Genomic DNA, 57262 nt, shown 5'->3' with positions numbered 1-57262 from the left:
ACGCTCACCGCCTGAACCTGCGGTGCCGGGACCTCTTGCTCCTGCGCGTGGGCAGCCAGGCTCAAGGCGCCCAGCAGCGAAACGACGACAGTTTTCATTCATACACTCCCTACTGCTTTGCCGCCTGCCTTACTCGGGTGTCTCTCTCGGCGAGTCGGTCCGTTCAAACGGACACTGGATTGCAGGCGACATGGTGAATATACGTAGCTAGACTAGTTTATGCACCCCCAGAACTGGGGATGCTGCACTGCAACATGGGTATTCAAATGTATCTGGTCGGCGGTGCTGTCCGCGACGAACTGCTGGGTTTGCCGGTTCAGGACCGTGACTGGGTGGTCGTCGGCGAGACGCCCAAGTCCTTGCTGGACAAGGGATTTTTGCCGGTGGGCAAGGACTTCCCGGTGTTCCTCCATCCCGAGACCCATGACGAGGTGGCCCTGGCGCGGACCGAGCGCAAGACGGCCAGCGGCTATCACGGGTTCCAGTTCCACACCGCCCCCGATGTCACCCTTGAAGAGGACCTGGCCCGGCGCGACCTGACGATCAACGCCATGGCGCGGGCCGAGGACGGCACGCTGATCGACCCCTACGGCGGCCAGCGGGATCTGGCGGCGCGCTGCCTGCGGCATGTGTCGGACGCGTTTGTCGAAGACCCGGTGCGCATCCTGCGGCTGGCGCGCTTTGCGGCGCGCTTCACCGACTTCAGCGTGGCGCCGGAGACGATGGCACTGATGCGTCGCATGGTCGAAGCGGGCGAAGTCGACGCCCTGGTGGCGGAACGGGTCTGGCAAGAGCTGGCCCGCGGGCTGATGGAGCGGCGTCCCTCCCGCATGATCGAAGTGCTGCGCGAGTGCGGCGCACTGGCCCGCCTGGCGCCGGAGCTCGATCGCCTGTTCGGCGTGCCGCAGCCGCCGGCCCATCATCCCGAGGTAGATACGGGCGCCCATCTGCTGCTGGTGCTGGATGAATGCGCACGGATCGAGGCGGTATTGCCGGTGCGCTACGCCGCGCTGTGCCATGACCTGGGCAAAGGGACGACGCCCGAGGACGAATGGCCGCGCCACCTCAAGCATGAGTCCCGCAGCGCCGAGCTGGCCGACGCGCTGTCGCAGCGCTGGCGTGTGCCCGCCGACTGCAAGGAACTGGCCGAGCTGGTGGCGCGCGAGCACACCCATGTCCATCAAAGCCTGAGCCTCTCGGCGGAAGCACGCCTGCGGCTGCTGGAGCGTTGCGATGCGCCGCGGCGGCCGGAGCGCTTCGCCCTGATGCTGCTGGCCTGCGAATGTGATGCGCGCGGCCGCGCCGGTTTGGCGGCCCGGGACTATCCACAGCGTCCGGCGCTGCTGCGGGATCTGGCGGCGCTGCAATCGGTGGACCAGGGCGCCATCTCGGCGGCCGCCCTGGCGGCGGGCAAGAAGGGCCAGGCCATCGGCCAAGCGATCCAGCAGGCGCGGCTGGCCGCCATCAAAGCATGTGCGAGCGATCCCCCGCCGTAAAGCCCAGCGCATCAAAGCCCTCGCCCGGCGCGAAGCCGATGACCTTGAACAGTTCGCCCATCTCATGCTCGGCGATCAGGCGGTGGGCCATCGCGCGCTGCGCCAAGTCGGCCGCGCCCAGCAGATCGATCAGGCCGCAATTGATCAGGAAGTTGGCCTGGCTGGTGTAGCCCAGCACCATCAGCCCCGCATCCTGCCCCGCCAGCGCAATGCCGGTGAAGTTGACATGGGTGGTGATGTCCTTTTCACCCGGCAGCACCAGGGGATCGGTGTCGGCCTTGTGCAGGTGGTGGCACATCAGGGTGCCGCCCGTGCGCTGCGGATGGTAGTACTCGCTCTCCGGGAAACCATAGTCGATGAAGAAGGCCGCGCCCCGCTTCAGATGCGAGGCCAGGGTCCGCACGAAGGCTTCGGCCTGTGGATGGATCTCCACCACGGTGCCGGGAATGAACCGGTCGTCCTGCTCAGGAGGCGTCGGGGGGCGCTCGGTGCCGGGGCGGTCCTCGAAGCGCAGGCGGCCATCGTCGGCCACGACCACGCCGCGTTGAAGCCAGTCCTGGCCGGTCCATTGCAGCAGCGGCACCGGCATCGCATCCAGCAGCTCATTGGCCACCAGGACACCGTGGATCTCATCGGGCCAGCGGGCCAGCCACTCGACCCGCGGGGCGAAGCGCTGCAGGCGTTCGGCCTGACGCGCCCGCAGGCTGCCCGAGAGGTCGACGATCTGATAGCGCGCCGGTGGCCGGCCCAGGGCGTCCAGGGTCTCGATCAGCTGTTCGGCGAGCGCGCCGCTGCCGGCGCCGAATTCGATCACCGCGTCGGTGCCGCTGAGCTCGAGCGCCTGCGCCACCTGTCGCGCCAGCGTGCGGCCGAACAGCGGTGACAACTCCGGCGCGGTGACGAAGTCCGAGCCTTGCGAGGGCATGGTGCCGAACTTGCGCCGGTCATTGGCGTAGTAGCCCAGCCCCGGTTCATACAGCGCCAGGCTCATGTAGCGGTCAAACGGCAGCCAGCCGCCGGCGTCGGCAATGGCTTGGCGCACACGGGCCAGCATGGCATCGGCAATGGTGGTCGTGTCGGGAGCGGCGGCTGAGGCCGCGGTGGGGTCGGTCGGGATCATGGTGACGGTTGCGTCGAAGGCGTCGAGGGCGCGGGAAACGAAGGCGCCGTCCGGGGCGCTGAAGGCAGTCGTTGCGATCGTGGCCATCGTGGCCATCGTTGAAGGGATCACGTTGTCCATCGTCTGGCGGGCGAGCGGTCCGTCGCGGTGACCACGCTCACACCGGCCAGCGTGGTCCGCCTGGCCAGCGGGGCGGCGGTCTGCGCCACATCATGCATCGAGCCTGGGCAGCCCGGACCGGCCGCGCGCGGCCAGCCAGGCTTCGAATTCTTCGGCCGGCATGGCGGAGGCGATCACCTCGCCCTGCAGCTCATCACAGCCCCATTCCGCCAGCAGATGCCATTGCCGCGCGTTGCGCACGCCCTCGGCGCCGACGCGCATGCCCAGGCCCTTGGCCATCTGCACCACCGCGCGGGTGATGGCCGCGGCGGGACGGTCGTCGGGCAGGCCAGCGACAAAGCTCTGATCGATCTTGAGCTTGTCCAGCGGCAAACGGGTGAGCTGATTGAGGGCGGTGTAGCCGGTGCCGAAGTCGTCGATGGAGATCGCCAGCCCCAGCGCGCGCAGGCTTTGCAGCAGTTCGGGCAGGCGCTCGATCTCATCGGTCAGCATGCGCTCGGTGAGCTCCAGCTCCAGCCATTCGCCCGGCACGCCCGCGGTCTTGAGCACCTGGGCGACCGACTTCGAAAAACTGTCCAACCGGAACTGCATGCTCGACAGGTTCACCGCGATCGGCACCGGCGCGATGCCGCGCTCATGCCAGAGGCGGGCCTGTCGCGCAGCTTCGTGCATCACCCACTCGCCCAGCGGCAACATCAGGCGATGCCGCTCGGCGACCAGGATGAAGGCGTCCGGCGACAGCAGACCGCGGGTCGGATGCCGCCAGCGCAACAGCGCTTCGGCGCCGGTCAGTTGGCCGGTCTGCGCGGCCACCTGCGGTTGATAGAAGAGCACGAACTCATCGGCAGTCAGAGCCTGGGCGAGTTCGGCTTCCAGCACCAGGTCCGCATAAGCGGTCTCGGCCATCGCCGATTCGAAGAACCGGTAGGTCGCCCGGCCGGCCGACTTGGCCAGGTACATCGCGGTGTCGGCGTGCTGGAGCAGTTCCTCCGGGCTCTCGCCGTGTTCCGGATACAGCGCCACGCCGATCGTGGGCGTCACCGACAGATCGCGGCCATCGGCCTGCACCGGCACTTCCACCACACTCAGCAGCGCATTGAGCACCACCTGGACATCCTTGCGCTGATGCACATCCTCGAGCAGGACAACGAACTCATCGCCGCCGAAGCGGGCCACCAGATCCCCGCCCCGCAAACCGGCGCGCAGGCGGTCGGCCACGGTGCGCAGCACCTGGTCGCCTTCCAGATGCCCCAGCGAATCATTGACCCGCTTGAAATTGTCCAGGTCGATGAACAGCAACGCCGCGCGCTGCGACGGCCCTCGCGCCAGCCGCTCGCGCAGGCGCTCCATGAAGGTCGCGCGATTGAGCAGGCCGGTCAACGGATCGTGATGGGCGAGGTGATGGATGCGGGCCAGCGCGGCCTGTTGTTCGCGGATGTCGCGCACCACGGCCATGCGCAGCCGCTCGCCATTGCGCCACAGCGTGCGGACGATGAATTCGACCGGGATCCGTTCGCCGGAGCGATGCATCACCGCGGTCTCATAGCGGGTCTCGTCGCCGGCCTCCATCACCGCACGGACGATCTCCAACTGGTCGGGCGCGACGAGCTCCAGCGCCCGACGCCCGATCAATAACTCCAGCGGATAGCCGATCAGCGCGCACAGCGACGGATTCACATCGGCGATCACGCCATCGCGATGGAACAGCAGGCCCTCGACCGACGCCTCCATGAAGGTCGCCAGACGCGCCTCCGATTCGCGCATCGCGCGTTCGGCCTCGCGGAAGCGGGTGATGTCGGAGATGAGTACGAAGGCGGCACTCACCTCGCGGCCATCCGGCGTGAGGTGCGGCACCAGGTTGACTTCGATCCAGCGCGGTTCGCCATCGGGCGGCACCAGGCGACGCTCATAGTTGACGCTGCGGTGATCGCGCAGCACCTGGTCGATGTAGGGCTGCACCTCGCGGGCGGCGTCGGCGCCGATGATGTCGTCAAAGCTGCGACCCAGGATGCTTTGCTCGTCCAGGCCGAAGCGCTGCGCATATTGGCGGTTGGCGAAGAGACAGCTCAGGTCGTGCGCATCGAACAAGGCGATCAGCGCGGGGGCATGGTCCACCAGCAGCCGAAACTGCGCCGCCTGGTCCTCGAGGGTGGGCGTCCGGCGGGGCGGACGGCCGGACGGCTCGGGCGGCGTGGTGGGGGCGTTCATTCAGGCCGCCGTTTCAACGGTGCTCAACGCCAGGCACAGGTCTTCCCAGGACTTGGCCTTCTCCGGCAGGTTGCGCAGCAGATAGGCCGGGTGATAGGTGACGATCAGCGGCACACCCTGATAGCGGTGCACGCGGCCGCGCAGGCGACCGATGGCCTCTTGGCTCTGGAGCAGCTGCTGCACCGCGAAGCGGCCCATGGCGATGATCACGCGCGGCTGGATCAGCTCGATCTGCCGCTGCAGGTAGGGCTCGCATTGGGCGAGCTCGGCCGGATCGGGATTGCGGTTGCGCGGCGGCCGGCACTTCAGGGTGTTGGCGATGTAGACCTGCCGCTCCGGTGGCCCCTCGTCGCGACTCAGCCCGATCGAGCGCAGCATGCTGTCCAGCAGCTTGCCGGCCGCGCCGACGAAAGGCTCGCCCTGCTCATCCTCTTGCTCGCCCGGCGCTTCGCCGACGATCATCCAGTGCGCGCGCTCATGGCCGACACCGAACACGGTGTGTTTGCGCGACTCGCACAGCGTGCAGGCCCGGCATTGCGCCACGGTCTCGCGCAGGCCGGTCCAGTCCAGCGTGGCGATGGTTCCTCGAGGCAGGCCGCGCCCACTCTCGATCGCTGGCGACTGCGGTGTGTCGCCCGGCACGGTGGACGGCAGCACCTTGGCCAGCACCTCCGCCATCGGACGCGGTGCGGCGGCCGGCGTGGGCGCCGCAGCGGTGGCGGGTGTGCGGACCGGCGCGGGCGGCGGTGCAGCCGGCCGGCTCTCGGCGAACGCCACCGCGCTGTCGGTCTCGCGCAGGGCCGTCGACGGTGCGGCGGCTGTACTCGGGGCGTGCGCGGGCGCAGCGGTTGACGACGCGACGGCCGACGCCGGACGCTCCGTCACCGACGAAGGGAGGAAGGATTCCGCGGCCGTCGGCGACACCCAGACCTTCAGGCCCATCGCTTCCAGCATGGCGCGCTGACGATCGGTCCAGCTCATGTCTCGTGCTCCGTCAGGCGCAGCGTCATCAGCAGCGCGTTTTCTCGACCGTCGGCGGCCGGGTAATAACCACGGCGCAGGCCACTTTGGGCAAAGCCGTAGCATTCATAAAGGCGTCGCGCGCGGGCGTTGCTCTCACGCACCTCCAGCCAGACCTGGTGGCAACCACGGGCGCGGGCCAGCACCGCCAGGGCGTCCAGCATGCGGCGCGCCAGTCCCAGGCCCTGCAGATCGGGCGCCACGGTGATGTTGAGCAGGTGCATCTCGTCGATCACCTGCATCGCCATGAAATAGCCGCACAGCCGCGCCTGCGCGTCGCGCAGCACGAAGCCGGCATAACCCGCGGCCATGGAATCGATGAAGTTGCCGCGGGTCCAGGGATGGCTGTAGGCCTGGATCTCGATGGCCATCACCTCGTCCAGGTCCAGCGCGCGCAGCGGCTGCAACGGCTGCAGCGGCGCCGGCGCGAACAGCTCGCGGGCTTGTGCGCTCATGCGGCGGGCACGCCCGGGGGCGTTTGAAGGGCGTTCGCCGCGGCCTTGGCCTGTTCGCGCTCGTCGGTTGTCTGGGCGATCTTGTCGCGCACATACAGCGGCAGCGCATGGGCCGGGTCTTCGGCGCGCCCCTGGGCCCAGGCCTGCTGCGCCAGCGCGCCGAGCGCGCGGGCACGCGACACGGTGTGTTCGACGCGACGAGCCGACCCGGTGTCGAGCGCAAACGCCAGCAAGGCGGTGCCAGCCACGCAGGCGGCCGGCTGATCGAGCCACAGCGCTTGCAGCGGCTCCGGGTCAATCAGCATCGGCGCCACCACGGTGTGCCAGGCGCGGCCGTCCCATTGATAGCGGCCAGCGTAGATCTGATTCATGCGGGCATCCATCGCGACCCAGACGTCGAGGCCGGCATCGGGCGCATCAGCATCAGCATCAGCGTCGGCAGTCGAAACGGCATCGACGGCGGAATCGGGCGTTGCTGGAGCGGTCTGGACGGCGGCGGAGGCGGAGGCGGAGGCGGAGGCGGCCACGAGCGCCTGCTGTCGGGCGTCCTCGGCGACCAGCATCAAGCTGTCCAGGCTCAGCACCGGCTTGCTGGCGCCAAAGGCCAGACCCTGGGCGACCGAGCAGGCGGTGCGCAAGCCGGTGAAGGCGCCGGGCCCTCGACCAAAGGCGACCGCATCCACCTGGGCGAGCGTCAGTCCGGCCTGGCGCAGCAACGCCATGGCGTCGGGCACCAGCCGTTGCGAGGCCTGGGCCCCGCCATCGGCGTCCACAAATGCAACATGGCCCTGGCCAACGAGGGCCAGAGCCATGTGTTCGGTCGAGCTATCCAGGGCCAGCAACACGCTCATGCGGCAAGTGTATCGGCCCTGGATGGGCCCGTCGGGGCGATCCCCCCGGTTAGAAGGTGTAGCCGAGCGACAAAGAGGTGACGACCGGGCGGAAGTTGATCTTCGTGCTCAGTTCCTCGACGCCGTCCTTGGTGGTCGTGTACGACCGCATGGTGCTGCGCACATCGGCATAGGCCATGGTGCCGACCAGCGACCAGTTGCGTCCGTACTGAACCACGAAGCCCGCATGCGCGGCCGGCCCCCAGGAGTTGGTCAGCGTGATGCGGGTCGGACCGCCACTGATCGCGTCACCGGTGGGCGTGCTGCGCTTCTTCTCGAAGTAGGTGTAGTTCAGACCCACGCCGACAAAGGGGTGCAGCTTGGGCAGCACTTCCTTGAAGTGGTAGTTCAGGAACACCGTCGGCGGCATCTGACGCACCACGGCGATCTGGCCGGCATTGGCCAGCACGCCGTTGCCGTAGATCTTGTGCGAGGGCGGAATGCCCAGCACCACTTCGCCGCTCAGGCGATCGGTCATGCGATAGACATAGCCGAAGCCGGTCGTGGTCGCATTGCCGACGCGGATCTGCGCGCCCGGCGCCGGGAAGGCCTTGTTGCCGGACAGCGGCGCGGCCTTGCTGTTCACATCGATGTGGGCCAGGCCCAGATAGAAGGTGTGGCTGCCGACAGCGGCCTCCTCGGCGCTTGCCGCGCCGGCCATGGCCAGCAGCGCCGCGCCCAGGATGAGGGAAATGTTCTTCTTCATGACTCGTGTCTCCTTGCTGATCGCCTTGGCTTACTGGCCGGCGGCCAGGACCGTCTGGAAGTAGCCGCGCACCAGGGCGTTGCAGAAAGGCGGCACCAGGGTGCCGTGGTAAGCGGCGGTGGCGCCGGTACCGGCGGCGGCCTTGGCCTGCTGGAATCCACCGTAGACGAGGTCACCCGACGCACCGGCCGGCAACGTCGCGCGCGATTCCAGGTTGAAGGCCGGGTAGGCCTTGCCGCGGCTCAGGAAGTCCGCCTGGGCATCGGTGGTGTTGAAGAAGAACACGGTCGGATCCTGGGCACCGCCGCACATCGCCATCGGGGCCTTCGGGGTCCAGCCCAGCAGCGTGTTGGTCTGCAGCGCCTTGCGGAAGTTGGAGGCTGCATAGCCGGTACGGAACGAATCCGTCAGCAGGCCGCCGGTGCCGAACAGCTTGGTGAAGGTGGCGTCTGCGGGCAGCTTGCCTTCGGTGATCAGCTGGGTGAGGGATTCGGTCGACGGGAACAGGGTCTCGGCGGTGGCCGCGTACGGCGATTGATAGACCTCGGTCGGGCTGCTGTAGATGTTGCCGTAGGCCTTCTGGTAGCTGGTCAGCTGCAGCGGCAGGAACAGCGTTGCACCGGCGTTGATGGTGCCGCCGGTGACGGCGTCGCCCATCTTCACCAGGTTGTACGGGCCGGACATCGGACCTGCGGCGGTCACGGTGAACTCGGACGCGTAGTCACGCTCGATGACTTTCTGCGTGGCCATGGCCACGTGGCCGCCCTGCGAGTAACCGGTGATCAGCAGCTTGGACGAGGGCTTGGAGGCGCCTTCCACGGCCAGGTGCGCCTTGGCTGCGCGCAGGCCGTCGACCATGTCGATCGCCGACGACTCGGCATTCAGATAGGGCGTGTACTGCAGGCCGGAGCGGTCATAGCCCATGTAGTTCGGGGCCACGACGATGAAGCCCTGGGCGGCATAGAACGCCATCACCAGCGAGCCTTCGGCGTTCGTGTCGACCTGGGCCATGTTGAAGGCCTTGTCGGTCGTCGTGCCGTGGGCATAGAGCACCACCGGACGCTGGCCGGAGCAGGCGGCATCGGTGCCCGACGGCACAAACACACCCGCGGAGGCGGTGGCGGGATTGCCCTGCGGATCACGCGTCATGTAGTAGACGTAGCGGATCTCGACATCGCACTTGGCCGCGCCGGCCAGGGCGATGACGCCCTTGGCGGTCGTGCCGGCGTCGATCGTCGCCTTGGTCACGGTGGGAGCGGCCAGCAGGCCCAGCATCAGCGTGCCACGGGCAGGCGGCGGATCGTCGCGAGATTCATCGGTGCCGCCGCCGCAAGCGGTCAGCAGAACCGAAGCGGCCAAGGCCAGGCCGCCCAGGGTGAATTGGCTTTTCATTCAGACTTCTCCAGGGTTGTCTCCGTCGGCTGTGCTCCCCGGGGGAGAAGTGGGGGCACCAAATCGAACGGTCGTTCGTTTTTCTAAGCGGTCACTATAAGGGCAGGGCAATCCACGTACTTAAACGTAAAAACCCTGACACGCCGTCAGCATGCCAGGGTCTCGAGGGGGCCCGACACCAGGACGAGGCGCATCTGCAACAGTGTTGTCATGACTGTGCGATAGCAACCCCACATGCCTGTCGGCGGGCGGTTTATTCCCACCCAAATGCGTGGGTCGATGCGCGACATCGTCGATCCCAGCGCCCATGAAAAAAGGGCCGGCAGCAACGCCTGGCCCTTTAGGGTGACGCGATCCACGCGCGTCGTGTTCCGTACGGCAGCGGCACTCAGGCGCCGCCGCCTCGTCGACGGATCAGAACGGGTTGTTCCTCGCCCGGGTCCGCGCCGAGTTGTAGATGTACGCATGCGCGCCGGGCGCCAGCAGCGTGTCACTGGCCCACATCCAGGTGGTGGCGGTGGCGTTGGTCGCCAGGGTCTTGTCGGTGCAGACCGGCGGCAGCGCGCTGGTCAGGCAAGCCGCGTCGGTGGAATTGCTCATGCCATAGGACGACGGGTATCTCGCCATGGTCTGGGTCAGCTCATCGGACAGGATCAGGCCGATCATCCGGCCGTCGTTGATGATCTTCAGACGCAGGCCGACATTGAAGCGGCGGGACAGCTCGCTCAGCAGCGCCGCGCGGTCGGTGTCGGCATGGGCTGCCTTTTCCTTCACCGCATAGGGCGTGTAGCCGATGTCCTGCATGGTCGACAGGATGACCTTGCCGCCGCCATTGGCGATGCGGTTGACCTGAGCAGCCAGCGCTTCACCCCGCGCTTCGGCGGCGTTGCCAAGCGTGTTGGCATCCTGGGCGCCGAACTGTCCGTAGAGCTCCAGGATGTCGTTGGCGCCGGCCAGCACGGTGACCAGGTCCTTGCCGTTGAAGCCATCGAGCGCGAACTGGCGATCGATCTGTGCGGCCACATCCGCCACCTTTGCCCCCGCTGCGGCGTACATGACACCCGTCGTCGCGGCCAAGTTGGACGTATTGCATTCTTTGAACACCAAACCGAAATCGCTGGCCAGGGATTGGTTCCAGATCGGATTGACGGTGCACGACACCAGGTTGGTGGTCGTGTTCACACCGTTGATGCTGTACTTGGTGCCGTCCGAGCGCAGCACGCTGGTCTCGTCACCGAAGCTCAGGATACGGGTGGGCTTGAACTCTTCGATCTGCTCGCTGCCGCCGCCACAGGCGGTCAGCAACGCGGTCGCCCCCAGCAGGCAGCAGGCCAGGTGGCGCTTCAAACTCTTCATGAACACTCCAAATCGTCTAACTCAGCGCGGCACAAACGCCGCGGCAGCGCGGGACAACCGGTCCCGCACCCCATCCCAGGCCGCCTCGTCAGGCGGTGTCTCGACCCAGATCTCACTGGCGCCTTCGGCATCCAGTTCCCGCAGCACGGCGAACAGCTGTCGCGCTGCCGCACGCGCTTGAGCGGGCATGGGGCGATACAACGCATCGCCCACGTCCAGCGCCGTGCGGGAATATACCGCCAGCCCCGAAGGTCGTGCTGCCTCACCCGCCGCAGCCGGCGATGTGGTCACGGCGTCGGTACCGATTTTTCCATCCGCCGCGCTTGGCTGGACCTTCAACGCGGCACGCAGCGCCTCGGTGGACATCAAGCGCACCACGGCGCGCGGCGCGTAGTGCGCCGCCAGAGTGCCGGAGGCGCGCGGCGCCTGGGCATCGGGCGCCTGCAGGGGCACGCCGGCGGCGGCTTCGATCTGTTCCGGCGTCAGCACGCCCGGGCGCAGCAGCACCGGTCGGCCTCGACTGCAATCGACGATGGTGGACTCGATGCCCACATCGCAGGCCCCGCCATCCAGCACCAGCAGGCCAGGATCGAATTCATCGGCCACATGTTGGGCCAAGGTGGGACTGACACGTCCGAAGCGGTTCGCACTCGGCGCGGCCAGGCCTTCGACCCCCAGTTCGCGGCATTGCGCCAGCAGCGCCCGTGCGACGGGATGGGAGGGGCAGCGCAGGCCGACCGAGTCCTGCCCGCCGGCGGCGGCGGCCGCCATGCCGGGGGCCCGGCGCACGATCAAGGTGAGCGGGCCCGGCCAGAAGGCCTGGATCAGGCGATGCGCGACGTCCGGCACGTCCTGCGCAAACACGCGGGCGGCCGACTCGTCCAGCACATGGACGATGAGCGGGTGGTCGCTGGGCCGGCCCTTGGCGGCGAAGATCTTCGCGACCGCTGCATCCTGGTCGGCACGCGCCGCCAGACCGTAGACGGTCTCGGTCGGCATGCCGACCAGCTCGCCGTGAGCGAGCGCCTCGGCGGCGCGGCGCACCGCCTGGGGATCCTGGCCGTCCAGCACCATGGTGGGGTCTCCGTCGACGGTCCGGCTCACCATTCGGACGGCAGACCGAGCAGCGCACAGGCCTGGCGAGCCGAAGCACGGGCCGCCTCGGCCGTGGCGCCGATCAGGTTCAGGTGGCCCATCTTGCGGCCCGGACGCGCCTGCGCCTTGCCGTACAGATGCAGCGAGGCGCCCGGCAGAGCCAGCACGCCGGCCCAATCGGGCGTGCGTTCGACCCCCTGCGCATCGAACCACAGATCGCCCAGCAGATTCAGCATCACCACCGGCGAGTGCAGCCGCGGCTCGCGCAGCGGCAGACCGGTCATGGCGCGGACCTGCATCTCGAACTGCGACAGGTCGCAGGCGTTCATCGTGTAGTGGCCGGAGTTGTGCGGACGCGGCGCCATCTCGTTGACGACCAGCCGGCCGTCCTTGAGCACGAAGAACTCCACGCACAGCACGCCCACATAGCCCAGGCCAGAGGCGATCGCAGCGGCCGATTCACGCGCCTGAGACTGCAGCGCCGCATCGACCTGCGGAGCCGGCACCTCGGTGACGGCCAGAATGCCGTCCCGATGCAGGTTCTGCTGGACCGGGTAGGTGACGACCTGGCCGTCGGCGCCCCGCACCACCAGCACGCTCAGTTCGAGCGCCAGCGGCAGCATCTGCTCCAGCACGCAATCGACCTCGCCGAGCTCGCTGAAGGCCTCGGCGAGCTGGAGACGATCGGTCACCCGACGCTGGCCCTTGCCGTCATAGCCCAGGCGGGCGGTCTTGAGGATGCCGGGGAGCAGGCTGTCCGGCACCGTCGCCAGATCCGCGGGGCTCCGCAGCACCGCGTAAGGGGCGCAGGCGACCCCGCTGGCATCGAAATGGGCCTTCTCGCGCGCACGGTCCTGGCAGACGGCCACGGCGCTGGCGCCCGGCGCCACCACCCGGCTTTGCGCGAGTTGCTGCAGCGCCTGCGCAGGCACGTTCTCGAATTCGGTGGTGATCGCGTCGCAGCGGCGCGCGAGTTCGCGCAGCGCGGCGGGATCGAGGTAATCGGCCCGCAGATGCTCATGCGCCACCGCGCCGGCGGGGCTGGCGGCATCCGGGTCCAGCACCAGGCAGGTGTAGCCCAGCGACTGCGCGGCCTGCACGAACATGCGGCCGAGCTGGCCGCCTCCCATCACGCCCAGCGTGGCGACACCCGGCAGCAGCGGCATCAGCGCAGCTCCTCGGTCATCGCCGTGGCGGCGGCGGTCTGACGTTCGCGGAAGGCCGCCAGCTTGTCGCGCAGCGCGGCATCTCCGCTGGCCAGCAGGGCCACCGCGAACAGCGCGGCATTGCCGGCGCCGGCGGTGCCGATGGCGAAGGTCGCCACCGGGATGCCCTTGGGCATCTGCACGATGGAATGCAGCGAATCGACGCCCTGCAGATGGCGGCTGGCCACCGGCACGCCCAGCACCGGGACCAGGGTCTTGGCGGCCAGCATGCCCGGCAGGTGGGCAGCGCCGCCCGCGCCGGCAATGATCGCGCGCAGGCCGCGGCCCTCGGCGGACTCGGCATAGCGGAACATCTCGTCGGGCATGCGGTGGGCCGATACCACCTTCGCTTCGAAGGGCACGCCGAACTCGGTGAGAATGTCGGCAGCGTGCTTCATGGTCTCCCAGTCGCTGCTGGAGCCCATCACCACGCCGATGAGGGGGGCGATGTCGGGGGCGGTGGCACTGCTCACGGGTCGGTCCTGATCGTCAATCGTGAAACCTTGAATTGTAGGCGGCCTACCCCGAGATGCCGTCATCGTGGCCTCGATGCCGCGATCCGCCACTCCGGCCCACCTGCTCCGATCGCCCAGACATGACCGACATCACCCTGCAAAACTTCGAAACCGAGCTGCTGCAAGCCTCCATGCAACAGCCGGTGCTGCTGGACATCTGGGCCCCGTGGTGCGGCCCCTGCCGCTCGCTCGGCCCGATGCTGGAAAAGCTGGAGGTGGCCTATGCCGGCCGCTGGAAGCTGGCCAAGCTCAACAGCGACGACCAGACCGAGATCGCCACCCAGCTGAGCCAGGCCTTCGGCGTGCGCTCGATTCCGTTCTGCGTGATGTTCGTCGGCGGCCAGCCGGTGGACGGCTTCGTCGGCGCGATCCCCGAGGCCCAGATCCGCGAGTTCCTGGACCGCCATGTGCCCTCCGGCGAGGCGCTGGAAGCCGAAGAGGACCTGGCCGAAGCCCAGGCGCTGATGGAAGACGGCGACAACGAGGGCGCGCTCGAGAAACTGCAAGCCGCGGTGCATGCCGATCCGGCCAACGAGACCGCCCGCTTCGACCTGGTCCGCGCGCTGCTGGAGAACGACGACCTGGCCCATGCCAAGGCCGCCTTCGCGCCGGTGGCCGCCCAGGCCGCCGACACCATCACCCCGCATGCCCGCTTCGCCGCGCTGGCCACCTGGATCGCCGCCGCCGAGCGCGCTGAGCAAGGCCTGGACCCGGCCGGCCTGCAAGCGGCGATCTCGGCCAACAAGCGGGATTTCGATGCCCGCTTCGCGCTGGCGCAAGGCCTGCTGGCCGGCCGCGACTTCACCGGCGCGATGGACGAGCTGCTGGAAATCATCATGCGCGACAAGGCCTGGAGCGAGCAGCTCGCCCGCAAGACCTATGTCGCCATCCTCGAGCTGATGACCAAGCCTGCCCCCGCCGCGGCGGCCGCGTCGCCCGAGGCCCGCGGCGGCCTGCAGCTGTCCGGTCCGAGCACGGTCGCTTCGTCCGATCCACTGGTGGACCAGTACCGCCGCAAGCTGAGCATGGCGCTGTTCTGAGGGCGGCGTCCCCAGAGCATGGGGCGACATCGCACCGTCGACCGGCTTCAGGCATGACCCCGCTGGGTCACACTGGGGCCAGGTCTTCCGGAGATGCTGATGCCCACCGATCGCTCCCGAAGCGGCGCCGGCCGCCGCACCCTCCCCGCGCCCACCTCGCCGGCGCTGACACGTGCGATGGCACAGGCCGTCGCGCTGGCCGCCTGGCTCGTGCCGATCGGCTCGCAGGCGCAGGTCACGCCGTCCGATGTTCAGGATCTCGTGGGCGTGCGGGCGCCGGGCGGTGAATCCGAGCTCGCCTCTCGGGGCTATGTGAACGTCGGCGGTCGCAAGGGCGACGACCGGGCCTGGACCTTCTGGTGGAACGACCGCCGCGGGGTATGCCTGTCGGTCGCCACCCGCGAGGGACGTTATGAATCGCTGGTGTCCACGCCCGCCGCGGATTGCGGTCAGGACAGCCGCCGCGGCGCCAATGCCGGCATGACTGCTGGCGACACATCCGGCGCGGACACCCCTGACCGCCTCGTCCTGATCTGCTACGGCGACGGCCAACGTCCGACCGCAGAGAACAAATATGGCTACGAGTGGGACAACAAGTCCCGGCGCTACGTGCCCCGGGATCGCACCGAATGGACCACCGAGCATTTCGACACCTCGGTCACGCTGGAGATCGACGGCGACCGCGGACGCATCCGGCCGGCCAAGAACATGGTGCCGCCGCTGCATGACTCGGCCGACAACGGCTGGTACAGCCTGCGCAATGTGGCGGTGACGGCGGAAGAGATCCGAGCCGAGTTCACCTTCAACGGATTCAATCGTCCCAAGCTGAAGGTGGACCGGCGCAACGGCCACATCTCGCTGGAAGGCATGAGCCACTTCACCGGCACCTGTGACCGCGCCGATGCCGCTCGGCGGTTCTGAGGCCCTGACGCGTTGACGCGGCCGAGCGCCTCATCCGTGGCGCCACCTCCGCTCCAGATCCGCCACGTCTCACTCGCCGCTTCTCAGTCGCCGCTTCTCAGTCGCCGCTCATCACCTGCCCCACCCCGCTGCGGCGCAGCCGGTCCAGCGACTGCGGATCCGCCTCGGCGTCGGTGACCAGCACGTCGATGTCCACGCACAGGCAGACCTGCATTCGGCTGCATTGCCCGAGCTTGCTCGCGTCGGCCAGCAGCACCCGCTGACGTGCACGCGCCAACATGGCCTGAGCCACCGCCACCTCGGCCGAGACATAGCTGGTGGCGCCGTGCGCCGCGTCGATCGCGGTGGGCGAGAGCAAGGCCACATCCACTCGATGCCGCGCGATCTCCGCCACGGTGAATTCGCCGAAGGTGGCCGAGACGTCGCTGGCGTACTCACCGCCGAGCAACACCAGCTCATGCGCACGCCGACTGGCGAGGGCCTGGGCCACGCCGACTGAATTGGTGATCACCTTCAGCCCGCCGGCCTGGGCCAGCACCTGCGCCAGCGCGTGGGTGGTCGAGCCCGCATCGATGAAGCAGCTCATGCCCGGACGCAGCAGCGTGGCCGCCAACCGCGCGATGGCCTGCTTCTGCCGAAGCCGGGACTGGGTGCGCTCGGCATAGCTGGGCTCCTCCGGCACATGGGCCGGTACCGCGCCGCCGTGCACCCGGCTGAGCTTGCCGGTCTGCGCCAGCTCGATCAGATCGCGGCGCACCGTCTCGCGCGAGACGCCGAGTTCGCGCGCCGCCATTTCTGTCGTCAAACGCCGTCGCTCCTTGAGCAGCAGCAGGATCCTGTCGTGTCGTTCTTGGGACCACATCGATCTCATCGTCTCCCTGGGGTCGGCCGCCCGCAGCCTGAACCGCGGGAGCAAGGGCCACATTGGTCCAGGCCCGCAAGGAAGCTTCATGACAGTTTGAGGATATTTCTGTGAAGTTGTGGATTTCCAGCGTGCGTGTGTTTTTTTGTGTGTTTGTCGTTGTGTTGTCGTGTTGATTTGTGAGAGTCCGCTCCGGTTTGGAACTCCCCCGGGATCGCGCCGACGTGCCGTTCCCTCCCCCTCCCTCCGCACCACGAGAACGACACCATGAAGCACCCGTTGATGCCCACCGTCCTGGTCCTGTCCCTGAGCCTGGCCTATGCGCTGCCGGTCTTTGCCCAGTCCACCTCATCCTCATCATCATCCACCGCCTCGGATGTGACCAGCGCCGCGGCCGAACGCACGGAACTGGAACGCGTGACGGTCACCGTCGGACGCGGCCAGTTGCGCTCGGTGCAAGGCCTGAGCCAGCTCGAATTCGAAAACGCCACGGCCGGCACCAGTCCGCTGCAGACCGTTGCTCGCCTGCCCGGCGTGAACTTCCAGGCCGCCGACGGCCTGGGCAACTACGAGTGGTCCACCCGGTTCACCGTGCGCAGCTTCTCGCAGAACCAGGTGGGTTTCACCCTGGACGATGTGCCGCTGGGCGACATGTCCTACGGCAACTTCAACGGCCTGCACATCAGCCGCGCCATCTCCAGCGAGAACGTGGGCCGCGCGCTGCTCTCGCAGGGCGCCGGTGCGCTGGACGCGGCGTCCTCCAGCAACCTGGGCGGCACGCTGCAGTTCTATTCCGCCGATCCGTTGACGAAGTTCGGGGTGCGCCTGTCGCAAACCCTGGGCAGCGATTCGAATCGCCGCACCTTCCTGCGCCTGGACTCCGGCACCACCGCCCTGGGCGAAGCCTTCATCAGCTACACCAACCAGAACGCCGACAAGTGGAAGGCCGATGGCGAGCAGCGCCTGGAACAGTGGAACCTGAAGTGGGTCAAGACCGCCGGCGAGCATCGCTTTTCGGCTTTCCTGAACACCTCGCGCCGCCAGGAAGTGGATTACCAGGATCTGTCGCTGGACCTGATCAAGCGCAAGGGCGACACCCTGGACAATTTCTACCCTGACTTCGCGGCCGCGGTGAAGGCCGCCAACACCTTGTGCGGCGCCAACGGCAGCACCTATGTCGCCGCCTGCGACGACCAGTACTACGCCGGTGCGGGCCTGCGCAATGACGAACTGGCCGGCGTGAGCGCCGACCTGCGCGTGGCCGCCAACACCCGCTGGAAGACCACCGCCTACTACCACCACAACAAGGGCATGGGCCTGTGGTTCACGCCCTACCAGGCTTCGCCGGACGGCACGCCGGTCTCGGTGCGCACCACTGAATACAGCATCCACCGCTGGGGCGTGGTGTCCAACGCGGAGATGGAACTGGGCGATCACCTGGTGCGCGCCGGCCTCTGGTTCGAGGACAACGACTTCGACCAGGCCCGCCGCTTCTACGCCGCCACCGCCGCGCGCGTGCCGAGCGTCTACAAGTTCCCCAGCAATCCCTTCCTGACCCAGTGGCAGTACGCGTTCAACACCAAGACCGCGCAGTTCTCGCTGTCCGACACCTGGGCGGTGACGAAGGACCTGAGCATCGGCGCCGGCTTCAAGTCGCTGCGGGTGGGGACCGACGGCACGCTGGAGATCGGCTCCGGTCCGTCGGGCAGCATCACCGCGAAGAAGGGCTTCCTGCCGCAGCTGGGCCTGAACTACCGCCTCTCCGCCAACAACGAACTCTTCGCCACCGCCGCGCGCAACATGCGCGCCTACCAGGCCGCCGCCACCGGCACCTCGCCCTACGCCACCACCGCCGCGGGCTTCGATGCGATCAAGGGCTCGCTCAAGCCCGAGACCTCGGACACCTTCGAAGCCGGCTGGCGCACCAGCGGCCGGGGCTATGAGGGCTCGGTCAGCGCCTACCTGGTCAACTTCAAGGACCGCCTGCTGAGCGTGCAGCAGGGCTCCGGCATCCAGGGCAATCCGGTGGTGCTGTCCAATGTCGGCGATGTGCGGGCCACCGGCGTCGAAGGATCGCTGTCGTTCCGCCTGAGCCCGACCCTGAGCTGGTACAACAGCCTGAGCCTGTCCAAGTCCGAATACCGCGACGACCTGGTCAGCAACGGCGTGGCGGTGCCGATCAACGGCAAGCGGGTGACCGATTCGCCGGACACGATGTTCAAGTCGCAGCTGGGCTATGACGACGGCGCGATGTATGGCTCGATCGGAGTGGATTACATGTCCAAGCGCTACTACACCTACACCAACGACAACTCGGTGCCGGACCGCACGCTGGTCAACCTGAGCGCGGGCTACCGGCTGAAGAACGTCGCCATGCTGCGCGAGCTGAGCCTGCAGGGCAGCGTCAGCAACCTGCTGGACAAGCACACCATCTCCACCATCGGCAGCAACGGCTTCACCAACAGCGATCCGACCGGCACCTACGCCACGCTGCTGCCGGGTGCGCCGCGTCAGTTCTACCTGACCCTCACCGGCAAGTTCTGACGCCATGGTCCGCGCTTCCCACCTGACACGCCGGCAGTTGCTGCTGGCAGGATCGCTGGCCACGCCGCTGGCCGGCTGCGCGGTGCCTGAGGGCACCACGCCGGCCGGCCCGGCGACGGGCGATGTCGCGATTGCCGACGGTTCGCCGGCACCGCGCCGGTTCCGGATCGGTTTCGGCTCCTGCGCCAAGCAATCCAAGCCGCAGCCGATCTGGCGCGCCATCGGTGCAGCGAAGCCGGACCTGTTCGTCTTTCTCGGCGACAACCTCTACGCGGATGCACGCGACGCCGCCACCCTGCGCCAGCGCTATGCCGAGTTCATGGCGGTGGCGCCGCTGCAAGACTTCCGCCGCACCACGCCGCATCTCGCAATCTGGGACGACCATGATTTCGGCGATGACGACGAGGGCGCGGACTATCCGCTCAAGCAGCTCTCTCAGCAGCTGTTCTGCGATGCCTGGGGCGAGCCGGCGGATTCACCCCGCCGACGCGCCGACGGCATCTACCAGAGCAATGTGTACGAGGCCTTCGGCCGCCGCATCCAGGTGATCCTGCCGGACCTGCGCTTCAACCGCAGCGCACTGACCGCCGATCCGTCGCTCAAATCCAGCTATGCGGCGATGGTGCTGCGGGCCAAGCTCAGCGGTCAGCCGATGACCGGCTGGTATGTGCCCGATCCCTCGCCGAAGGCCACGATGCTCGGCGAAGCCCAATGGCAATGGCTGGAAGCGCAATTGCGGGTGCCGGCCGATGTGCGCTTGATCGGCTCCAGCGTGCAGTTCGCCGCCGAAGGCAGCGGCTGGGAGTGCTGGGCCAACTTTCCGCATGAGCGGGCGCGACTGATCAACCTGATCCGGGACACCGGCGCCAACGGCGTGGTCTTCCTGAGCGGGGACATGCACTACGCCGAGATGTCCAGCCTGCCGGTGGAGGGCAGCTATCCGCTGTGGGACGCCACCTCCAGCGGCCTGACCGAGGTCTGGGACATTCCGACGCCGAACCGCAACCGCCGCTCGGCGGTGGTGGCGGAGCTCAACTTCGGCCTGCTGGACATCGAACCGATCGACCCCATCGCCCCTCCTGCTGACGCACCCGGCGCGCACCCGGCCCATGGTCCTGCCGCCGGCGATCTTCGGCTGCGGTTCAGCCTGTGCGATGTGAACGGCCGGGCCAAGGTCACTCAGGTGCTGACGCTGTCCGACCTGCAACAGCCGCTCCCCGTTCGATCCGCCGCAGCCGACGGTCTGCCACCGACGGCCCACACTGCTGACAAGGAGACCACCTGATGCGCTGGTCACGACGCACGATGCTCCACACCCTGCCCGCCCTGTGCGGGCCCTTGGCCTTTCGGGCCATGGCGCAGGCTCAGCAATCCCAGGCGCTGGAGGCGCTGATCGCGGCGGCGCGACGCGAGGGTCGTGTGCACAGCCTCGGCATGCCGGACGACTGGGCCAACTGGCGCGCCACCTGGGCCGACCTTCAACGGCTCTACGGGCTCGCGCATGTCGACACCGACATGAGCAGCGCCGAGGAGATCGCGAAGATGGAGGCCGAAAAGGCCAGCGCGAGCGCGGACATCGGCGACGTCGGTTTCGAGTTCGGGCCCATCGCCAAGGCGCGCGGCATCACCCAGCCCTATCAGCCCAGCACCTGGGCCCAGATTCCGGATTGGGCCAAGGATGCGGAGGGCCACTGGGCGCTGGCCTACACCGGCACCATCGCCTTTGCGGTCAATCGCAAGCGGCTGCCCCAGGTGCCGCGCAGCTGGCAGGCGCTGTTTGCCAGCAAGGCGCGCGTGCTGATCGGCGAGGTCGGCCGCGCGGCTCAATCCAATGCCGCCGTGCTGGCAGCGGCCGTGGCACTGGGTGGCGATGAAACCCGCCTGCAGCCGGCGCTGGCCGCCTTCGCCCGACTGGCCCAGGACAAACGCCTGGTCAACGTCAACGCCAGCCCGGCGCTGATGGAGCGCGCCGAGGCGGACGTCTTCCTGCTGTGGGACTTCAACGCCCTGTCCTACCGCGCCAAGCTGCCGAACGCGTCGGACTATGAGGTGCTGATTCCGTCCGATGGCTCGATCACCAGCGGCTACACCACGGTGATCAATCGCCATGCGCCGCATCCGAATGCGGCCAAGCTGACCCGCGAGTTCATCTTCAGTGATGCGGGCCAACTCAACCTGGCCCGCGGCCATGCCCGGCCGATCCGCATCGCGCAGTTGGCGCTGCCCGCCGATCTGCAGGCGCTGCTGGTGCCGGCGGCCCAGTACGCCAAGGCGCGGGCGCTCAAGCCCGGTGTGTGGACCGAAGAAGTGAAGAAGCTGCCGCGCGTCTGGCAGCGGGATGTGCTGGGAGCCGCCCGATGAATGCGCTGGCGCGCGAGGTCCCGCCCGGCGCGTCGCGCTCGTTGGTCGTGCTGCTGGCGGACGGCCTGCGCGCCGACACCGCACGCGACTACATGGGCTATCTCCAGGCCCTGAAGGAAGCGGGGCGCGCCCAGTGGTCCTCGCTGCGTTGCGAGTTGCCCAGTCTTTCGCGGCCGCTGTATGCCACCGTCATCAACGGCGAGCCGCCGCTGAGCCACGGCATCCTCGGCAACGGCCAGGCCGGTGAGCGATTGAGCCGGCATCTGTTCCAGGCCCTGGCGCATCACGGCGTGCCCAGCGCGGTCGCTGCCTATCACTGGTTCTATGAGTTGCTGGCGGGGGAACGCTTCGATCCCCTGCAACACCGCGACGCGATTCCGCCGGGCTGCGGCATCACGGCGGCACGCTGGTACTGGGAGGACGACTATCCCGACAGCCACCTGCTGGCGGATGCCGAATCCTTGCGGCGATCGCATCTGCCGCGCGACACGCCCTCGCTGTTGTTCATCCATCCAATGGGCCCGGACCTGGCCGGCCATCTGCACGGCGGCGAATCGACCGCCTACGCGATGAGCGCCCGCAAGCTCGACATGCTGCTGGCGCAATGCCTGCCCCGCTGGCATGCCGCCGGCTACGACCTGCTGCTGACCAGCGACCACGGCATGCATGCGGACCGCATGCACGGCGGCCCGCTGGCGGTGGAGCGCGAGGTGCCGCTGGTCTGGGCGCCCCACGATGCCGGCTCGGTGACGATGGCCCTGCCCGATCAGCAAACCGGCGTGGCGGGTTGGATCCTGGCGCGGCTGGGCGTTCACGACTGGACGCCTGGTGCTGGTGCTGGCGTTGGCGCTGGCGTTGGCGCTGGCACGCCCCGGGCCGCAGCGGTGCCACCGCGTGGCGACGCATGACGCTGTCGTCCCGAACCGCTTGGTGGCTCACGCTGCCGTTGACCGTGCTGATCGGCGGCGCCTTGCTGTTGCCCTTCGGCTGGCGCGCCGCTGCCATTCTTGTGGACTGTGTGGGCTTCGGCGGTGACTGCGCCCTGGGCGAGCTCACCTCGGATGGCTACTACTTGGAGGCCGCCTGGAACACGCTGTGGCTGTCCGCCGTGTCGGCGCTGCTCGGGCTGGCGATCGGGCTGGGCGCGGCGATTGCGCTGCTCAGGCGGCCGTCGCTGGCTCGTCCGGTGCTGCTGCTCTCCAGCCTGGGGGCAAACTTCTCCGGCGTGCCGCTGGCGGTGGCGCTGCTGCTGCTCTTCGGCGCGCAGGGCGTGATCACGCTGGCGATGCAGGCCATGGGCATGGCACCGGTGGTGGACCTGCAAGGCCTGGGCGGGCTGCTGATGGCGTATGTCTGCTTCCAGGCGCCGCTGGCGGCCCTGCTGCTGATCGCGCCCGTGCGGATGCTGGACCTGAGCCTGCTGGATGCCGCCGCCACCCTGGGCGCGAGCCCCGGGCTGTATTGGCGGCGGGTGGGGCTGCCGCTGTTGTTGCCGAGTTTGGTGGAGGTGTTCGGCCTGCTGTTCGCCAATGCGGCCGCCGCGTTCGCGACGCCGTTCGCGCTCAATGGCACGGCGGCGCATGTGCTGGCGGTGCGCATCGCCGCGCTGGTCAGCGGCGACATCTTTTCGCAACCCGAGCTGTCGGCCTGGCTGGCGCTGCTGCTGTTCGCGATGCTGGTGACGGTGATCGGCCTCAGCCGGGTTCTTGCGACACGGCTACGCAGGGGGCACGCATGACGGCGCATCTGCCACTGGCCGACATGTCCCCGCAGCGACGGGTCCCACGCGCCGCATGGCCTGCGTCATCGACCGGTGCCTTGATCCTGCTGCTCGTCGCGGTGCTGGTGCCCATGGCCGCCCTGCTGGTCTATGGCATCACCGAACGCTGGGACCGCCATTGGTGGCCGGAAGACCCCACACTGCGCTGGATGGCCGAAGCGATCGGGGATCCGCGCGTGCAGGCCGCCGTGGGGCGCACGACGCTGCTGGCGCTGGCGAGCGCCGCACTGGCGCTGATCAGCGGCGCGTTGGCGACGATTCCGGCGGCGCTGGTCGCGCAGATCGATCCGGGCGCCGCATCGCGCCGCCTGATGCGCATGCTGGATTTGCTCGCGCTGCTGCCCTTCGCGATCGCACCGGTGGTGATCGCGATCAGCGCACTGGAGTTGTTCGTCGGACGCTGGGGTGGCTGGCTGCCGCTGCCGGTGGTGTATATGGCGGTGGTCGCGCCGACGCTGTTTCCGCTGATTCACAAGACGCTGCAATCCGCGCTGTCCCAATTGGGCGCCGGCGCCTTGATCGAAGCCGGCCGCACGCTGGGCGCCACCGATGGCGTGACGGTGCGCCGGGTGCTGCTGCCGATGCTGGCGCCGGCCTTGTTGGCAGCCTTCCTGCTGGCCTGGGTGACAGCGGCGATGGAGTTCGCCATCGCCAACCTGCTGCTCGGCGGCCAGATGGAATTGCTGCAACCGCTGATGAACAGCCTGCGCAACGTCAACGGCCATCAAGCCGCCGCGCTGATGGCGCTGGCCTTTGCCGGGGTGGCGCTCATCGTCACCCTGGTGGCGATGCTGACTCAACGATGGAATCCACGGTCCCCATGAACGAACCAGGCGCCTCCGCCGCGATGTCTCACCCGCCGATGACCGATGCGGCGCCATCGGCTCCGCCCTCAACGGCAACGCAGAGACCTGCTCCATCCACCGCGTCCGCTGGGGCGCCACCGCAGCTCGCGGTGCATCGCGCCCGTCTGGCACTGGGCGGTCGCGCGGTACTGCAGGACATCGACCTCCGCCTGGCGCGGGGCGAGGTGGTGGCCTTGCTCGGCGCGTCGGGCTGCGGCAAGACGACGTTGCTGCGCTCGATCGCCGGCCTGCAAGCGTTGGATGCAGGGCGCATCGAGATTTCCGGCCAGGACATCACCACCCTGCCGGCACGGCACCGTGACATCGGCATGGTGTTCCAGCACTACGCGCTGTTCCCCAACCTGACGGTGCGGGAGAACATCCGCTTCGGTCCGCTGGCGCGGGGCCAGGAGGCTGCGCTGGCCGACGCCCGTGCCGATGAGCTGCTGACCCTGATCGATCTCCACCCGCTGGCCGATCGCCTGCCGCAGCAGCTCTCCGGCGGGCAGCGGCAACGGGTGGCCTTGGCGCGGGCGCTCGCGACCCGGCCGACGCTGCTGCTGATGGATGAGCCCTTCTCCGCGTTGGACGAGCATTTCCGGCTGCCGCTGCGGCGTCAGTTCCGCAGGTTGCAGCGCGAGCTCGGCCAGAGCTGCCTCATCGTCACCCACGACCGGGAGGAGGCCTTCGAGCTGGCCGATCGGGTGGCGGTGATGTTCAACGGCGTCATTGCGCAATGTGCGTCCCCGCGTGAACTGCGGCGCGCGCCGGCGAACCGGCGGGTGGCGGACTTTCTCGGCATGTTCAATCGGCTGGATGCACGCACGGTGGAGGGCCCATGGCGGCGCGATGGCGGCCACTGGATCGCGCCCACCGAGGCCCTCGCGCTGGACGACGCCGTCACCGCATCCGGGTCCGACCGGATGTCGATCCCCGTGACCTTGCGGGCCTGCTATCCCGGTCAGCAGCGGGTGGCCTGGGAGCTGGAAACGCCCGGCGGCGAAACGCTCACCCTCTGGCGCGACCACGACACGCCGGAGCCTGCGCCCGGGACGCCGCTGCGCGTCGCGATCGCGGAGTCGGCGTTGAGGTGGATTGAGGATTGAGCGAACGGCAAGAAGCGTTCGCTGATGCCCCCGACATCACCACCAAGCCGAATGCGCCGTGAGCGGGCCATTGGCTCTCTCGTTGAACTGGCGTAGCGAATTCAGGTGTCGAAGCGCTCAGTCTTGCGACGCTGAGACAAGTTGGTAGAGGCAAAGGCTACAGCGCCAAAACCAGCGCCCGCTACGATTGATTTTCTTCAGATGCCCGCTTCAGGATGCTGCTGTGGCCGCGTCAACGCGAGCTCATCGTCAGGGGCGCGCTGTGGCAACTCAAGGCCATGGGCCCAAGCCAATGGGCCTCAGAAAGCACAACGCCACCCAATGGGTGGCGCAGGCTCTGGTACGGAAAGGGGCATCACCAGTTTGGGCCCAAACGGGCTTGGCGGCACCTGGCCTGAGCCAGGTTGGGAGCGGCGGATCCTTCCGTCTATGGGCTGGAGTATAGCGACGGTCAGAGAGAGAAGCCAATGCCCTACCAAGCATTCCTGGAGTCACACTCGGCGCCCCGCAGTGGCGTGTACAGGCGTGTGTTCCGCACCTTGACGGCTGAAGAAACGGCGGGCGCGGTACTGTGGGCGCAGTCCATGAGCATGGCGCTCCAGTCACTGATGCAGACATTCGAGGTGACCCTTCGCAACCGGATTCATCTGAGTCTTTCAAGACAATCCACCGAAGGAACATCGACCCCCAGCGATTCCTTTGCTTGGTATGACCACCAACTCGGCCATCACAAGCTCGAGGGAGAAACCTTCCTCAAGGTGGAACGGCTCCTCTGCGACGAACAGATGGTTCGCCTTGAACGCCAGCCCAAGCCAGATCGCGTGGTGGCCGCACTGCCGTTCGGCGTGTGGCCCAACATCCTTGAGCAGCAACTCCCGACCCCCACGGTGCAGGCGAGGACGTTTTTCGAGGTGTTCCCGCACTTCCCCCGGAAACCCCGGAAGCATTGGAATCATGCCGAGAACCGAAAGACCGCGATCGACAAGGTCAAAGGTGTCAAAGCTTGGCGTAACCGGATCGCTCACTGCAAACCGGTGTGGAGCGAAGGCTGGTACCGCGTCAGCCCTTCGCAACACTGGACCGAGCTCTTGGAAAGGGTCAAAGGGCGACACACCGAGTTGCTGGAAGTCCTTGGTTGGATGTGCCCACCGACCGTCGAGGTCTACAGAAAGAGTTACTGCGGACGCCTCTTCGGTCAACTCATCAGCGAGCAGGCCGTGCTGGCTCACATCGTGCAGCCTCAAGTCCCCGACATTGGCCCCTGCTCCCCTGTCGCGGATCCCGAAGCGATGAAGGCATACAAGGCGAGGTAGGGGCCATGACGATCGGAAAACGCGGCTCCACGTGCAGGGTGACACCTGGATGACTCCGCTGCACGCAGGCCACAGCTAGCATCGTCCCTCACGAACACGCTGGTCGACCAGCTCACGGAGACGCCCATGGACTGCCTTTCCTTGACCGAAGACGCCGGTGTCGCCCATCTGGTGCTGAATCGCCCGGATGAGATGAACACGATGTCTCCCCAGTTGTGGCGCGAACTCGAGGACGCGCTGCAACAGCTGCATCGCAGTCCCACGCTGCGGGCGCTGGTGATCTCGTCGACTGGCAAGCACTTCAGCGCGGGCATGTCCCTGGACGTCTTCAAGACCGGTGCGATCCAGCTCGATGACCGCAGTGCCGAGGGCCGTGCCGCCATCGTCGATCTGCTGGCCGACATGCAGCAGGCCTTCAATCGGCTGGACGACCTGCGGGTGCCCACCATCGCCGCGATCCACGGAGGCTGCATCGGCGGCGCGGTGGACCTGGTCGCCGCCTGCGACATCCGCCATGCGAGCGCAGACGCGTTCTTCTGCATCCAGGAAATCAACATCGGCATGACCGCCGACCTCGGCACGCTGCAGCGCCTGCCCAAGCTCATGCCGCTGGGCCTGGTCAAGGAGCTGGCCTACACCGGGCGTCGACTCGGCGCCATGCGCGCCATGGCCGCAGGCCTGGTCAACGAGGTGTTCGATTCACAGGCCGCGTGTGTGGACGCCGCGCTCCAATGCGCGCGGGAGATCGCACAGAAGCCGCCGGTGGCCGTGTGGGGCAGCAAGCAGGCGATCCATTACGCCCGCGATCACAGCGTCAAGGACAGCCTGCAGCAGATGGGCTGGCTGCAGGCGGCCATCTGGCAGAACAAGAACCTGATGGAGGCCTTCGCCGCGGCGCAGGCCAAACGGCCGACAGCGTTTCCCGATCTGGCACCGCTGAAGTTCTTCCGAGAAGGTTGACGGCGACCACCCGGCCGCCTGATCCAGCCCTTCCCGCATCCACCTCGCCATGTCCGGCAGCGCCGGCAGTCCCGGCAGCGTGAGCGATTTGCCAATCAGCAGCACGCCGGCATCCGGCGTCCAGCCGTGCAGCAACGCATGACGCAGACGCCTGGTGATGCCTGGCACTTTCGGGCCGGACGGCCGCACACGGCCTTTCACGCCGGCGTTCGGCTTTTCCCGCTAAGCATTCCGCCATGGAGGTGCATCAAGCTGACAGCGGTACAGCGGTACAGCGTGAGGATGCACCATCTGCGGGCCTTCACAACCCGTTGGCATGGCGCTTCAATTGCCCTGTGGGCGGGTGCGCCGTGTTCCGCGCGTGTCGCACCGATCCAGATCCGACCTTCTTGCATCGCTCGCCTCGCCCGCTGGTCGCGCGCCATCGGCGTCCTGTCGGCGGCTGCCCCTGACGGGCAGCCATCGGGCGCCATTCCTCACGTCCTGCCGAAAGCCCGAACCCCATGGCCAAACGATCCGCCGCAGCGTCCTTGAGAACCGCCTGGCAGCGGGGCATGCGCGCCATGACACGCCAGGTGGTGCGCGCCATGAAGACCGCCGCGCAAACGGGAACGTCGGCCGGAGCGAAAAGCCCCGCACTGGCTCGCGCCGTCACGGCGGGCGCCGCGAAGAAGCGGACCATCGCCCGGCCGCCGCCCGGCCCGGGCGAATGGATCGCCGGCATGGCGACGATCGGTACCGGTGTCCGACGTTTCCGTCTCTACCGACCGCCCGGCGTCGCCCCCGGTGAGCGATTGCCGCTGCTGGTGATGCTGCACGGCTGCGGCCAGGATGCCGAAGGCTTCGCGCGCAGCACCCGGATGAACCGTGTCGCGGGGCGCGAGCGGTTCCTGGTGCTGTACCCGGAGCAAAGCCGATTGGCCAATCCGCAGAGCTGCTGGAACTGGTTCGAGATCGAGTCCGGACGGGCCATGGGTGAGGCCGCCCTCATCCTCGGCGCCATCGATCAGGTCTGCCTGCTGCACGGCGCGGACCGGGCGCGCGTCGCCGTCGCGGGTCTGTCTGCGGGCGCGGGCATGGCGGCCTTGCTGGCCGCCTGGCATCCGGAACGCTTCAAGGCGGTGGTGATGCATTCGGGCGTGCCGCCGGGCGTCGCGCATTCGGCGACCTCGGCCTGGCGCGCGATGAAGGGCCAGCATCTGCGGGCGGCCTTGAACGCGGCAGAGCCGTCGATCGATCCAGCGGCCTCCGGCGCTTCGAACGGGGGGGCGAACGAGACGTCTGGCACGGCGCCTCGCGCACGGCCCCCGCTGCTGGTCATCCATGGCGGAGGTGACCGCGTGGTGGTGCCGGGCAATGGCCTGGCGGCGGCGATGCAATGGGCGCTCGCGGCGGGCGCGCCGACGCAGCGTTCACGCGCGGTGCGGCGGGGGCGACGTCACCCGATGACGGTGACCGACTTCAAGCGCGGCGCACGCACTGCGGCCACGCTGGTCGAGATCGAGGGCCTGGGCCACGCGTGGAGCGGCGGGGCCGCCAAGGAGCCCTTCAGCGATGCCGACGGGCCCGATGCCTCGCGGATGGTGTGGCGGTTTGTGGCGAAGCAGTTGCGGACGTGAGGCGCTGAAACGGTCATGCGCCGCCCGGCATCGCATCAGGCGCGTCAACACCTTCCAGCCCTCAAGCCTCCAACCCGCTCCCCGCCAGCACCTCGCGCCATTGCTGCTGCTGGGCCGAGAACTGCGCCCAGGCTTCATCCGCCAGCGCCTGGTGGCGATCGGCGTCGGCGGTTTCGCCGAGCAGGCGGAAGGTCTGAGCCAGGCGGCTGTGGGTGATGGCGCGATCGTCGAGCTCGCAGGTGGGATCGAGTTCGACCTCGGCTTCCCGCGCCTGCTGCAAGGCATGCTCGGGCTGACCGCTGTTGGCCCGGCACCAGGCCAGGTCCGACAGCAGGCTGCTGCCCAGGCGCTCCAGGCCCAGCGACATCGCCTGCGGCAGATGCTGCTCGTACAGGGTGCGGGCCTCCTCGAAACGGCCCTGCACCGTCAGCACCTGGGCGCGCAGGACCGGGGTCAGCTCATTCATCATGGCGGCACCGACGGCCTCGTCATAGTGACTGACCGAATCCACGCTCAGCAGCAGCTCCGAGCCCCGCGACGCCGGGCTGCACAGGCTCTCCCGGCGCACATGGGCCGCACGCATGCCGGCCATGTTGAACATCAGGGCGGACAGCGTGGCATCGTCGCCCTCGCTGGCCGCATGGCGGCGTGCGCGCAGATACCAGCGCTGCGCGGCTTCACTGTCGCCGGCGTAATGCCAGGACAGCCCCATCGCCATGCAGACCCGCGACTGCGCGACATGATGCTCCGGCCGGGCCGCCGCTAGGCAGCGCCGCGCGAAATCCACCGCCGACGCCGGCTCATGGCGAATGAAGGCCAGTTGCGACAGCCAGGCCGACGACAAGGCCTCCACTTCCACCAGCCCCGGATGCGTCGCGGCGATCGCATGGGCGCGCAGGATGCGGTCCTGCGCCGGCTGCACCGCGAAACCGTTGTAGTAGCTCATCAGCCCCTCGGCCAGATGCAGCCAGGCGCCGATCTCCGGATGAGGATGCTGGAAAGAGAGCTGATGCAGCGCGGTCAGCGCCTCCCGGGCCTCGGTCAGTGCGCCATGGCGCGCCAGCAGCATCGCGCGCTTGGCGCGGGCGCCGGCCGAGGCCATGGGGGACGCGGCGGAGGCGATGTCCCTGTCGAGCTGCTTGAGCAGCCGGGACTTGATCGCACCACCGGAAGAGGCATGTGCGGCGGCAGTGGCAGAGGCGGCGTCCATGCCGGTCTCAGCGGGTGAGGCGCTCAAGCGCTTCCTGGTACTTGCTCGCCGTGTTGGCGATCACCTCGGCCGGCAGCGTCGGCGGCGGCGCGACCTTGCCCCAGGGCTGGCCGTTGACCGTGGCCTGCTCCAGCCAGTCGCGCAGGAACTGCTTGTCATAGCTCGGCGGATTGCCGCCGACGGCATAGCTCTGGGCGGGCCAGTAGCGCGAGGAATCGGGCGTGAGCACCTCGTCCATCAGGGTCAGGGTGCCGTCGGCATCGAGACCGAATTCGAACTTGGTGTCCGCAATGATGATGCCCTTGGTCAGCGCGTAATCGGCCGCCCGTTGGTAGAGCTGGATCGAGATGTCGCGCACCCGCTCCGCCAGCTCGCGGCCGATGATCTGGACGCAGCGATCGAAATCGATGTTCTCGTCATGGTCGCCCATTTCGGCCTTGGTGGCGGGCGTGAAGATCGGCTGCGGCAGCTTGCTCGCGTTCTGCAGGCCGGCCGGCAGCGCCACGCCGCAGACCTGGCCGGAGGCCTTGTATTCGGACCAGCCGCTGCCGGCCAGGTAGCCGCGCACCACGGCTTCGATCGGCAGGGGTTTCAGCCGCTTGACCAGCATCGCGCGGCCACGCACCTGGTCCTGTTCGGCCTCGGTGACCACCGACAGCGGATCGTCGCCGGTGAGGTGGTTGGGGACGATGCCGTCGAGCTTGTCGAACCAGAACAGCGCCATCTGGGTCAGCAGCGCGCCCTTGCCCGGAATCGGCTCGTTCATGATGACGTCGAACGCCGAGATCCGGTCCGACGCGATCATCAGGATCCGGTCCTCGCCCACCGCATAGTTCTCACGCACCTTGCCGCGCGCAATGAGGGGAAGAGAGCTGATCGAGGAGGTGTGCAGAGCGGCGGTCATGAGCGGACGGCGCGTAGCCGATGGGGCGGGAAAGCGCGGATTTTAGAGGCGTCCCGCGACAGTGCCGCGACGATGTCCCTCAGCCTCGCTCGACCGACCCGTCACCCGTTCCCGCTGGACCGTCCGCCCCCGCGCCAAAGCCGACATAGCTGGCGATGAAGCGGGCCTTGCCTTCGCGCTCGAAGCGTTGCTCGTCCCAGGCGCCCGCACCCAACTGATGGCGCCACGCTTCCCGATAGACATAGGTCCAGGCCCGCAGCCAACGGCCATCGGGCACGGTGACCAGGACTTCGCGCCGCTCATAGGTCTGGCCCTCGAAGGCGTCCAGCCGCGGCCAAGCCGCATCGGGCAGATCGAGATAGAGCCGGCCATGCACCTCGTGGCCATCGGCCGGCACCATGCCGGGATAGTCCTGTCCCAGGACCGGATGGCGGACATGGTCGGCAAGCGTCGCGGGCAGCGGCGCTCGCTCGGCCAGGGACGGGGCGCCGCAGACGCGAGCCATGATGTCGGCCCACATCAGCGAGCCGTAGGTGAAGGCATGCGCCATGCGCCGGCCGCCCCCGTCCCGTCCGTCGTCAGGACTTACTGGACGACCTGGGCCAACTCACCGTTGGCATAGGCCTTGGCAGTGTCGACCAGCGAGCGCGCCTTGATCTTGCCGGCCTGGCCTTCGCAGTTGAACTCGATGTAGCGCTGCTTGCAGATCAGCATGGCGGCTTCGCGGGCTGGCTTCAGCCATTCGCGGGCATCGAATTTCTCCGGGTTCTCGGCCAGGAACTTGCGCACCGCGCCGGTCATGGCCAGGCGGATGTCGGTGTCGATGTTGATCTTGCGGACGCCATACTTGATGGCTTCCTGGATCTCCTCGACCGGCACGCCGTAGGTTTCCTTCATGTTGCCGCCGTACTGGCGGATGACTTCCAGCAACTCCTGCGGCACCGACGACGAACCATGCATCACCAGATGGGTGTTGGGAATGCGGGCGTGGATTTCCTTGACGCGGCTGATGGCCAGGATGTCGCCGGTGGGCTTGCGGGTGAACTTGTAGGCGCCGTGGCTGGTGCCGATGGCGATGGCCAGCGCGTCCAGGCCGGTGGCCTTGACGAACTGCGCCGCCTCTTCCGGATCGGTCAGCAGCGAGGCATGGTCGAGCACGCCTTCGGCGCCGATGCCGTCCTCTTCACCGGCCAGGCCGGTTTCCAGCGAGCCCAGGCAGCCCAGTTCGCCTTCGACCGTCACGCCGACCTTGTGGGCCAGTTGCACCACCTGGCGGGTGACGTCGATGTTGTAGTCAAACGAGGCGGGGGTCTTGCCGTCGGGCATCAGCGAGCCGTCCATCATCACCGAGCTGAAGCCCAGGTCGATCGCGCCCTGGCAGATCGCCGGGGTCTGGCCGTGATCCTGGTGCATCACCAGCGGGATGTGCGGATAGGCTTCCACCGCGGCCTGGATCAGGTGCTTGATGAAGGCTTCGCCGGCATATTTGCGGGCACCGGCGCTGGCTTGCAGGATGACCGGCGCATTGACCGCGTCCGCGGCAGCCATCACGGCCTGCACCTGCTCAAGGTTGTTGACGTTGAACGCCGGAATGCCATAGCCGTGTTCGGCGGCATGGTCCAGCAGTTGGCGCATCGAAACGAGTGCCATGTGAGATCTCCGAGGAAGTGAAAAATCCTGGGCCGCGGACCGACGCTGAAACCTCGCCGTAACCACGCCGTAACTGCGGCAGATTCTAGCCAGCCGGGATGACCGCACCTGTAACGACACCCAAACCGGTGGCCCTTCGGAACGCCGGACTCCCCCACTCGCGGGTCTGTTCGGTTGCGCACATTGGGAGGTGACCGGTACGCTGTTGTACCAGCGCGCCCAGGCGCTTGACCGGGTCGATTGCCGATGAGCCTTCTGCAACGCTCCAGGCGGCTCAGCAAACTTTGTGCCTTGGTCGGCCGGTTGGCGCGCCTTTCGCCCGGCGCGGGACCGGGCGCGTCCCTCGGATCCGTCTCGCGGAATAGAAGTCGGCGATGATCGTTTTGTCGGTGACGGTAGGACCGCCACCGTGACGACCCGGTTCGATCGTTCTCGCTGGCCGGGTCGCCGTCCCGAGGGCGGCCAGCGTCCAGGTTCACCAGGAGTGCCATGACCCGTCTTGCGATCGACCAGCTCACGCTCTGGATCACTGCCGCTGCCAACGAGCATGCGCTGGATCTGGCCTCGCATGTCGAGGAGCGCACAGGTGCGAGTCACCGCGCCGCGCTCGCAGCCCTGCGCCGTCTGGTGGACGCCGGTTGGCTCACCCGCAGCGGCACCGCACGGCGCCCGATCTACGGCCCGGGCAGCTTGCGGCAGGTGGTGCGGAGCTACACGCTGCACCAATTGCAGGAGGATGTGGCCTGGCAACGGGACTTCGCGCCCCATCTTGCGCTGCCCCGTCATGTGCAGCGCATGGTGCAGCACGGCTTCACCGAGCTGGTGAACAACGCCATCGATCACAGCGGCGGCACCAGCGTCACGGTGTCGCTGCGCCAGACCCCCAGCCATGCCCAACTGCTGGTGTCGGACGACGGCTGCGGCGTCTTCGAGAAGATCTGCGACACCTATGAGCTCACCGACGCCCAGCATGCGATGCTGGAATTGAGCAAGGGCCGGCTGACCACCCAACCCCAGGCGCACACCGGCCGCGGCTTGTTCTTCAGCTCGCAGCTGGCGGATGTGTTCGACATCCACGCCAACGGCAAGGCCTTCCAGCGCCGCGCCTGGGAGGGCAATGCCTGGGCCGCCGGCCGCGGACTGCCGCGCCAGGGCAGCTCGATCTATATGGCGGTGGCGCTGTCCAGCACCCGCACCCTGGAACAGGTGCTGGGTCAGTGGAGCGTGGACGGCAGCGGCATCGCCTTCGACCAGACCCGGGTGATGCTCAACCTGGTGGTGGGCCCGGGGCAGATGCTGGATTCGCGCGCACAGGCGCGGCGCGTGGCGGCCCGGCTGCCGCAGTTCAAGCGCGCGGAGGTGGACTTCACCGGCGTCGAAGACGTGGGCCATGCCTTTGCGGACGAGCTGTTCCGGGTCTTCGCCCGGGCGCATCAGCAGGTGGAATTGGTGCCGCTCAACATGACACCGCGCGTGGCCGCGCTGGTGAGCGCGGCACGCGCGAGCTGACCCCGCCGCCTGGCGCGGGGCCTGGGGTCAGGCGACGCGGCAGACCTTCAGCATGTTGGTGCCGCCCGGATAGCCCATCGGCTCGCCGCAGGTGATGGCGTAGGTGTCGCCGGGCATCAGCACGCCGCGGTCGATCAGCAGCTGTTCGGCCGCACGAAGCGCCTGGTCGCGGTCATCGAAGTTGGGCATCAGCAACGGCGTGACGTTGCGATAGAGCGCCATCTTCCGATCGGTCAGCACCTGCGAGGTCAGCGCATAGATCGGCACATGGATGCGATGGCGGCTCATCCACAGCGCGGTCGATCCGGACTCGGTCAGTGCCACGATCGCCTTGCAGCCCAGGTGGTGGGCGGTGAACAAGGCGCCCATGGCGATCGACTGGTCGATGCGGCCGAACTGGCGGTTGGCGAAGTCAGTGTCCAGGGTCACGAACTCGGCGTTCTCGGCCTCCAGCGCGATCGCGGCCATCTGCTCGATGGTCTCGACCGGGAAGCGGCCGGCGGCGGTCTCGGCGCTGAGCATCACGGCGTCGGTGCCGTCCAGGACCGCATTGGCCACATCCGACACTTCGGCGCGGGTCGGCACCGGGTTGGTGATCATCGACTCCATCATCTGCGTGGCGGTGATGCTGAGCTTGTCGAGCTCACGGGCCATGCGGATCATGCGCTTTTGCAGCGCGGGCACCGCCGCGTTGCCGACTTCCACCGCCAGGTCGCCGCGGGCGACCATGATGCCGTCCGACGCCTTGAGGATGGCCTCCAGATGCGGGATCGCTTCATAGCGCTCGATCTTGGCGATCATGCCGGGCTTGTGGCGATAGGGCTCGCCGGCGACGTTGGCCAGTTGGCGGGCCATTTCCATGTCGGTGGCGTTCTTGGGGAAGCTCACCGCCAGGTATTCGCACTGGAAGGACATCGCCGTCTTGATGTCCTCCATGTCCTTGCCGGTCAAGGCCGGTGCGGTCAGGCCGCCGCCCTGCTTGTTGATGCCCTTGTTGTTGGACAGCTCGCCGCCTTGCTTGACGATGGTGTGCACCTGGGTGCCGCGCACCGATTCGACGGTCAGCACCAGCAGGCCGTCGTTGAGCAGCAGGGTGTCGCCGGGCTTCACATCGCGCGGCAGTTCCTTGTAGTCCAGGCCCACGCAGGTCTCGTTGCCCGGCTCGGTGCGGGCGGCATCGAGGATGAACGGCGTGCCGTTGATCAGCTCGATCTTGCCGTTCTCGAACTTGCCGACGCGGATCTTCGGCCCCTGCAGGTCGGCCATGATGGCCACCTGCTTGCCGGCACGGGCGGCGGCTTCACGCACCATGCGGGCTCGATCGATGTGGTCCTGCGCCTTGCCGTGCGAGAAGTTCAATCGCACCACATCGACGCCGGCCTGGATCATCCGCTCCAGCACCTCGGGCGACGAGGAAGCAGGACCGAGGGTGGCGACGATCTTGGTGGCACGGGACATGGTTTTGTCTCTGTCTGAAATTTAGTTACAGCGGGCGATTATGAAGCGGCAATCCCCGATCCGGGGAGTTTCGACAGGTTACCGCTGAGTTTCCAACGGCGTCAGCAGCCCGGTCGCAATGGCCTTGTCTGCACTGCGACATCTGTCGCCGCGCTGGATCGGCGGGATCGGTTCACAGTGCCTCATTCCGAGGCAGACCAACTGTTTCACTGGTGTGACAAGGACTTGCAGCATCCGCGCCCATGGTGCCAACAGACTTGTCCACAGAGGACGGGGACATCCCAGATATCCACAGAAGGCCATGGGGTCGACGCCACACCTCGTCACAAGCCGACCACTGCGCCAAGCGCCAAGCGCCAAGCGCCAAGCGCCAAGCGCCAAGCGGCTGGCGGCTGGCGGCTGGCGGCTGGCGGCTGGCGGCAGTGTCGGCAGTCGGCTGGCCGGTCGATGTCGATGTCGATGGCGGTGGCGGTGGCGGTGGCGACGGGGTGGCAGCCAGGTGCGCCTCGGCATCACGTCAATGACAAAGGCCCCGGGCCTGACTGAGTGGACTCAGTCAAAACCGGGGCCTTGGTCGGGGCCAGAGTACTGCGGGTCGCGCAGCCGAGATTCAGCCCTTGGCGGCCTGCACGTCGGCGACCGCCAGCGCGGTCATGTTGACGATGCGACGCACCGTCGCGGACGGGGTCAGGATGTGCACCGGGCGGGCGGCGCCCAGCAGGATGGGGCCGACCGTCACGCCCTGACCACTCACCACCTTCAGCACATTGAAGAGGATGTTGGCGGCGTCCAGCGTCGGCAGCACCAGCAGGTTGGCCGAACCCTTGAGCGTCGAATCCGGCAGGAAGGTGCCGCGCACGTCTTCGGACAGGGCCGCGTCACCGTGCATTTCGCCGTCGCATTCGATGTCGGGATGGCGGGCGGCGAACAGGTCGCGGGCCTGGCGCATCTTGATCGCCGACGGCCGCTTGCTGCTGCCGAACATCGAGTGCGACAGGAAGGCGACCTTGGGCGGCAGGCCGAAGCGCTGCAGTTCCTCGGCGGCCTGGGCGGCGATCTCTGCGAGTTGCTCGGCAGTCGGGTCGTCGTTGACGAAGGTGTCGGCGATGAACAGGGTGCGCTGCTCCAGCATCAGCGCATTCATCGTCGCGAAGTTGGAGACGCCGCCCTTGAGGCCGATCAGGTCGTTGACATGCTCCAGGTGCGAATCGAAGCGGCCGACCATGCCGCAGATCATCGCGTCGGCATCGCCGAGCTGGATCGCAAGCGCACCGATGGTGGTGTTGGAACGACGCACCGCGGCCTTGGCCATTTCCGGCGTGAAGCCGCGGCGTCCCATCGCCTGGTGATAGGCCTCCCAGTATTGGCGGAAGCGCGGATCGTTCTCGGGGTCGATGACCTCGGCATCCTGACCCAGCTTCAGGCGCAGGCCGGCGCGTTGAATGCGCATGGCGATGACCTCGGGGCGGCCGATCAGCGTCGGCTTGGCCAGGCCTTCGTCCAGCGCGACCTGCACCGCGCGCAGCACGCGCTCATCCTCGCCCTCGGCATAGATCACGCGCGCCGGATTGGCCTTGGCGGCGGCAAAGACCGGGCGCATGAACATGCCGGTCTGGTAGACGAAGCGCGAGAGGTGGTCGCGGTAGGCGGCCATGTCGGCGATCGGGCGGGTGGCGACCCCGGAAGCCTCGGCAGCCTTGGCCACGGCCGGGGCGATGCGCAGGATCAGCCGGTTGTCGAAGGGCTTGGGGATAAGGTAGTCCGGGCCGAAGGCCAGGTCTTGCCCCGGATAGGCGGCGGCCACTTCCGGCGGGGTTTCGGCCTTGGCCAGCGCGGCGATCTCGCGCACGCAGGCCAGCTTCATCGCCTCGGTGATCTTGGTGGCGCCGCAATCGAGCGCGCCGCGGAAGATGTAGGGGAAGCACAGGACGTTGTTGACCTGGTTCGGATAGTCCGAACGGCCGGTGGCGACGATCGCATCGGGGCGGGCCTGCTTGGCCAGCTCCGGGCGAATCTCCGGCTCCGGATTCGCCAGCGCCAGGATGATGGGCTGCCGGGCCATGGACGACACCATCTCGACCGACAGCACGCCGGCGGCGGAGCAGCCGAGGAAGACATCGGCATCCTTCACCACATCGGCCAGGGTGCGGGCCTGGGTGTTCTGGCAATAGCGGCGCTTGGACTCGTCGAGCTTGGCGGCGTCGGCGCGTTCGCTGTGGATGACGCCCTTGGAGTCGCAGACGAACACGTTCTCACGCTTCACACCCAGGCCGACCATCACGTCCAGGCAGGCGATCGCGGCCGCGCCGGCGCCCGACACCGCCAGCTTCACGCTGCCGATGTCCTTGCCCACCAGCTCCAGTCCGTTGAGCAGCGCGGCGCTGGAGATGATGGCGGTGCCGTGCTGGTCGTCGTGGAAGACGGGAATGTTCATGCGGGCGCTGAGCTGCTTCTCGATGTAGAAGCACTCCGGCGCCTTGATGTCCTCCAGGTTGATGCCGCCCAGCGTGGGCTCCATCGCGGCGATGATCTCGACCAGCTTGTCGGGATCGCGCTCGGCCAGCTCGATGTCGAACACATCGATGCCGGCGAATTTCTTGAACAGGCAGCCCTTGCCTTCCATCACCGGCTTGGCGGCCAGCGGGCCGATGTCGCCCAGGCCCAGCACGGCGGTGCCGTTGGTGACCACGCCGACCAGGTTGCCGCGGGAGGTGTATTCGGCTGCGAGGGTGGGATCCTTCTCGATGTCCAGGCAGGGATAGGCCACGCCCGGGGAGTAGGCCAGCGACAGGTCGCGCTGATTGGCCAGCGGTTTGGTCGGAGTGACGGCGATCTTGCCGCGCGTCGGGAAGCGGTGATAGTCCAGCGCCGCTTCACGCAGTGCGGCTTCGGCGGGGCTGAGGCCGAGGCCGTCGTTCTTGTCAGTCATGCGGTTCTCCGTCGCGGGTCGATCGCGCTTCAAAGGATCCAGGAAAGGGGCGCAAAGCTTAATCCCAGTCGCGTGGCGTGGCGATGCAATCCGGTTTAACTCGCATGCAAAGATGGCCATCGAACGGGCGCGGGGCGTAGCGGTGTCAACGCCATTCGCACGTCGACCGTCCTGCCGCGGAAGTGACGCGCTTCCCGAAGGCAGCCGCCGCGTTGACCGCAGGCAGGGCGACGTCGCCAAGAAAAAACGCGCCAGCCGGCGCGTTTTTCAGTGGCGGCGCAAGGCGCCGAGCGGTGGACTCAACCCGCCGCGCGCTTGGCCAGGATCTCGAACGCCGGCAGGGTCTTGCCTTCCAGCACTTCCAGGAACGCGCCGCCGCCGGTGGAGATGTAGCCGACTTGATCTTCGATGCCGTACTTGGCGATCGCGGCCAGGGTGTCGCCACCGCCGGCGATCGAGAACGCGTCCGACGCGGCAATGGCGCGGGCAATCGTCTCGGTGCCGTGCGCGAAGGCGTCGAACTCGAACACGCCGACCGGGCCGTTCCACACAATGGTGCCGGCAGCCTTGAGCTGGTCGGCCAGCAGCGCGGCCGTCTGGGGGCCGATGTCCAGGATCAGGTCGTCGTCAGCCACGTCGGTGGCGGCCTTGACCGTCGCGGGTGCGTCAGCAGCGAAGGTCTTGGCGGTCACCACATCGACCGGGATCGGCACCGCAGCGCCACGGGCCTTCATCGATTCGATCACCGCTTTGGCCTCGCCGATCAGATCCGGTTCCGCCAGCGACTTGCCGATGTTCAGACCCGCCGCCAGCATGAAGGTGTTGGCGATGCCGCCGCCCACGATCAAGCCATCCACATTCTTGGACAGCGACTGCAGGATGGTCAGCTTGGTCGAGACCTTGGAGCCGGCGACGATGGCCACCAGCGGACGCTTCGGATTGGCCAGCGCCTTGCTGATCGCGTCAATCTCTGCCGCCAGCAACGGGCCGGCGCAGGCGATCTTGGCGAACTGGGCAATGCCGTAGGTCGAGGCCTCGGCCCGGTGGGCCGTGCCGAAGGCGTCGTGCACGAAGATGTCGCACAGGGCGGCCATCTTCTTCGACAAGGTCTCGTCGTTCTTCTTCTCGCCCTTGTTGACGCGGCAGTTCTCGAGCAGCACGACCTGACCCGGCTGCACCGTCACACCGTCCACCCAGTTCGCGATCAGCGGCACCTCGCGACCCAGCAACTCGCCCAGACGCCGGGCGACCGGTGCCAGCGAATCCGCCGGCTTGAATTCGCCCTCGGTCGGACGGCCCAGGTGGGAGGTGACCATCACCGCCGCGCCCGCCTTCAGGGCCATCTCGATGGCAGGAATCGACGCCCGCACACGGGTGTCTTCGGTGATCTGGCCGGCATCGTTGAGCGGCACGTTGAGGTCGGCGCGGATGAAGACGCGCTGGTTGGCGACCTTGCCAGCTTCGATCAGGTCGGCGAAACGCAAGACGTTCATGGAGAGGAACTCGGGTAGTTGAAAACCGGGGCACCGCAACAGTGTCAGTCCGGCGATCGACACAAGGCGATCATCGGGACATCTTCACGGCGAATCGCGCGAAGCTTACCAAGCCCGGCCGACTCGTCTGCGGGCGGGCGGAACGTACCGGTGACGAAACCCGTCCGCGTCGCCCGAACGGGGGGCGGCGGACGAGAGCACAACGGATCTGCCCCTGCGTTCCCTCACCAGCCCAGCCCCAGCCGCAGCGCGAGCATCACCGCCGTGCCGCTGACGATGGTGCCGAGGATGCCGCGCTTCCAAAAGAAGTAGGCGGTGCCGACGGCCGTGGCGTACAGCCGCGGGTCGCGCCAGGTGTCGATAAGCTGGCCCTGGGTCATGACAATCTCCGGCACGATCACGGCCGCCAGAGCGGCCAGCGGGGCATAGCGCAGCCCGTCGCGGATCCAGTCCGGCAACGGGATTTCCTTCTCCGGGATCATGAAGAAACTTCGGGTCACGAGCGTGATCACGGCCATCCCGAGAATGCCGAGGATCGCTTCCCACAAGCTCATGGCTGTCCGCTCCTCATCAAGACCGCCCGCCAGCCGAAGCACCGTGGGTCGGCGGCAGCCAGCGCTCCATCATCAGGCCCACCGCGACCGCTGCGGCAATGGCCACCAGGATGTTGAGCCGCAGCGGCAACGCATAGGCGGCCACCGCCGCACAGCCGGCCACCGCGCCGGAGACCCAGCTGTTGCGGTCCTTCAGCAGCGAATAGCTCAGACCCAGAAGCGCCAGCACGCCGGCGAATCCCAGCCCCCAGTGGGTGGGAATGCGGTCTGCGAGCAAGATGCCGGTGATGGCGGGCACCTGCCAGGCGAACCAGTTGATCGAGACGCCGCCCCAGAAGTACGGGACCTGGTTGGCGGGGTCGGGCTTCATGTCGGGGAAACGCTTGAGGAAGGCGACATAGTTGAGATCGGCCGCGAAGTAGCCGATCAACAACCGATGCCACCGAGGCAGTGGCTCGAAATACAGGCGCCACTGCGCGCTGAAGATCACAAACCGCAGGTTCACGCAGAAGGAGGTGGCCCAGAGCACCCACAGCGGTGCGCCGCTGGCCAGCAGCGGCAGGGAGGCCAACTGGGAACTGCCGGCGAAGACCACCAGGCTCATCAGCAGCGACAGGCCCACGCCCAGACCGCTCTTGACCATGGCCACGCCGGTGACCAGGCCCCATGCGGAAATGCCGAGCGTGATGCCCAGCATGTCGCGCGCACCGCGCCTGAATTCGGGATGGCGCGTGAGCGCCGCAAGTCCTGCCGCCATGGCGCGATTGTCAGGCCTGCGCCAGAAAGCCAAACGCCCCTCGCCCGCGTACGCGGTGAGGGGCGTCCACCATTCGCCCGAGGTCCTCCGGCTGAGCTGGCGGCGACGGCCGGTGGGATCGTCGCGGCTCCGGACCGTCCATATGCAGCCTGCGCCACCTGCGCGTGCGACTGCACCGGACAGAGGTCATCAGTCCTTGAGCTTGCGAACCCGGCCGGAACCGGCGTTGGACATGCTGATCTCCGGATTGCCCATATAGCCCACATCGCCGGAACCCGCGATGCTGACGTTCAGCCGCTTGGCGGCCTGCACCGACACGTCCCCGCTGCCGGCGATGCTGACCTTGGCCTCGTCCACCACCAGGCCACGGGCGCGGACATCCCCGCTCCCGGCCACGCTGACGGACAGGCTGTTCGCCTTGCCGCTGGCCACGATGTCCCCGCTGCCCGAGACCCGCAGACCGACGCGTTCAGCATCGAGTCCGTTGATGCGGATGTCGCCGCTGCCGGCGATGCTGGCATCGACCGGACCGGCGGTCTTCATCGGCTCGACCGAGATCTCACCCGAGCCCGCAATCGAGAGGCCGCGCAACTGGCGCATCTCCAGGAAGATCACCGGCGTGGTGCTGGCGCTGAGCTGGAAGCCGCGCTTGGAATTGATTTCCAGCGTGCGGCCCTTGCTGCCTTCGCTGACCTTGGTTTCCAGGTAAGGCAGCAAATTGCGGTCGGCCTTGATCTCGACCTTGTCCGTGGTGCCCTGGCGCACCACCACCTTGAAGCTGCCGGACAGGCCGACGGCGTCGAAGGCACCGACGTCACGGCTCTCGGTGGTGACATCGCCGCCACCCTCGATGCGTTGCGAACCGCCGAAACTCCAGGACCAGGCGTGTGCGGAGCCCACGGCGGCCACGCTGATCAGGGAAGCGGCAAGGAAGCGGCGAATGTTGTTCATTTGGCGATCTCCAATTGACTGGAATGATCGCATCATCGACCGACCGCCTGCGCCGAGCGAGCCCCGGACGACGAACTGCATCGGCGAGGGACTCAACTGCACAAGGACCGGATCGGCGCTCAGCGCCCCGTCTTGCCCGAACTCTTGGTGGGGTTGGCGGGTTCCTCGTCGGCCTCGGACGCGGGCTCTGAGGGCTTTCCGGCGTTCGGATTGGCCACCAGCGGGCGCGTGCCTTCGAGCTTGTTCTCGCGCATGTATTCGTCCATCTCCCGCCAACCTTCGTAGACGGCCGCCTTCTGCGCCTTGGGATTGAGGGCGTAACAGTCTTCGATCGCACGCAGGGCGTTGCGGCAGGCGCCGCCGATGGCCTTGGAATCCGCCTCCTTGGCGGCGGCGATCTTGGCCGGGTCCTCGATGCCGAGCTGATCACAGCCCGACAGCAACGCAGCGCCGGCCAGCAAGCCCGGCCGCCAGGCGCGGGCGACCGAGCGATACATCGCTCGGGCCAGCCGGCCAGCGGGCAAGATCGAGGGCAAGAGCGGGGAACGGGGCGAAAAAGCCTTCATGCTGTCCTTATCGGCCGCTGGGCGGAACGCTTTAATGACGTTCACGACGCCAACGGTCCCGAGCCCAGACATTCGCCGCATTCTTGCTCAGGACGGACGGCATTCGCCAATGGCGCCAGCCAGCGCCCGCGCAGGACGTTCCGCGCGGGCGACGCCTCAGCGGCGCACCATCGCCATCAATCGGGCGACGCGTTCCTCGGTCGACGGGTGGGTGCTGAACAGGCCGCGGATGCCGCCGCCGGACAGCGGGTTCATGATCATCATCTGGGCGGTTTCCGGATGACGTTCGGTGGTCTCCAGCGGAATGCCCTGAGCGGCGCGATGGATCTTGTTCAGCGCGGCGGCCAGCGCCTCGGGGTCGCCGGAGATCTCGGCACCGCCGCGGTCGGCTTCGAATTCGCGGGCCCGGCTGATGGCCATCTGGATCAGGCTGGCGGCAATCGGCGCCAGGATGGCCACCAACAGGCCGACCAGCGGATTGGCCGGACGGCCTTCGCTGTCACGGCCGCTGAAGAACATCGCGAAGTTGGCCAGCATCGAGATCGCACCGGCCATGGTGGCGCTGATGGTCGAGATCAGGATGTCGCGATGCTTCACATGCGCCAGCTCATGCGCCATGACGCCGCGCAGCTCGCGTTCGGACAGCACCCGCAGGATGCCGGTCGTGGCGGCCACGGCCGCATTCTCGGGATTGCGACCGGTGGCGAAGGCGTTGGGCGCGTCCTCCTGGATCAGGTAGACCTTCGGCATCGGCAGTTGCGCGCGATCAGCCAGCTCCTTGACCATACGGTAGAACTGCGGCGCGCTGCGCTCATCCACCTCCTGGGCGTTGTACATCTTCAGCACCAGCTTGTCGGAGAACCAGTAGCTGAAGAAATTCATGCCCAGCGCCACCACCAGCGCAATCAGCATGCCCTGCTGGCCGCCGACCATTCCGCCGATCGCCATGAACAGTGCGGTGATGGCGGCCATCAGGACGGCGGTCTTCATCAGATTGAACATGGTCATTACTCCTCGGGGAAATCGTCGAATCACGGCCGGAACCTTCCGGCATGCAGAAAGAACGGTACACCGTTCAGCATCATCAGGTGACGCCAAGACCCAGCACTTCAAGTCGGTTGCACCTGCGCTTCAGACAGTTCTAAGCGAAGTGAACTGGCCGCCTGCTTGGGTGGGGCGATGGGCCTCGGCGCGCGGCGCCGCAGCGCCAGCGGTCCCAGGGACCGGCATCGACCCGCCCCTCCGCGCAGACGGTACAGCAACCAGCGCGGCGAGCGGCCGCGCTCAGTAGAAGCGCTCACCCACACGCAGGGGCCGTGCCTGCTGGAACGCCGAAGCGGCCAATCGCTTGCCGCCGGCGCGTTGCAGTTCGGTCAGCCGGACTGTCCCTTGTCCACAGGCCACCACCGGCCCTTGGGTGTCCACGCTGACAATCGTGCCGGGTTCAGCAGCGACATCTGCCGGCTCGACCACCTCGGCGCGCCAGACCTTGACGGTTTCCGCCTCGAGCTGCGTCGCCCCACCGGGGAAGGGGTCAAAGGCGCGCAAACGCCGGGCAATCTGCTCGGCGCTTTCCTCCCAGCGGATCTGGCTCTCGGCCTTGTCGATCTTGTGGGCGTAGCACACGCCATCGTCCGGCTGACGACGCGGCTTCAAGCCGCCACCGCCCGCCAGCTCCAAGGCCTCCACGATCATGCGCCCGCCGAGCGCTGCCAGCCGGTCATGCAGCGAGGCGGTGGTGTCGACCGAGGTGATGGACAGGCGTTCAATCAGCAGCATGTCGCCGGTGTCCAGGCCCTCGTCCATCTGCATGATGGTGATGCCGGTGTCGGTGTCGCCCGCCTCGATCGCACGATGGATCGGCGCCGCACCGCGCCAGCGCGGCAGCAGCGAGGCATGGATATTCAGGCAACCCAGGCGCGGCAGTTGCAGCACCCAGGCCGGCAGGATCAGGCCGTAGGCGGCCACCACCAGCACGTCCAGCTTCGCGGCGACCAGCGCATCGCGGCCGGTAGCGGCCTCCTCCGGAAACTTGCCGTCCAGACGCAGGCTGCGAGGCTGCGCCACCTCGATGCCGTGGGTCAGTGCCAGTTGCTTGACGGGCGACGCCTGCAACTTCATACCGCGACCGGCCGGGCGGTCCGGCTGGCTCAGCACCAGGGGCACGGTGAAACCGGCGTCGATCAGCGCCTGCAGCGCAACAGCCGCAAATTCGGGCGTGCCGGCGAAACCGACCCGCAGGCTGCGGCCGGTCGCTGCGAGGGTGGGGCTCACCATCAGCGGGCCTTGGCGTCGTCGCGGGCCCGCTTCACCAGCTTGGTCTTGATGCGCTCGCGCTTGAGCGGGCTGAGGTATTCCACGAAGACCTTGCCCATGAGATGGTCCATCTCGTGCTGCACGCAGACCGCCAGCAGGCCTTCGGCATCGAACTGGTAGGTGTGGCCATCGCGGTCCAGGGCCTGGACGGTCACCTTGGCATGACGGAGCACCTTGTCGTAGACGGTCGGGACCGACAGGCAGCCCTCCTCGCCTTCGATCATCTCCTCGCTGGTGGCGACGAGCTCCGGATTCACCAGCACCAGCGGCTGATCGCGATTTTCCGAGACATCCATCACGAGCACACGCTCATGCACATCCACCTGGGTGGCGGCCAGGCCGACGCCTTCGGCGTCATACATGGTCTCGAGCATGTCGTCCGTGAGTCGGCGGATGCGGTCGTCGACAGCGGCAACCGGCTTGGCCACGGTGTGCAGACGGGGATCGGGGTATCGAAGAATGTTCAGTTTCGCCATGGTGGGGACGCGTGGCCTGTGGACGGCACACAACGCCTGTTTGTAAGGGCTTGCAAGCGGGGGCGGCTTCCTTCATTGCGGGTACCCCTGAATCTGGGCAGAATCGCCGCCAGCGACGCCGGATTTTCGCTGATTTGGTTGAACTGCGGCTCGCACGCACAAGCGCCATTGGCCACGAGGGGCCTTCATCCCGGCGCAGGAGAACAAGTAATGACGCAACGGCAGCCGCTGGGCTTGACGACCACTTTTGCTGCCCTGTTGGTGGGAGCGCTTTGCAGCGGCCCCCTCCTGGCAGCCGGGAACTATCCGATCACGCCGCAGCAGCGCCAGACCGCGCAGCAGGTCGCCCAGACGGGCGTCCCGCTGTCCGAGCTGTCGCCCAACGCACCGGATACCTACACCGTGAAGCGCGGCGACACGCTGTGGGACATCTCGGGCGTGTTCCTGCGCACGCAATGGCGCTGGCCCGAACTGTGGGGCATGAACACCGACCAGATCCGCAACCCGCACCTGATCTATCCGGGGCAGGTGCTGGTGCTGGTCAAGAGCGACGGCCGCGCCCGGCTGCAGCTCGGCCGTGACGTCGGCGGCAAAGCCGGCGACACGGTGAAGCTGTCGCCCCGGGTGCGTGCTTCCGGCCTGGATGAAGGCGCCATCGCCTCCATTCCGCAACACCTGATCGAGCCCTTCCTGAACGAGGCGATTGTCCTCAACACGAATGAGCTGGATTCGGCACCCCGCGTCTTCGCCGCCCAGGAAAACCGGGTGTGGATGACCAAGGGCGACCTGGCCTATGCCCGCGGCAACTTCGGTCCGGAGACGGAATACCGGGTGTTCCGCCAGGCCAAGCCGCTGATCGACCCCGAAACCAAGCAGATCCTCGGCTACGAAGCGCCCTACGTCGGCACCGCCGCGCTGGTGCGCCCGGGCAGCGGCAGCGGCAAGGACGAGGTCCCGACCACGCTGACCATCACCCTGAACCGCCAGGAAGTCGGCCTGGGCGATCGGCTCTCGCCGGTGCCGCCGCGCACGTTCAACAACTACGTGCCGCATGCGCCGTCGGGTCCGGTCGAAGGTCGAATCGTGTCGGTGTACGGCGATGCGATCACGGCCGGCCAAAACCAGATCGTCGCCCTGAACCGCGGCGCCCAGGACGGCATGGAGCGTGGCCATGTGCTGGCGCTGTGGCGCGCGGGCCGACTGGTGCGCGACACCACGGTGGCTAAGCCCGACCAGGTCCGGCTGCCGGATGAGCGTCATGGCACGCTGTTCGTGTTCCAGGTCTTCGATCGCGTGTCCTATGCGCTGATCCTGACGGTCCAGGAACCGGTGACCGCAGGCGACCGCTTCACCCAGCCCTGAAGGCGCTGAACGAACGATTGCGCTGACGCTCCCGCTCAGACACGGCCCGCAGTCCCAGGCCCACGATGCAAGCCGAGGAACTTTCCCCCTGGCTGCATCTCCTGGGCAGCGTCAGCCGCGCCGGCGCCCGCCGGCTGCTGGCGCGCCATGGCTCCCCGCAGGATGTCCTGGCCGCCGGGCCGCACGGCTGGAGCGATCTGCTCAAGCCGGATCAAATTCAGGCCCTTCAGGCGGGACCGGCCAAGCTGCCGGCCCTGGTGCAACGCACCCTCGCCTGGTTGGAGGGCAGCGAATCCCGCAGCATCCTGCTGCTGGGCGATGACGACTACCCCGCCCCCCTGCTCCACACCGCCGACCCGCCGCTGATGCTCTATCTGGACGGCCGGCGCGAGTTGTTGGGACGACGCGCGATGGCGGTGGTCGGCAGCCGTCGCCCCAGCCCGCAGGGCGAGGACAACGCCAAAAGCTTCGCGCAGGGGCTCGGAAAAGCCGGGTTCTGTGTCGTGTCCGGTCTGGCCATGGGCATCGACGGCGCCGCCCATGAGGGCGCGCTCCACACCGAGGGCGGCACCCTCGCGGTCCTGGGGACCGGGCTGGATGAGGTCTATCCGCTGGAACACGCCGCGCTGGCCCGCGCCATCGCCCGACGCGGCTTGCTGATGAGCGAGTACTTCATCGGCACGCCCCCGCTGGCGCCGAATTTCCCGCAGCGCAACCGCATCATCGCGGGCCTGGCCGAGGGCTGCCTGGTGGTCGAGGCGGCGATGAAATCCGGCTCCTTGATCACCGCACGCCTGGCGTCAGAGGCCGGGCGCGAGGTCTTCGCGGTGCCGGGCTCCATCCATTCAACGCAATCCAAGGGTTGTCACTACCTGCTCAAGCAGGGCGCCTGCCTGGTTCAGGAGCTGGATGACCTTCTGGCCGAGCTTCCTGATGGCGGAGCGAGCCGGACGGAGGCCGCGCGGGGGCCCGAAACCGCCAAAAAATTGTCAGGAAGTGCGACAGGCCGCGCTCGAAACGGCCCGAATGGCCGGTTGGAAGCACCCAAAAGTCCCCGAACGGACGCGAAACAGACACCGACGCTTGCCCAGCAAGGGGACTTGTTGGCGGAGGAGCATCCCTTGCTTCGCGCGCTCGGGCATGAACAGGTCTCGCTGGAGCAACTCTCGCAGCGCACCGGATGGCCACTCGACGAACTGAGTGCCACGCTGCTGGATCTGGAGTTGGAAGGCCATATCGCTCGCCTGCCAGGGGCGCTGTTCCAGCGCCGAGGGCGCAGTTGAACCTGATGTTGAACACGGCCGAATGCGATCGGACACGTCGAAGGTCACCCGCTCGGCGGCGACTGGGCAATTCTCAAAATACCCGTGAATTGACAGAAAACCGACCGTAAACGCGGTTGAAACGGCTGCATTCCGCGAGTGCACGACTTCGGGAAGTACCTCCCCTTCGCCTGCTCATTCGCCGGAGGGGCTTTTCGGCCCCTGAGTTATAGTGACCTCATGTTCGACGTCCTCGTCTATTTGTACGAAACCTATTGGCGCCCTGACGCTTGTCCGGATCACGCCCAGCTGACACGCAAACTGTCGGCCGTAGGCTTCGAGGATGACGAAATCCGGGACGCCCTGTCCTGGCTGGACGGTCTGGCCTCGGTGGCCCAGTCCCACCACGGTGAACCCGACGCCCGCAGCCTGCGCATCTTCTCCCGTGAGGAGCAGGAGCATCTGGGTGAGGTGTCGATGGGATTCATCAGCTTCCTGGCCTCCGCCGGTGTGCTGCCCACTGCCATGCGCGAGATGGTCATCGATCGCGCCATGGCGATCCCGGGCGGTCCGCTGGATCTGGAAGATCTGAAGATCATCGTGTTGATGGTGTTCTGGAGCCTGGGCGAAGAGCCGGATGCACTGATCCTCGACGAGCTGTTCGTCGCGCCGGAAGAGCGTCTGATCCACTGAAGTGAAGGCGGCTCGCCGCCACAGCGCTGCCCGGATCCATGCGCAGCAAGACGAACAAAGAGCCGCACTGAGCGGCTCTTTTGCATTCCGGGCGCCATTTCGGCGCGGGCCCGATGGCTCAGGCGAGCAGGCGACTCGGATCCACTTCCAGCTTGGCCAGCGCATTGCGCGTCGCCTTCACCGTGAGCGACTCATCCTGCGCCGGCAGCATCAGGCCGGCCTGCAGGAAGGCCGCCAGGCGACTGAGCTGGAACAACACCCCCCGCCCTTGCGGCGAGACAAACAGGATCAGGTTGTGACGCATGCCGCGCCACACCAACTGCACCGGCTCGACCCGGTTGCGGTAGTCCAGCATGTACCAGCTGCCGACCTGCAGCTCGCGCGCCCAGGCCAGCATCGCCGGCGTGGGCGCGGCGCCGCCCTCGGCCACGACTTCGAGGCCTTCGCACTCATGGCTCGACAGGTCGCGCACCAGCGACTCGTTGATCTCTCCGCCGGCCGTGGCGGTGGGCAGCATGGCTTCCAGCGTTTCAAGCTGGCTCATCAGCTCGTCCAGCCGTTCGCGCGGGATCGCCGCCGTCTTCGCGGTGAAGGCCGCCGCCAGCGCGTTGTTCAGTGAACGGATCTGCTCATCTTGCCGCTCGGCATTCATGCCCGCATGGCCCATGCCATCGCGAAGGGTCTTGAGCAGCGGCGGCAGGCGACGGATCACCTCCGCCCGGTCCTCGCGGGAAACCTTCGCGCTGGCGGACCAGATCAGGTCCGCGGCGGCCCGCTTCATCACCTTGGTCTGATCGGCCTGAGGGCCATAACGCACACCGGTCACGGCAAGCACATCGGCCCAGACCTGGAAGAGGAAGTCGCGCACCCCGTCCTGCACCGGCACTTCGGACAGCATCTTGCGCAGCTCGATGGTGTACTGGATGGCCAGCGTCTCACGCTGCTCGACCTGCTGGGCCAGCGAGACGCCCTTGCGCGACACCTCGTTCTCTTGCTGGAAGTAGTGATCCAGGAATTTCTCGAACTCGGTGAGCACGGTCTGGAAAACGCGGCGACCGGTGTCCGGATAGGCCTCGACCACCTGCACCACCCGCTTGATTTCGCGCTCCAGCGCATCACCGATCTCGGCGGTCGAGGTGCTGAAGCCCATCACGCAGGCCCCCATGCGGTCGATCAGGCGACGGGCGGGATGGTCTTCGGTGGCGAAGAAGTCAGGTTCGCCGATGGCGACCCGCAGCACCGGCATCTGCAGCCGGGCGAACCAGACCCGCAGCTCCGACGGAATGCGCTCTTCTTGCAGGATGGCCTGGAACAGCAGGGCAACCAATTCGATGGTCGCGCGCTCGGCGGGCGAGTCGGCCGCCTGCTTCAGGACGGACTTGAGCGCCTGATTGCGTTGCCGGATGTCGTCCAGCGCCTGCGGTGCGGTCAGGTTCACATCCACGCCAGGCTGCTCCGCCTGCTCGGCGCGACGTTGCAGGGCATCCTGCGCATGGTTGATCGCCGCATTCAGGCGCGGCGAACTGCGTGTGGTGGGGCCGGGGTGCGGATGACCGCCACCCGCTGGCGGGGCGTACCCGGCGGGCGGCGCGTACCCACCCGCTGGCGGCGCATAGGCCGACGGCCCGCCGTGACCCTGTCCACCCAGTGGCGCGGCGCGTGTGCCAGGCAGGCGAGCGGTCTGGGTCGAGGCGCTCTGGGTCGGCGCGGGGGCGGTGTGCTGGGCCAGTTCCGGGACATGCCGGGCCAGCACACGCTGCAACTGGGCCATCACCTGCTGGGCCGACTGGCTGGCCGGCGTGCGGACATCCACCGCAGGCGGCGCGACGTGGGCGGCGGCCGGGGCAATCCCGCCGTGGTGGGTCTGCCCCGCCGGCACGCCGGGTTGAGCCCCCGCCTGGGCGGCCGAGGGCGGCAGCGCGGAGACATTGCGGCGGATTTGGGGGCGCAGATCCACTTCCGGCATCACGCCCTGCTGAATCAGCCAGTGATTGGCCTCGTGATAGGCGTCGGTGAGCAGCAGCGTCAGTTCATGGTGCAGCGCCCGCTGCAACATCTGCCAGACCGAGCTGCTCAGTCCGGCGTCATACCAGGCATCCAGGACGATGCGAGCGAACACCTGGCCGCGCAACAGATCCTGGTGGGGCAGATCCTCAATGCCCTCCAACCGCTGCATGCGGTTGCGCAGGTCACTGAATTCCCAGCTCGCCTTGTCCATCATCGCCAGCGACAGGCGCGAGGCGATGATTTCGCGCTCGATGGTGTCGTCGTCGACCAGGGACAGGTTCTGCGGGCGGGACGAGAGTGAAGCCGATCGCGAATCGCCCGGACCGTGATGGAACACATGCCGCAGCGACTTGCCCAAGCGCGCATGCCAGGACGTGGACGAGCGCTGCCAGGCCTCGTACGCATCGCGTCGGGCCATCTGGAGCGCGTGTTCGGCAGGCTGGGCGAGCAGGTCCTGCACCCCGGTGGTCAGCGCGGCCACCACGGCAGGCAGGCCCCGCAGCAGCACTTCCGTGTGAACGCGCCGCGCTTGTGAAGCCAATGCCTGTGAGCGAGCGTCTGCGGCGGTCATCGAGGGGAGGAGTGGAGATCTGCGGAGGACTCTACTACACCACCGCGCCGGCGTTGGGGTCGTCCGGATCCTCGCGCTTGCTGCCCTGCTTGACCAGGTCCTCACGCTTGACCCCGAGCCACATCGCCAACGCCGCAGCCACGAAGACCGACGAGTAGATGCCGAACAGGATGCCGATGGTCAGCGCCACGGCAAAGTAGTGCAGTGTCGGGCCACCGAACAGCAGCATGGACAGCACCATCATCTGGGTTGACCCGTGGGTGATGATGGTCCGGCTCATGGTGGAGGTGATCGCGTGGTCGATCACCTCATGCGTGGTCATCTTGCGGTACTTGCGGAAGGCCTCGCGGATCCGGTCGAAGATCACGACCGATTCATTGACCGAGTAGCCCAGCACCGCCAGGATCGCCGCCAGCACCGCCAGCGAGAACTCCCACTGGAAGTAGGCGAAGAAGCCCAGGATGATCACCACGTCATGCAAGTTGGCGATGATGCCGGCCACGGCGAACTTCCACTCGAAGCGGAACGCCAAGTACAGCATGATGCCGATGACGGTGAAGCCCAGCGCCATGGCCGCGTCATGCGCCAGCTCGGCGCCGACCGACGGACCCACCACCTCGCTGCGGGCCAGCGTCAGCGGTTCCTGCTGATTGACCGCGCAGGCCTTCTTGCTGATGGTCTCGCCCTGCGGCGAGATCTCCTGATGCTGCACGACCTGGCCGCTCTCAGCCTTGCAGAGCTCGCCGAACACGCGGTCGACCATCTCGTCCTGCTTGATCTCGGGACGGATCGGCAGGCGGATCATGACGTCGCGCGAGGTGCCGAAGTTGGTCACCTGCACCTCGCCGAAGCCCATGTGCTCGACCACCTGACGGGTCTTGTTGATGTCCGCCGCCTGGGCGTACTGGACTTCGATCACCGTCCCGCCGGTGAATTCGATCGAGAAGTGCAGGCCGCGCGTGAGCAGGAAGAACACGGCGGCGGCGAAGGTCAGGAAGGACACGACGTTGAAAATCAACGCGTGCTTCATGAACGGGATGTCCCGTTTGATTCGGAAGAATTCCATGGCGTTGTGCGCTCTCTTCTAGGGCTCTGGGGACACCCTCAGGGGGTTTCGGCGGTGGGAGCGATGTCGCTCTCGCCCGCAGGCTTCCAGACGGTGCCGATCGACACCGACTTCAGCCGCTTGCGACGGCCATACCAGAGGTTGACCAGGGCCCGCGAGAACATCACCGACGAGATCATCGAGGTGACGATGCCCAGGCAATGCACCACCGCGAAGCCCTTGATCGGGCCCGAACCGAAGGCCAGCAGCGCGATGCCGGCGATCAGGGTGGTGACGTTGGAGTCGAAGATGGTGGCCCAGGCGCGGTCATAGCCGACGTGGATCGCCTGCTGCGGCGCCAGCCCGGCACGCAGTTCCTCGCGGATGCGCTCGTTGATCAGCACGTTGGAGTCGATCGCCATGCCCAGCACCAGCGCAATGGCGGCAATGCCCGGCAGGCTGAGCGTGGCCTGCATCATCGACAGCACGGCCAGCAGCAGCAGCAGGTTGAATGCCAGCGCCACGGCCGAGAACATGCCGAAGATCATGTAGTACAGGCACATGAAGATCGCCACGGCCACGAAGCCCCAGGTGACCGACGCGATGCCCTTGTCGATGTTCTCCTTGCCCAGCGACGGGCCGATGGTGCGCTCTTCGATGATTTCCATCGGCGCGGCCAGCGAGCCGGCGCGCAGCAGCAGCGCGGTGTCGCTGGCCTGCTGGGGCGTCATGCTGCCGGTGATCGAGAAACGGTTGCCGAGTTCGCTCTGGATGGTCGGCGCGGTCACAACCTCGCCCTTGCCCTTCTCGAACAGGATGATGGCCATGCGCTTCTTGATGTTCTCGCGCGAGACCTCCTTCATGATCCGGGCGCCCTTGGCGTCCATGGTCAGGGTCACGGAGGGGTTTTGGTTCTCGTCGAAGCTGGGCTGGGCATCGTTGAGGTTGTCGCCGGTGACGATCACCTGGCGCTTGACGATGATGGGATAGCCCGGTTCGCCCGCACGGGCGTGGCTGCTGTCGATGAAGCGCTCGGTGCCGAAGGGCAGCGGGCCGCCGCCGAGGGCGGCCTGGGCCTCGGCGCTGTCGTCCACCAGGCGCATTTCCAGCGTGGCGGTACGGCCGATGATGTCCTTGGCCTTGGCGGTGTCCTGCACGCCGGGCAGCTGCACCACGACACGGTCGCGGCCTTGCTGCAGGATCACCGGCTCGGCCACGCCAAGCTCGTTGACCCGGTTGTGCAGGGTGGTGATGTTCTGCTTGATCGCGGCGTCCTGCACGGCAATCACGGCGGCCGGCGTGAGGGTGCCGGACAGGCGCAGCTCGGTGCCGGCGCCCAGCGAGGTCCAGGCGACTTCAGGGAACTGGCCGCGCAGCACGTCCAGGGCCTGGCCGCGGGTGGGCTCGTCCCGGAAATTGATGACGACGTTGTCGCCATCGCGGGCGATGCCGGCGTGGCGGATGTTGCGGTCACGCAGCAGGGCTCGGATGTCGCTCGAGAGCGATTCGGCCTTCTTGGTCAGCGCCGCCTTCATGTTCACCTGCATCAGGAAGTGCACGCCGCCGCGCAGGTCCAGGCCCAGGTACATGGGGTAAGCGCCCAGACTGGTCAGCCACTGGGGGGAACGCGACACCAGGTTCAGCGCCACGATGTAGGGCGGCGACTCCGTCTCCGTGCCGTTGAGTGCGCGCGCGATGGTGTCGCGGGCCTTCATCTGGCTGTCGGTGTCGTTGAATCGGGCACGCACCGACGTGCCTTCCAGGTGCACGAAGTCGGCATTCACCTTGGCCTCGGCCAAGGCCTGCTCGACGCGCTGGCGCACGGCATCGTCCACCTTCACGGTGGCCTTGGCGCTGGAGACCTGCACCGCCGGCGCTTCGCCGAACAGATTGGGCAAGGTGTAGATCAAGCCGACCAGCAGCGCCACCAGCAGGAGCGCGTACTTCCACAGCGGATAACGGTTCATGAGGACATCCTCTGCAAACCAGACGTGACGCACGGGCGCCACTCAAAGCGGACCCGGCCGGTGCGAGGCACGGGCCGGGTCGTCAGGGACGCCGCGCTCGAGAACGAGGCTGCGGCGTCTGGATTGTTCTGCTTACTTGCCGACGGTGCCCTTGGGCAGCACCTGCAGCACGGCGGAACGCTGAACCTGGATCTCGACGCCGGTGGCGACCTCGACGCTCAGGTAGACCTCACCCATCTTGGTGACCTTGCCCAGCAGGCCGCCGGTGGTGATGACCTCGTCGCCCTTGGCCAGCGCCTCGACCATCGCGCGGTGTTCCTTCTGGCGCTTCATCTGCGGGCGGATCATGACGAAATACAGCACCACGAACATGAGCACCAGCGGCAGCATGCCCAGGAAGCCACCGGTCGGATCGGATGCACCCGCAGTCTGGGCGTAAGCGTTGGAAATAAACACGTCGATATCCCTCTGGAAATGAGCGTCCGGGCCGCAGCCCCGAATGGACGGGCCTGCCGGGCGGACGAAAGAACCGGTGATTGTATGCGTCCGCTTCGGACGACCCGGTCGCTCCCGGGCGCGGATTTAACTGGGGTTGACCTTCGGGAACTCAATCCATGGCTTGGTGTCAAAGCGTGCACGGCCGCCGGGCAAGGGGTTTGCCCCTGTCCTCGACTCGCGCGTCACCCCTGTCATCGCCCGTGTCATGCACCCTGTCCTGGCCTCTGGGCCTCGCTGCCCTCGATCCCCCGTCAACGTCAACCGGTGGAAGCGATCGTGTGGCGGGCGCTGGCGCCCAAGCCGCAACTGCGATGATCCGCGACCATGACTTCAGACACACTCGAACAACAACAAGAACTGGACAAGCGCCGCCAGGCTGACCAGGCCTACGACGCGATCGAGAACCTGATCGCCACCTTGCAGCTGCGGCCGGGCACGCCGGTGGTGGAGTCGGAGCTGATCGCCCGCATCGGTCTGGGACGCACGCCCACCCGCGAGGCGCTGATGCGGCTGGTGGCTTACGGACTGATTGCGCAATTGCCGCGACGCGGCCTGATGGTGAGCGACATCCAGCTCGCCGAACACCTGGACCTGCTGGAGGCGCGTCGCGCGCTGGAACGGCTGATTGCCTGCTGCTCCGCCCGCCGGGCGACGCCGCGCCAGCGTGAGGAGTTGCTGACCTGTGCCGCCCAGATGGCCGAGGCCGCCCAGCGGGAAGACCTGGAACGCTACATGAGGGTAGACCAGTTGATGGATCGGGTGAATCATGCGGCTTGCCGCAACCGATTCGCCGTGGCGGCCGTGGTGCCGATGATCGTGCAGTGCCGTCGCTTCTGGTATGCCTACCGACATCACGGCGATGTGGCCGAGGGCGCGCTGGCCCATCAGCGTCTGGCCGAAGCCATTGCCGGCGGCGACGGCGAGTCGGCCGCACGGGCGTCTGACGCGCTCATCGATTCTTTACGCGCATTCGCGCAACAGGTGATCGCATGAACCTTCCACCGCTCCCGAGCTTCAGCGGATCGGCCCCGGCCGTGGCTGCGGCGTCGCCCACCACCCGGATCATCGACACCCACACCGGCGGCGAGCCGACGCGGTTGGTGGTCAGCGGCGGGCCGGTGCTGCGCGGCATCACGATGGCGGAGCGGCTTCAGGAACTGCGGGACTTCCACGACCACTGGCGCCGCGCGCTGGTGACCGAGCCGCGCGGCTCGGCGGTGATGGTGGGCGCCTTGCTGACCGAGGCGGAGCGACCCGGCAGCGACGCGGGGGTGATTTTCTTCAACAGCGCCGGCTATCTGGGCATGTGCGGCCACGGCAGCATCGGCGTGGTGGCCTCGCTGGCGCACCTGGGGCGAATCCGTCCGGGCCCGCTGCGGCTGGACACCCCCGTTGGCACCATCCAGGCGGAGTTCATGCTGGACGGGACGGTCCGGATCGACAACGTGCCGGCCTACCGGCTGCACCATCAGGTTGCGGTGACGGTGCAAGGGCACACGATGCACGGCGATGTGGCCTGGGGCGGCAACTGGTTCTTTGTGTGCGCCGATCACGGCCAGACGCTCACGTCCGACCGGGTGGACGCGCTGGCCGCTTTCACCACCCAGATCCGGCAGGCGCTGCAGGCACAGGACGTGCGCGGGGCCGGCGGCGCAGAGGTCGATCACATCCAACTGACGGGGCCGGCCCTGGATCCCGGCAACAGCGGGCGCAACTTCGTGCTGTGCCCGGGCTTGTCCTGGGACCGCAGCCCCTGCGGCACCGGCACCAGCGCGAAACTGGCCTGCCTGGCGGCGGAGGGTCAGCTCGCGCCGGGCAGCGTCTGGCGGCAGGAGAGCGTGATCGGCAGTGTCTTCGAGGCCAGCTACCAGCACGGCGAACGTGAAGGCGAGGTGCGCCCCTCCCTGCTGGGCCGCGCCTATGTGCTGCTCGATGGGCAGTTCATCGCCCAGCCGGACGATCCCTTCGCCTGGGGATGGCCCGCCGTCAGCGCAACGCCACCCTCGCCAGACTGATCTGGGTGGTGCGCGCATCCAGACGCCTGATGCTGACGACCCGGAAGTTCTTCGGCACGCCCACCTTGAACAGCTGGCCGCCGGCCTCAGGCTTGTCGCCGTCGCAGGTGAGCGGTCCACCGGCCTTGGGCTTGTCCTGC

51 protein-coding genes (2 of these 51 running past the window's edge) are annotated in these 57262 nt (G+C 67.5%); 19 read left to right on the top strand and 32 right to left on the bottom strand.

Annotated features, from left to right (window positions below):
- Positions 1–98 carry the 5' portion of a hypothetical protein gene (locus N4261_RS03500; protein ID WP_261758834.1) on the bottom strand. It extends 184 nt beyond the left edge of the window, so the window shows 98 of its 282 coding nt (coding positions 1–98); the start codon lies at positions 96–98; its stop codon lies beyond the left edge, outside the window.
- Between the two features lie 156 nt (positions 99–254).
- On the opposite strand from N4261_RS03500, the gene N4261_RS03495 reads away from it, so the two are divergent.
- On the top strand, positions 255–1496 hold the full coding sequence (locus N4261_RS03495) for a multifunctional CCA addition/repair protein (protein WP_290428846.1): 1242 nt from the start codon (positions 255–257) through the stop codon (positions 1494–1496).
- Here N4261_RS03495 and N4261_RS03490 read toward each other — a convergent pair.
- From N4261_RS03490 to purE, 11 genes are all read right to left on the bottom strand, one after another.
- The gene (locus N4261_RS03490; RefSeq protein ID WP_435532048.1) at positions 1465–2616 is read right to left on the bottom strand and encodes a class I SAM-dependent methyltransferase; all 1152 of its coding nucleotides are present in this window, start codon (positions 2614–2616) and stop codon (positions 1465–1467) included. The genes N4261_RS03495 and N4261_RS03490 overlap by 32 nt on opposite strands.
- Positions 2617–2826: 210 nt before the next feature.
- The gene (locus N4261_RS03485) at positions 2827–4944 is read right to left on the bottom strand and encodes a putative bifunctional diguanylate cyclase/phosphodiesterase (protein WP_261758833.1); all 2118 of its coding nucleotides are present in this window, start codon (positions 4942–4944) and stop codon (positions 2827–2829) included.
- Positions 4945–5925, bottom strand: a complete 981-nt coding sequence (locus N4261_RS03480) for a uracil-DNA glycosylase (protein WP_261758832.1) — start codon at positions 5923–5925, stop codon at positions 4945–4947.
- On the bottom strand, positions 5922–6419 hold the full coding sequence (gene rimI, locus N4261_RS03475; protein ID WP_261758831.1) for a ribosomal protein S18-alanine N-acetyltransferase: 498 nt from the start codon (positions 6417–6419) through the stop codon (positions 5922–5924). Before rimI ends, N4261_RS03480 begins: the two co-directional genes overlap by 4 nt.
- Entirely contained in the window at positions 6416–7270 is an 855-nt protein-coding gene (gene tsaB, locus N4261_RS03470; protein ID WP_261758830.1) for a tRNA (adenosine(37)-N6)-threonylcarbamoyltransferase complex dimerization subunit type 1 TsaB, read from the bottom strand. The genes rimI and tsaB overlap by 4 nt, the downstream gene beginning before the upstream one ends.
- Before the next feature lie 49 nt (positions 7271–7319).
- Positions 7320–8015, bottom strand: a complete 696-nt coding sequence (locus N4261_RS03465; RefSeq protein ID WP_261758829.1) for an OmpW/AlkL family protein — start codon at positions 8013–8015, stop codon at positions 7320–7322.
- Positions 8016–8045: 30 nt separating this feature from the next.
- Positions 8046–9407: an alpha/beta hydrolase family protein gene (locus tag N4261_RS03460; protein ID WP_261758828.1), complete on the bottom strand. Its 1362-nt coding sequence runs from the start codon at positions 9405–9407 to the stop codon at positions 8046–8048.
- A gap of 414 nt (positions 9408–9821) precedes the next feature.
- Positions 9822–10763, bottom strand: a complete 942-nt coding sequence (locus tag N4261_RS03455; protein ID WP_261758827.1) for an SGNH/GDSL hydrolase family protein — start codon at positions 10761–10763, stop codon at positions 9822–9824.
- 21 nt (positions 10764–10784) lie between these two features.
- Positions 10785–11837 (bottom strand): L-threonylcarbamoyladenylate synthase, encoded by a 1053-nt coding sequence (locus N4261_RS03450; RefSeq protein ID WP_261758826.1) that lies wholly within the window; start codon positions 11835–11837, stop codon positions 10785–10787.
- A 26-nt stretch (positions 11838–11863) separates the two neighbouring features.
- Entirely contained in the window at positions 11864–13024 is a 1161-nt protein-coding gene (locus N4261_RS03445) for a 5-(carboxyamino)imidazole ribonucleotide synthase (RefSeq protein WP_261758825.1), read from the bottom strand.
- Positions 13024–13488: a 5-(carboxyamino)imidazole ribonucleotide mutase gene (gene purE, locus N4261_RS03440; RefSeq protein WP_261760596.1), complete on the bottom strand. Its 465-nt coding sequence runs from the start codon at positions 13486–13488 to the stop codon at positions 13024–13026. The genes N4261_RS03445 and purE overlap by 1 nt, the downstream gene beginning before the upstream one ends.
- Positions 13489–13658: 170 nt before the next feature.
- Between purE and N4261_RS03435 the strand changes: the two genes are divergently transcribed.
- Positions 13659–14618, top strand: a complete 960-nt coding sequence (locus N4261_RS03435) for a tetratricopeptide repeat protein (protein WP_261758824.1) — start codon at positions 13659–13661, stop codon at positions 14616–14618.
- A 99-nt stretch (positions 14619–14717) separates the two neighbouring features.
- Positions 14718–15539: a hypothetical protein gene (locus tag N4261_RS03430; RefSeq protein ID WP_261758823.1), complete on the top strand. Its 822-nt coding sequence runs from the start codon at positions 14718–14720 to the stop codon at positions 15537–15539.
- 97 nt (positions 15540–15636) lie between these two features.
- Here the strand turns inward: N4261_RS03430 and N4261_RS03425 are convergent, their stop codons facing one another.
- Positions 15637–16401, bottom strand: coding sequence for a DeoR/GlpR family DNA-binding transcription regulator (locus tag N4261_RS03425; RefSeq protein WP_261758822.1), 765 nt, complete (start codon positions 16399–16401; stop codon positions 15637–15639).
- A 267-nt stretch (positions 16402–16668) separates the two neighbouring features.
- On the opposite strand from N4261_RS03425, the gene N4261_RS03420 reads away from it, so the two are divergent.
- The 10 genes from N4261_RS03420 (at position 16669) to N4261_RS03375 (ending at position 28929) form a co-directional block, all read left to right on the top strand.
- Entirely contained in the window at positions 16669–18945 is a 2277-nt protein-coding gene (locus N4261_RS03420; protein ID WP_261758821.1) for a TonB-dependent receptor domain-containing protein, read from the top strand.
- A 4-nt stretch (positions 18946–18949) separates the two neighbouring features.
- Positions 18950–20230 carry an alkaline phosphatase D family protein gene (locus N4261_RS03415; protein ID WP_261758820.1) on the top strand — a complete coding sequence of 427 codons (1281 nt, stop codon included), beginning with the start codon at positions 18950–18952 and terminating at the stop codon, positions 20228–20230.
- Positions 20230–21306, top strand: a complete 1077-nt coding sequence (locus tag N4261_RS03410; RefSeq protein WP_261758819.1) for an ABC transporter substrate-binding protein — start codon at positions 20230–20232, stop codon at positions 21304–21306. The genes N4261_RS03415 and N4261_RS03410 overlap by 1 nt, the downstream gene beginning before the upstream one ends.
- Positions 21303–22214: an alkaline phosphatase family protein gene (locus N4261_RS03405; protein WP_261758818.1), complete on the top strand. Its 912-nt coding sequence runs from the start codon at positions 21303–21305 to the stop codon at positions 22212–22214. Before N4261_RS03410 ends, N4261_RS03405 begins: the two co-directional genes overlap by 4 nt.
- Positions 22211–23044 (top strand): hypothetical protein, encoded by an 834-nt coding sequence (locus tag N4261_RS03400; protein WP_261758817.1) that lies wholly within the window; start codon positions 22211–22213, stop codon positions 23042–23044. Before N4261_RS03405 ends, N4261_RS03400 begins: the two co-directional genes overlap by 4 nt.
- Entirely contained in the window at positions 23041–23910 is an 870-nt protein-coding gene (locus N4261_RS03395; protein WP_261758816.1) for an ABC transporter permease subunit, read from the top strand. Before N4261_RS03400 ends, N4261_RS03395 begins: the two co-directional genes overlap by 4 nt.
- Before the next feature lie 131 nt (positions 23911–24041).
- Entirely contained in the window at positions 24042–25037 is a 996-nt protein-coding gene (locus N4261_RS03390) for an ABC transporter ATP-binding protein (protein ID WP_261758815.1), read from the top strand.
- 467 nt (positions 25038–25504) lie between these two features.
- Complete coding sequence (locus tag N4261_RS03385) at positions 25505–26350, top strand: hypothetical protein (RefSeq protein WP_261758814.1); 846 nt, start codon at positions 25505–25507, stop codon at positions 26348–26350.
- 126 nt (positions 26351–26476) lie between these two features.
- A complete protein-coding gene (locus N4261_RS03380) occupies positions 26477–27310 on the top strand; it encodes an enoyl-CoA hydratase-related protein (RefSeq protein ID WP_261758813.1) in 834 nt (277 codons plus the stop codon).
- Positions 27311–27813: 503 nt separating this feature from the next.
- A complete protein-coding gene (locus N4261_RS03375) occupies positions 27814–28929 on the top strand; it encodes an extracellular catalytic domain type 1 short-chain-length polyhydroxyalkanoate depolymerase (protein WP_261758812.1) in 1116 nt (371 codons plus the stop codon).
- Positions 28930–28990: 61 nt separating this feature from the next.
- Here N4261_RS03375 and N4261_RS03370 read toward each other — a convergent pair whose 3' ends face one another.
- The 4 genes from N4261_RS03370 to fba all read right to left on the bottom strand — a co-directional run bounded on the left by N4261_RS03370 (position 28991) and on the right by fba (position 32693).
- Positions 28991–30139 carry a hypothetical protein gene (locus N4261_RS03370; RefSeq protein ID WP_261758811.1) on the bottom strand — a complete coding sequence of 383 codons (1149 nt, stop codon included), beginning with the start codon at positions 30137–30139 and terminating at the stop codon, positions 28991–28993.
- A 7-nt stretch (positions 30140–30146) separates the two neighbouring features.
- Positions 30147–31043, bottom strand: coding sequence for a phosphoribosylaminoimidazolesuccinocarboxamide synthase (locus N4261_RS03365; RefSeq protein ID WP_261758810.1), 897 nt, complete (start codon positions 31041–31043; stop codon positions 30147–30149).
- Positions 31044–31122: 79 nt separating this feature from the next.
- Positions 31123–31593: a gamma-glutamylcyclotransferase family protein gene (locus N4261_RS03360; protein ID WP_261758809.1), complete on the bottom strand. Its 471-nt coding sequence runs from the start codon at positions 31591–31593 to the stop codon at positions 31123–31125.
- 35 nt (positions 31594–31628) lie between these two features.
- The gene (gene fba, locus N4261_RS03355) at positions 31629–32693 is read right to left on the bottom strand and encodes a class II fructose-bisphosphate aldolase (RefSeq protein WP_261758808.1); all 1065 of its coding nucleotides are present in this window, start codon (positions 32691–32693) and stop codon (positions 31629–31631) included.
- A 489-nt stretch (positions 32694–33182) separates the two neighbouring features.
- Here fba and N4261_RS03350 point away from each other — a divergent pair, with 489 nt between their 5' ends.
- A complete protein-coding gene (locus tag N4261_RS03350) occupies positions 33183–34202 on the top strand; it encodes an STAS-like domain-containing protein (RefSeq protein ID WP_261758807.1) in 1020 nt (339 codons plus the stop codon).
- A 27-nt stretch (positions 34203–34229) separates the two neighbouring features.
- Here N4261_RS03350 and pyk read toward each other — a convergent pair whose 3' ends face one another.
- The 10 genes from pyk to def all read right to left on the bottom strand — a co-directional run bounded on the left by pyk (position 34230) and on the right by def (position 45702).
- Entirely contained in the window at positions 34230–35660 is a 1431-nt protein-coding gene (gene pyk / locus N4261_RS03345) for a pyruvate kinase (protein WP_261758806.1), read from the bottom strand.
- A 610-nt stretch (positions 35661–36270) separates the two neighbouring features.
- Positions 36271–38589 (bottom strand): NADP-dependent malic enzyme, encoded by a 2319-nt coding sequence (locus tag N4261_RS03340; protein WP_261758805.1) that lies wholly within the window; start codon positions 38587–38589, stop codon positions 36271–36273.
- Between the two features lie 299 nt (positions 38590–38888).
- Positions 38889–40082, bottom strand: coding sequence for a phosphoglycerate kinase (locus N4261_RS03335; RefSeq protein WP_261758804.1), 1194 nt, complete (start codon positions 40080–40082; stop codon positions 38889–38891).
- A 224-nt stretch (positions 40083–40306) separates the two neighbouring features.
- Entirely contained in the window at positions 40307–40636 is a 330-nt protein-coding gene (locus N4261_RS03330) for an AzlD domain-containing protein (protein WP_261758803.1), read from the bottom strand.
- A 16-nt stretch (positions 40637–40652) separates the two neighbouring features.
- Entirely contained in the window at positions 40653–41393 is a 741-nt protein-coding gene (locus N4261_RS03325) for an AzlC family ABC transporter permease (protein WP_261758802.1), read from the bottom strand.
- Between the two features lie 189 nt (positions 41394–41582).
- Positions 41583–42344, bottom strand: a complete 762-nt coding sequence (locus N4261_RS03320) for a head GIN domain-containing protein (RefSeq protein ID WP_261758801.1) — start codon at positions 42342–42344, stop codon at positions 41583–41585.
- A gap of 119 nt (positions 42345–42463) precedes the next feature.
- A complete protein-coding gene (locus N4261_RS03315) occupies positions 42464–42982 on the bottom strand; it encodes a hypothetical protein (RefSeq protein WP_261758800.1) in 519 nt (172 codons plus the stop codon).
- 84 nt (positions 42983–43066) lie between these two features.
- Positions 43067–43912 (bottom strand): zinc metalloprotease HtpX, encoded by an 846-nt coding sequence (gene htpX, locus N4261_RS03310; protein ID WP_261758799.1) that lies wholly within the window; start codon positions 43910–43912, stop codon positions 43067–43069.
- Positions 43913–44194: 282 nt separating this feature from the next.
- Entirely contained in the window at positions 44195–45151 is a 957-nt protein-coding gene (fmt, locus tag N4261_RS03305) for a methionyl-tRNA formyltransferase (protein WP_261760595.1), read from the bottom strand.
- Between the two features lie 35 nt (positions 45152–45186).
- Entirely contained in the window at positions 45187–45702 is a 516-nt protein-coding gene (gene def, locus N4261_RS03300; RefSeq protein ID WP_261758798.1) for a peptide deformylase, read from the bottom strand.
- Positions 45703–45912: 210 nt separating this feature from the next.
- Between def and N4261_RS03295 the strand changes: the two genes are divergently transcribed.
- The 3 genes from N4261_RS03295 (at position 45913) to N4261_RS03285 (ending at position 49019) form a co-directional block, all read left to right on the top strand.
- Positions 45913–47064, top strand: coding sequence for a LysM peptidoglycan-binding domain-containing protein (locus N4261_RS03295; protein WP_261758797.1), 1152 nt, complete (start codon positions 45913–45915; stop codon positions 47062–47064).
- A gap of 65 nt (positions 47065–47129) precedes the next feature.
- Positions 47130–48347, top strand: coding sequence for a DNA-processing protein DprA (gene dprA, locus N4261_RS03290; RefSeq protein WP_261758796.1), 1218 nt, complete (start codon positions 47130–47132; stop codon positions 48345–48347).
- Positions 48348–48566: 219 nt separating this feature from the next.
- Positions 48567–49019, top strand: a complete 453-nt coding sequence (locus N4261_RS03285; protein ID WP_261758795.1) for a Smg family protein — start codon at positions 48567–48569, stop codon at positions 49017–49019.
- 118 nt (positions 49020–49137) lie between these two features.
- Here N4261_RS03285 and N4261_RS03280 read toward each other — a convergent pair whose 3' ends face one another.
- The 4 genes from N4261_RS03280 to yajC all read right to left on the bottom strand — a co-directional run bounded on the left by N4261_RS03280 (position 49138) and on the right by yajC (position 55065).
- A complete protein-coding gene (locus N4261_RS03280) occupies positions 49138–51597 on the bottom strand; it encodes a DUF1631 domain-containing protein (protein ID WP_261758794.1) in 2460 nt (819 codons plus the stop codon).
- 34 nt (positions 51598–51631) lie between these two features.
- Positions 51632–52663 carry a protein translocase subunit SecF gene (secF, locus tag N4261_RS03275; protein ID WP_261758793.1) on the bottom strand — a complete coding sequence of 344 codons (1032 nt, stop codon included), beginning with the start codon at positions 52661–52663 and terminating at the stop codon, positions 51632–51634.
- A gap of 38 nt (positions 52664–52701) precedes the next feature.
- Positions 52702–54609: a protein translocase subunit SecD gene (gene secD / locus N4261_RS03270; RefSeq protein ID WP_261758792.1), complete on the bottom strand. Its 1908-nt coding sequence runs from the start codon at positions 54607–54609 to the stop codon at positions 52702–52704.
- 132 nt (positions 54610–54741) lie between these two features.
- Complete coding sequence (gene yajC, locus N4261_RS03265; RefSeq protein ID WP_261758791.1) at positions 54742–55065, bottom strand: preprotein translocase subunit YajC; 324 nt, start codon at positions 55063–55065, stop codon at positions 54742–54744.
- 366 nt (positions 55066–55431) lie between these two features.
- Between yajC and N4261_RS03260 the strand changes: the two genes are divergently transcribed.
- Positions 55432–56100, top strand: a complete 669-nt coding sequence (locus tag N4261_RS03260) for a GntR family transcriptional regulator (protein ID WP_261758790.1) — start codon at positions 55432–55434, stop codon at positions 56098–56100.
- Positions 56097–57122, top strand: coding sequence for a proline racemase family protein (locus N4261_RS03255; protein ID WP_261758789.1), 1026 nt, complete (start codon positions 56097–56099; stop codon positions 57120–57122). The genes N4261_RS03260 and N4261_RS03255 overlap by 4 nt, the downstream gene beginning before the upstream one ends.
- On the opposite strand, the gene N4261_RS03250 is transcribed toward N4261_RS03255, so the two are convergent.
- On the bottom strand, positions 57094–57262 hold the final stretch of the coding sequence (locus tag N4261_RS03250) for a hypothetical protein (RefSeq protein ID WP_261758788.1). The gene runs 380 nt beyond the window's last position; the window shows 169 of its 549 coding nt (coding positions 381–549); its start codon lies beyond the right edge, outside the window — the gene reads right to left on this strand; its stop codon occupies positions 57094–57096. The genes N4261_RS03255 and N4261_RS03250 overlap by 29 nt on opposite strands.

It is taken from the genome of Roseateles amylovorans, assembly GCF_025398155.2.
Lineage (GTDB): Bacteria > Pseudomonadota > Gammaproteobacteria > Burkholderiales > Burkholderiaceae_C > Roseateles > Roseateles amylovorans.
The sequence above is the reverse complement of the archived record's forward strand: the minus strand, read 5'-3'. Positions and strand labels throughout refer to the sequence as shown.

Coding starts and splice junctions, on each gene's coding strand:
- N4261_RS03340 (WP_261758805.1), bottom strand. CDS start 38,589: ATGACTGACAAGAACGACGGCCTCGGCCTCAGCCCCGCCGAAGCCGCA.
- N4261_RS03405 (WP_261758818.1), top strand. CDS start 21,303: ATGAATGCGCTGGCGCGCGAGGTCCCGCCCGGCGCGTCGCGCTCGTTG.
- N4261_RS03370 (WP_261758811.1), bottom strand. CDS start 30,139: ATGGACGCCGCCTCTGCCACTGCCGCCGCACATGCCTCTTCCGGTGGT.
- htpX (WP_261758799.1), bottom strand. CDS start 43,912: ATGTTCAATCTGATGAAGACCGCCGTCCTGATGGCCGCCATCACCGCA.
- N4261_RS03360 (WP_261758809.1), bottom strand. CDS start 31,593: ATGGCGCATGCCTTCACCTACGGCTCGCTGATGTGGGCCGACATCATG.
- N4261_RS03325 (WP_261758802.1), bottom strand. CDS start 41,393: ATGGCGGCAGGACTTGCGGCGCTCACGCGCCATCCCGAATTCAGGCGC.
- N4261_RS03255 (WP_261758789.1), top strand. CDS start 56,097: ATGAACCTTCCACCGCTCCCGAGCTTCAGCGGATCGGCCCCGGCCGTG.
- N4261_RS03460 (WP_261758828.1), bottom strand. CDS start 9,407: ATGAAAAGCCAATTCACCCTGGGCGGCCTGGCCTTGGCCGCTTCGGTT.
- N4261_RS03295 (WP_261758797.1), top strand. CDS start 45,913: ATGACGCAACGGCAGCCGCTGGGCTTGACGACCACTTTTGCTGCCCTG.
- N4261_RS03480 (WP_261758832.1), bottom strand. CDS start 5,925: ATGAGCTGGACCGATCGTCAGCGCGCCATGCTGGAAGCGATGGGCCTG.
- N4261_RS03285 (WP_261758795.1), top strand. CDS start 48,567: ATGTTCGACGTCCTCGTCTATTTGTACGAAACCTATTGGCGCCCTGAC.
- N4261_RS03425 (WP_261758822.1), bottom strand. CDS start 16,401: ATGTGGTCCCAAGAACGACACGACAGGATCCTGCTGCTGCTCAAGGAG.
- N4261_RS03365 (WP_261758810.1), bottom strand. CDS start 31,043: ATGACCGCCGCTCTGCACACCTCCTCGATCAGCTCTCTTCCCCTCATT.
- N4261_RS03385 (WP_261758814.1), top strand. CDS start 25,505: ATGCCCTACCAAGCATTCCTGGAGTCACACTCGGCGCCCCGCAGTGGC.
- N4261_RS03375 (WP_261758812.1), top strand. CDS start 27,814: ATGGCCAAACGATCCGCCGCAGCGTCCTTGAGAACCGCCTGGCAGCGG.
- fba (WP_261758808.1), bottom strand. CDS start 32,693: ATGGCACTCGTTTCGATGCGCCAACTGCTGGACCATGCCGCCGAACAC.
- N4261_RS03465 (WP_261758829.1), bottom strand. CDS start 8,015: ATGAAGAAGAACATTTCCCTCATCCTGGGCGCGGCGCTGCTGGCCATG.
- N4261_RS03485 (WP_261758833.1), bottom strand. CDS start 4,944: ATGAACGCCCCCACCACGCCGCCCGAGCCGTCCGGCCGTCCGCCCCGC.
- N4261_RS03400 (WP_261758817.1), top strand. CDS start 22,211: ATGACGCTGTCGTCCCGAACCGCTTGGTGGCTCACGCTGCCGTTGACC.
- N4261_RS03330 (WP_261758803.1), bottom strand. CDS start 40,636: ATGAGCTTGTGGGAAGCGATCCTCGGCATTCTCGGGATGGCCGTGATC.
- N4261_RS03490 (WP_435532048.1), bottom strand. CDS start 2,616: ATGATCCCGACCGACCCCACCGCGGCCTCAGCCGCCGCTCCCGACACG.
- N4261_RS03420 (WP_261758821.1), top strand. CDS start 16,669: ATGAAGCACCCGTTGATGCCCACCGTCCTGGTCCTGTCCCTGAGCCTG.
- N4261_RS03410 (WP_261758819.1), top strand. CDS start 20,230: ATGCGCTGGTCACGACGCACGATGCTCCACACCCTGCCCGCCCTGTGC.
- N4261_RS03280 (WP_261758794.1), bottom strand. CDS start 51,597: ATGACCGCCGCAGACGCTCGCTCACAGGCATTGGCTTCACAAGCGCGG.
- N4261_RS03455 (WP_261758827.1), bottom strand. CDS start 10,763: ATGAAGAGTTTGAAGCGCCACCTGGCCTGCTGCCTGCTGGGGGCGACC.
- N4261_RS03435 (WP_261758824.1), top strand. CDS start 13,659: ATGACCGACATCACCCTGCAAAACTTCGAAACCGAGCTGCTGCAAGCC.
- pyk (WP_261758806.1), bottom strand. CDS start 35,660: ATGTCCCGTGCCACCAAGATCGTCGCCACCCTCGGTCCTGCTTCCTCG.
- dprA (WP_261758796.1), top strand. CDS start 47,130: ATGCAAGCCGAGGAACTTTCCCCCTGGCTGCATCTCCTGGGCAGCGTC.
- N4261_RS03430 (WP_261758823.1), top strand. CDS start 14,718: ATGCCCACCGATCGCTCCCGAAGCGGCGCCGGCCGCCGCACCCTCCCC.
- rimI (WP_261758831.1), bottom strand. CDS start 6,419: ATGAGCGCACAAGCCCGCGAGCTGTTCGCGCCGGCGCCGCTGCAGCCG.
- secD (WP_261758792.1), bottom strand. CDS start 54,609: ATGAACCGTTATCCGCTGTGGAAGTACGCGCTCCTGCTGGTGGCGCTG.
- N4261_RS03445 (WP_261758825.1), bottom strand. CDS start 13,024: ATGCCGCTGCTGCCGGGTGTCGCCACGCTGGGCGTGATGGGAGGCGGC.
- N4261_RS03260 (WP_261758790.1), top strand. CDS start 55,432: ATGACTTCAGACACACTCGAACAACAACAAGAACTGGACAAGCGCCGC.
- def (WP_261758798.1), bottom strand. CDS start 45,702: ATGGCGAAACTGAACATTCTTCGATACCCCGATCCCCGTCTGCACACC.
- secF (WP_261758793.1), bottom strand. CDS start 52,663: ATGGAATTCTTCCGAATCAAACGGGACATCCCGTTCATGAAGCACGCG.
- N4261_RS03395 (WP_261758816.1), top strand. CDS start 23,041: ATGACGGCGCATCTGCCACTGGCCGACATGTCCCCGCAGCGACGGGTC.
- tsaB (WP_261758830.1), bottom strand. CDS start 7,270: ATGAGCGTGTTGCTGGCCCTGGATAGCTCGACCGAACACATGGCTCTG.
- N4261_RS03380 (WP_261758813.1), top strand. CDS start 26,477: ATGGACTGCCTTTCCTTGACCGAAGACGCCGGTGTCGCCCATCTGGTG.
- N4261_RS03495 (WP_290428846.1), top strand. CDS start 255: ATGGGTATTCAAATGTATCTGGTCGGCGGTGCTGTCCGCGACGAACTG.
- N4261_RS03450 (WP_261758826.1), bottom strand. CDS start 11,837: ATGGTGCTGGACGGCCAGGATCCCCAGGCGGTGCGCCGCGCCGCCGAG.
- N4261_RS03415 (WP_261758820.1), top strand. CDS start 18,950: ATGGTCCGCGCTTCCCACCTGACACGCCGGCAGTTGCTGCTGGCAGGA.
- N4261_RS03320 (WP_261758801.1), bottom strand. CDS start 42,344: ATGAACAACATTCGCCGCTTCCTTGCCGCTTCCCTGATCAGCGTGGCC.
- N4261_RS03350 (WP_261758807.1), top strand. CDS start 33,183: ATGACCCGTCTTGCGATCGACCAGCTCACGCTCTGGATCACTGCCGCT.
- N4261_RS03315 (WP_261758800.1), bottom strand. CDS start 42,982: ATGTCTGGGCTCGGGACCGTTGGCGTCGTGAACGTCATTAAAGCGTTC.
- purE (WP_261760596.1), bottom strand. CDS start 13,488: ATGGGCTCCAGCAGCGACTGGGAGACCATGAAGCACGCTGCCGACATT.
- N4261_RS03335 (WP_261758804.1), bottom strand. CDS start 40,082: ATGAACGTCTTGCGTTTCGCCGACCTGATCGAAGCTGGCAAGGTCGCC.